The following is a 57,671-nucleotide window of genomic DNA, read 5'->3' on the forward strand; positions in this document are numbered from 1 at the left end:
CCGTGGGCGAATTTGCGGGCGATCTCGGCAACCTTGGCCTCCAGCAGTGAGCGTGAGCCGATCACCCGGCTCTGCGGCGAGGACCAGGCGCCGATCTGGCTGCCGCGTGGGCGGGTGGCGAAATAGGCCAGCGACTCGGCGGTCGGGATGCGCTCGGCCCGCCCACGGATCTGCACCTGCCGCGCCAGCGCCACCCAGGGAAAGAGCATGGCAACCTGAGGGTTGCGGTCGATCTCCCGGGCTTTGTGGCTTTCGTAATTGGTGAAGAAGACGAAGCCACGCTGATCGTAGAGCTTGAGCAGTACGGTGCGGACGGATGGCTGGCCGCTGGTATCGACGGTGCAGAGACTCATGCCGTTCGGTTCCGGGAGGTCAGAACCGATGGCGGTCTCGTACCAGCCCTGGAACTGCTGGATCGGGTCGGGATCCAGATCCGCGCGCGACAGTCCGCGCGCCATCAGCTCCTGGCGGACGGCTTCCGGGTTGATGTTCATACCCGCCTCCCTGTGTCTGAGTCGGCAGGTCTGCCTGAACGGTCGGTATCGACCGCTGCAATTCGGATGGTCATCAATGCTCGCCTTGCTTAAACCGCGCCCGGCGCGGTATAGGATGTTTTTGGATTGGATCGGCCCTGGCAGCATCGATGGCTGTTGATGCTGGTTGGCTCGGTTTAAGATATTCAATAATATGAAATTTTAAACCGCGCCTCCACTGAGGCCAGGGAAATCCTCAAGAGGTGAATGCAAACTGAAGATTACACATACCGCGCTGGGCGTGGTTTAATTTAATAGAAAAAATTAGAATAATTGACTCGTCAAATGCTTGCCATTTGGGTTATGTTTGCAGGTTAATACCGAGTAAGATAGTCAAACATCTGCCGTTTCGTTTCCGCATATTGCCACGGATGCTCCGGTCAGGAGGCCTGGGAAGACGGTTAGCGAGCGGTTCACCATAGCACCCATGAGGAGTATTCCAAATGACCCGCCAGGAACAGATCAAGGCACTTGAGCAGGATTGGGCTCAGAATCCCCGCTGGACCGATGTGAAGCGCGGCTATTCCGCTGAGGACGTGGTGCGCCTGCGCGGCTCCGTCCAGCCCGAGCACACCTACGCCAAGCGTGGCGCCGAGAAGCTCTGGAATCTGGTCCGTGGCGAGGCGAAGAAGGGCTATGTGAACTGCATGGGCGCCATCACCGGCGGTCAGGCGATGCAGCAGGCCAAGGCCGGCATCGAGGCGATCTATCTGTCCGGCTGGCAGGTCGCCGCCGACGGCAACACCTCCGAGACCATGTATCCCGACCAGTCGCTCTATGCCTATGACTCGGTCCCGACCATGGTGCGTCGCATCAACAACAGCTTCAAGCGTGCCGACGAGATCCAGTGGTCGCGCGGCATCGGTCCCGGCGACGCGGGCTACATCGATTACTTCCTGCCGATCGTGGCCGATGCCGAGGCCGGTTTCGGCGGCGTGCTGAACGCCTTCGAGCTGATGAAGAACATGATCGTCAATGGCGCCGCCGGCGTCCACTTCGAGGACCAGCTCGCAGCGGTCAAGAAGTGCGGTCACATGGGCGGCAAGGTGCTGGTCCCCACCCGCGAGGCGGTCGAGAAGCTGATCGCCGCGCGTCTGGCGGCTGATGTCATGGGCGTGCCCACGCTCCTCCTGGCCCGCACCGACGCCAAGGCAGCCAACCTGCTGACCAACGATGTCGATCCCAATGACCGTCCCTTCCTCACCGGCGAGCGTTCCGACGAAGGCTTCTACCGCGTCAAGAACGGTGGCGAGCAGGCGATCAGCCGTGGTCTGGCCTATGCCCCTTATGCCGATCTGGTGTGGTGCGAGACCGAGACCCCCGATCTGGGCTTTGCCAGGGAGTTCGCCGACGAGCTGCTCAAGGCCAACCCCAACAAGCTGCTGGCCTACAACTGCTCGCCGTCCTTCAACTGGAAGAAGAATCTGGACGACAAGACCATCGCCAAATTCCAGGACGAGCTGGGCGCGATGGGCTACAAGTACCAGTTCATCACCCTGGCCGGCATCCACAACATGTGGTACAACATGTTCGACCTGGCCTATGACTACGCCCGCGGCGAAGGCATGAAGCACTATGTCGAAAAGGTGCAGGAGCCCGAGTTTGCGGCGCGCGACAAGGGTTACACCTTTGTCTCGCACCAGCAGGAGGTCGGCGTCGGCTACTTCGACGACGTGACCACCGTCATCCAGGGCGGCCATTCCTCCGTCACCGCGCTGCACGGCTCGACTGAAGAAGAGCAGTTCTAATCCTGTTTTCCGGGCGACGACTGCGTCGCCCGGAAAGCAGGATAATCATCGAATATTTTTGATTTTTTAAATCGCGCCAGCTCCGGCAATCGTCGAGGCTGCCAAAGCGTATTCAATCCAAAAACATCGCATACTCCACGGGGCGCGATTTAAAAATGGACATCAAGACCGCTGATCTCTACGACCGTTATGAAGACGCCCTGCGGGTCTGCGAGCCGATCTTTCGCGATTTCGGCGGGCGTGTCCGTTTTGGCGGTCCTATCGTCACGGTCAAGTGTTTCGAGGACAACTCGCAGGTCAAATCGACCCTGGCCGAACCGGGCGCGGGGCGGGTGCTGGTGGTGGATGCGGGCGGTTCGCTGCGCTGTGCCATGCTCGGCGATCTGATCGCGGCGAGCGCGGTCGAGAACGGCTGGGCCGGCGTCATCCTCTTCGGCTGTATCCGCGACAGCCGCGAGATCGGCGAGATGCCACTTGGTGTCAAGGCACTGGCGACCAATCCACGCAAGAGCCAGCGGCGCGGCGAAGGTCAGCGCGACATCCCCGTCACCTTTGCCGGTGTGCGTTTCAGCCCCGGCGATCATGTCTACTGCGACGAAGACGGCATTGCGGTCGCCGCCGAGCCGCTTACTTGAGCGAATGAAACCGAGCGCGCCATCCTTCTGCCAACTGACGACTGCCCACTGAAAACTTAAAATGGCCTGGATCGAAGCCAAACGCATCGCCGAGGTCATCCTCGCCGGATTCGAGCGCCACTATCGGCTGTTCCGCGAAATCACCGCAGGCGCCAAGGCGCGTTTCGAGTCAGCCGACTGGCCGGCGGTGCAGATGGCCGCCAGCGAGCGCATCAGTTTCTATGACACGCGCATCGCTGAGACCATTGCCCGGCTGCGTCGCGAGTTCAATCTGCGTGATCCCAGCGATGCGCTCTGGCGACGGGTCAAGGTCGAATATCTGCGTCTGCTGCCGCAGCACCATCAGCCCGAGCTGGCCGAAACCTATTACAACTCGGTCTTCTGCCGGCTGTTCGACCGTCACTATTACAACAACAGCTATATCTTCGTCTGGCCCCTGATCTCGACCGAGCATCTGGAGGCCGAGATCCCCATTTTTCGCGCCTATTATCCGGCCCGCGACGGCTTCACCCGCGTTATCGCCAATCTGCTGCGTCATACCGGCTTGCGGCGTCCCTTTCGCGACCGTCGCCGCGATATCCGCTGCATCATGCGCGCCATTCGCGAGCGATTCCCGGCCAATCGGGCGCTCCAGCAGAATTTCCAGATCGTCGTCCTGCGTCCGCTCTTCTATCGCAACAAGGGTGCCTATCTCATCGGCAAGGCGATCAACGGGGCGGATCAGACGCCCTTTGCCATCCCTATCCTGAACGACGAACAGCAGGGGCTCTATGTCGATACCCTGCTGACCGGCGAGGAAGAAATCTCGGATATCTTCAGTTTCGCGCGTGCCTATTTCATGGTGGACACCGAAGTCCCGGCGGCGGTGGTGGATTTTCTACGCCCGCTGATGCCGCGCAAGGGCAAGGCTGAACTCTATACCGCCATCGGCTTGCAGAAATTCGGCAAGGCCGAGTTCTATCGCGATTTCCTGAAGCATCTGCGTTATTCGACCGACGATTTTGTGGTCGCGCCCGGCATTCGCGGCATGGTGATGTGCGTCTTCACCCTGCCTTCGTTCCCCTTCGTGTTCAAGATCATCAAGGATCGCTTTCCGCCGCCCAAGGAAAGTAGCCGCGAGCTGGTCAAGCAGAAATATCAACTGGTGAAGATGCACGACCGGGTCGGGCGCATGGCCGACTCCTGGGAATATTCGCATGTCGCCTTCCCGCTGCGGCGTTTTGCCCCGGCGCTGCGCGAGATGCTGGAGAGCGAGTGCGCCGCCAGCATCGAGGTCCAGGGCGATCAGCTCATCATCAAGCACCTCTATATCGAGCGGCGCATGACGCCGCTGAATCTTTATCTGCACACGGCTGATGACGAAGACCTCCGTCATGCCATCGCTGAATACGGCGATGCCATCAAACAGCTTGCCGCCGCCAATATCTTTCCCGGCGATTTCCTGTTCAAGAATTTCGGCGTCACCCGTCAGGGTCGGGTCGTCTTTTACGACTACGACGAACTCTGTTATCTGACCGAGTGCCATTTCCGCGCCATCCCCGAAGCGCCCAATCCTGAAATGGAAATGGGCGAGGATGTCTGGTACACGGCCGGACCCAATGATGTCTTTCCGGAAGAATTCGAGACCTTTCTGCTGACCGATCCACGGATCCGCAAGATCTTCCGCGAACTGCACAGCGAGCTGCTCGACCCGGCCTGGTGGCGTGCCCGGCAGGACCATATCCGCGCCGGACATCTGGAAGATATCTTCCCCTATCTGACCGAGCGTCGCTTCCGTCCCAAACGCGAAGATTGCCCGCGCATGTCCTCGGGTATCCGCGAGTAAGCGTCAACCCGGCGATGCCTGACGCGGCCTGACTGTTCGCAGGTCGCGTCGCCTTGCATCAGGGCAGTCGCACCGGCTCCGGCGGCTGCCAGCCGGGGTCGCGATGCTCGGCCACGACCGTGGTATAGATCCCGCCGCGCACATTGAAATCGGCGGTCAGACGCATGAAGCGCGGCGCGATGGCCGTGACCAGATCGCTCAGAATCAGATTCGTCACCGCCTCATGGAAGGCGCCCTCATCGCGATAGGACCAGACATAGGTCTTGAGCGCCTTGAGTTCCGCGCACAGTCGATCCGGCACATATTCCAGCGTCAGTTCAGCGAAATCGGGCTGGCCGGTCTTGGGGCAGAGACAGGTGAACTCGGGCACCCGGATGCGGATGGTGTAGTCCCGTTCGGGTTGCGGATTGGGGAAGGTTTCGAGCGCTTTGCTCGGCAGGCTGGGCATGGTCTTCGTCTCATGATCGATTGGGCCGCGCGGGACGCGCGAACCACAGACAGTTGGTAAACCGCGTCCAGAGCGGCAGGCGATGTTTTTGGATTGGATCAGCCTCGGCAGAATCAAGGATTTCCGGAGCTGACGCGGTTTATATCATTAAAAAATATAAAATTTTAAACCGCGTCTCCACTGAGGCCGAGACAATCTCAAAGGTTGAACACAAACTAAAAAGGACGTCTATCGCGCTGGACGCGGCTTAGTCTACGACCATCGCGCTGGACGCGCGACGGGTTCAGCCCGACGACCGGTTTTCCCCCGGTTTTCGTGGCAGGGAGGTCTGTCAGACCGCTTCGGCGCGCGGGGACGCATGCATTCCCGCGCGCACGCAGCGCAGCAACCCATAGTCGTACTGGCCATCGAAGGCATCGAAGACCGGCTTGAGCGCCATGATCGACCGCTCCGGCAACTGGTCGAAGGCGAATTCGATGCGTCGAACGATCTCGTCATCGAGCCTGACGACCTCGCGCGCGTCAAGCTCGCCTTCCTCAATGCAGCGCGACAGATGCGTATAAATCGTGTCGAGCTTGACCGAGCGGCGCGCGGCGATGGCCTCCGGTGTCAGTCCGGTGCGAAAAAGATCAAGCGTTTCCTGCACCGTGTCGCTCAGACCCGACTCCCAGACCCGGCCTGGATGCGGCGGCGCTTTGCCGAGCCCGGCGGTTGGCAGGGGCGGCAGTCCGGACGGGCGACCATGTTGCGACTCATGATCGGCCAGTACCTGTAAAAAGCCCGCACCGAAACGCTCCAGCTTGGCCTGACCGACACCACTGATCCGGCTCAGCTCGGCCAGACTGCGGGGGCGATAGGCGAGGATCTCACGCAGGGTCGAGTCGGCGAAGATGACATAGGCCGGCACGTTCTGCGCCAGCGCCAGTTCACGGCGATGGTCGCGCAGCACCTGCCAGAGCGCGGCGGCCTCTGGATCGGTCGGGACGGCCGCGACGGGTGCGCGTGCGGCGCGGGTCGCCTTTTGACGGTCGGGATCACGGCGCAGCCGGATCCCGCGCTCGCCGCGCAACAGGGGTCGGCTCGTCTCGGTCAGCCGCAGCGCGCCGTGCCCTTCCATATCGACCGCAGCCAGACCCGCCGCCACCAGTTGCCGGTAGACCGAGCGCCATTGGTCGGCGCTGAGTTCCCTGCCGATGCCGAAGGTGCTCACCTGATCGTGCCCAACACGGCGGATGCGCTCGCTGGACTTGCCGAGCAGCACCTCGGTCAGATAGGCGCTGCCGAAACGCTGTCCGGTGCGATAGATGCAGGACAGCGCCTTCTGCGCGGCGACCGTGCCGTCCCAGGTCTCGACCGGCTCCAGACAGGTATCGCAGTTGCCGCAGGGCGCGGGCAGGCTCTCGCTGAAATAGTTGAGCATGACCTGACGCCGGCATTCGGTCGTCTCGCAATAACCCAGCATGCCGTCGAGCTTGTGCAGCTCGATGCGCTTGAAGTGTTCGTCCGCATCCGAATCCTCGATGAAGCGGCGCAGCATCACCACGTCGCTCAGGCCATAGGCCATCCAGGCATTGGCCGGCTGACCATCGCGACCGGCGCGGCCCGTCTCCTGATAATAGGATTCCAGACTCTTGGGCAGATCCAGATGGGCGACGAAACGCACGTCCGGCTTGTCGATGCCCATGCCGAAGGCGATGGTCGCGACCATGATCACGCCTTCCTCGCGCAGAAAGCGCGCCTGATGGTCGCGGCGCGTCTGGGCGGACAGACCGGCGTGATAGGGGAGGGCGGCAAAACCCTGGCCCTGAAGATAGACCGCCGTTTCCTCCACCCGCTTGCGCGACAGACAGTAGACGATGCCGGCGTCCCCGGGATGCTCGCGGCGCAGAAAGGCAAGCAACTGCTGGCGCGGGTTCGCCTTCTCGACGATCCGGTAGCGAATGTTCGGGCGGTCGAAACTGGAAACGAACTGACCGGCCTGCTCCAGACGCAGCCGGGTGACGATCTCGTTGCGGGTCGGGACATCGGCGGTGGCGGTGAGCGCGATGCGCGGCACCTGCGGCCAGCGTGCGTGCAGCAGATCGAGCTGGATGTACTCGGGGCGAAAATCATGTCCCCATTGCGAGACGCAATGGGCCTCGTCGATGGCGAAGAGCGCGACCGGAATCCGCTCCAGCAGACTCAGAAAGCGCTCGGTCAGCAGGCGTTCCGGTGCGACATAGACCAGATCCAGCGCGCCGGTCTGCATCGCCTGTTCCACCGACCGCGCCTGTTCCGGCGTGAGCGACGAATTGAGGAAGGCCGCGCGCACCCCGAGCTGGGTCAGGGCGTCCACCTGATCCTGCATCAGCGCGATCAGCGGCGAAACCACCACCCCGACGCCCGGTCGCAGCAGCGCCGGGATCTGATAACAGAGCGATTTGCCGCCACCGGTCGGCATCAGCACCAGCGCATCGCCACCCTTCATCACCTGTTCGATGATCTCGGCCTGCGCGCCCCGGAAGCGGTCATAGCCGAAGATTCGGTGCAGAATCTGCCGTGGCGTTTCGTCCATTCTTGCACTCAGGTCATCAGGTTCGTGATTCAGATGGCAGGATAATCGAACCGGTGTCAGCTTGACAGGGGGTGCTTGGACGCTACCCTTTTCCTGGATTGCGTTCAGATTCAGGTCTTAAACTGCGTCTCCGCTCAGTGCCGCGAATGTGCCCAAATCGAATGTACTCGAAACCTGGCTTCTCGCTTTGGACGCGGTTTAAATCATCGCACCTCAACTCAGAAGAAGGTTGAATAATGGAATGGTCAAGCGTCATCGCCAACCCGTATCTAAAAGATCTTCCGTTCAAGATCGAGCTCAACAAATGGGGCAAAATTCTAATGAGTCCTGCCAGCAACCGGAATGGCAGCCTTCAATATGAAATCGGCGCCTACATCGACAAACATCAAGGCAATGGAAAAATCATCATGGAATGCTCGATTAAAACGAGCGACGGAGTGAAGGTGGTCGATGTTGCTTGGGCGTCGGACGAATTTATCGAGCAATTCGGCTACGACACGCCTTACACCAAAGCACCTGAAATCTGCGTCGAGATCACCTCGCCATCCAATTCCAAGGCCGAGATCGAGGAAAAAACCGCACTCTACCTTGCGGCAGGGGCGCAAGAGGTCTGGATTCTCGATGAACGCGGCATCATCGCCTATTTTGCGCATGAGGGGGCGATTCCGCACAGCCGGGCAATACAAGACTGATATTGCAATGCAGCATGTGGCGTATCGGGGAGGTGGGCGCTAGAATTGTCGGCTGTCCCACACCACAAGCAGCCACGCCAACGGAGCCCTCGATGCCCAACAGCTTCAACGCCAAGTCCACCCTGAACGTCGCCGGCCAGGATTACGAGATCTTCAAGCTCGACGCTGTGCCCAACAGCGCGCGTCTGCCTTACTCGATCAAGATCCTGCTCGAAAATCTGCTGCGCAACGAGGACGGTGTGACCGTGACGCGCGAGGACATCGAGTATTTCAGCAACTGGAATCCGCAGGCCGAGCCGGACAAGGAGATCCAGTACCGCCCCGCGCGCGTGCTGATGCAGGACTTCACCGGCGTGCCGGCGGTGGTGGACATGGCAGCGATGCGCGATGCCATGGCCGCGCTCGGCGGCGATCCGCGCAAGATCAACCCGCTCCAGCCCGCCGAGCTGGTCATCGACCACTCGGTGCAGGTCGATCATTTTGGCTCGGACAGCGCCTTCGCGCTCAACGCCGAGCTGGAGTTCCAGCGCAATCAGGAGCGTTACAAGTTCCTCAAATGGGGCCAGAGCGCACTCGACGGTTTCAAGGTGGTTCCGCCCGATACCGGCATCGTGCATCAGGTCAACGTCGAGTACCTCGCGCGCGTGGTCTTCCCCAAGCCGCTTGATGGCGTCACTCAAGCCTATTTCGATACCTGTGTTGGCACCGATTCGCACACCACCATGGTCAACGGCATCGGCGTGCTGGGCTGGGGCGTGGGCGGCATTGAGGCCGAGGCGTCCATGCTGGGTCAGCCGGTGTCCATGCTGGTGCCCAAGGTCGTCGGCTTCAAGCTGACCGGCAAGCTGAAAGAAGGCGTGACCGCGACCGATCTGGTGCTGGTGATCGTCGAGCGTCTGCGCAAGCATGGCGTGGTCGGCAAGTTCGTCGAGTTCTATGGTCCGGCGATCAGCACTCTGCCGATGGGCGAGCGCAACACCATCGCCAACATGGGGCCGGAGTATGGCGCGACCTGCGGACTCTTCCCCATCGATCAGATCACGCTCGACTATCTGCGTCTGACCGGACGCGACGAGCATCAGATCGCCCTGGTCGAAGCCTACTGTAAGGCGCAGGGTGTGTGGCACACCGCCGACGCGACCGAGGCCGATTATTCCGAGACGCTGGAGCTGGATCTGGGCGACGTGGTGCCTTCGCTGGCTGGTCCCAAGCGTCCGCAGGATCGGGTGGCGCTGTCCGACATGGCGAGCCACTTCCCGGCGGCGCTGGCTGCACTCAAGAAAGAGCGCAACATCCCGAGCAAAGGCGCGGCCAAGGCGGTCATCGAGGGTCAGGAGGTCGAGATCTCCGACGGATCCATCGTGGTCGCGGCCATCACCTCCTGCACCAACACCTCCAACCCGAGCGTGCTGATCGCCGCCGGTCTGGTCGCCAAAAAGGCGGCGGCGCTGGGGCTCAAGCGCGCGCCCTGGGTCAAGACCGCTTTTGGTCCCGGCTCGATGGCCGTCACCCGCTATCTGGACCGCGCCGGACTGACCGAGCCGCTGAAGTCGCTCGGTTTCCACAATGTCGGCTACGGCTGCACGGTGTGCATCGGCAACACCGGCCCGCTGCCCGAACCGGTCTCCAAGGCCATTGCCGCCAATGACCTCTGTGCCGTCTCCATCCTCTCGGGCAACCGCAACTTTGAGGGTCGGGTGCACGCCGAGGTGCGCATGAACTATCTGGCCAGCCCGCCGCTGGTCGTCGCCTATGCCATCGCCGGCCGCATCGACATCGATCCCGCCAAAGATCCGCTGACCACCGATGCCCAGGGCAATCCGGTCTATCTCAAGGACATCTGGCCGACCCAGGACGAGGTCAACGCCGCGATCGCCGAATTCGTCACCCCGGCTGAGTTCACGGCGGCTTATGCCGATGTCTTTGCCGGCGATGCACGCTGGCAGTCGCTCGACGCCGTTGCCAGCCAGACCTACGACTGGCCGGCGGATTCGACCTATATCCAGAACCCGCCCTACTTCAAGGGTATGTCGCTGGACCTGACGCCCGTGACCGACATCGGCGGCGCGCGCTGTCTGGCCCTGCTCGGCGATTCCATCACCACCGACCACATCTCGCCTGCCGGCTCCATCAAGCCCAACTCGCCGGCTGGCAAGTATCTGATGGAAAAAGGCGTGGAGCCTAAGGATTTCAACAGCTTGGGTTCGCGGCGCGGCAACCACGAGGTGATGATGCGCGGCACCTTCGCCAACATCCGGCTGCGCAACCTCATGGCGCCGGGCACCGAGGGCGGCGTGACCCTGCATCAGCCGACTGGCGAAGAGATGTCGATCTATGACGCGGCCATGCAGTATCAGTCCGAAGGGACGCCCGCCATCGTCATCGCCGGCAAGGAATACGGCTCCGGCTCCTCGCGCGACTGGGCGGCCAAGGGGCCGCGTCTGCTTGGCATCCAGGCCGTCATCGCCGAGAGCTACGAGCGCATCCATCGCTCGAATCTGGTCGGCATGGGCATCCTGCCGCTGGAGTTCCTCAAGGGCGAGAATGCCCAGTCGTTGGGACTCACCGGCACCGAGACCTTCGACATCGTCGGGCTGAACAACGCCGAGGCCAAGCAGGTCGAGGTGCGGGCGACGGCGGCTGACGGCTCGGTGAAGACCTTCGAGGCCAAGGTGCGGATCGATACGCCGAACGAGATCGACTACTACCGGCATGGCGGGATTCTGCAATACGTGCTGCGGAAGCTCGCCGCTTAAATTTTTGACTTGCCAGTCAAAAATTTAAGACTGTAAATCCTGTAGGGGCGATTTAAATCGCCCCTACAGGCTGAAACGGGATAACTGATCGTCACGATACCTGAGGTGTCGGTTAGTGGTGAATAGCAAATCGAACATCCCGTCCATCCCATGACCCTCGCCGGACCCCCTCATGACCCTTGATCTCTCCACCCTGACCGCCGTGTCTCCGGTCGATGGCCGCTATGCCGCCCGCGCCGCCGATCTGCGTCCCATCTTCAGCGAATTCGGTCTCATCCGTCATCGGGTCGAGGTCGAGATCCGCTGGTTCCAGGCGCTCGCGCGCCATCCCGGAATCGTCGAGGTTCCTGCTTTCTCGGAGACGGCGAACCGCCTGCTCAATGACATCGTGGCGAATTTCAGCGTCGCGGACGCGCAACGCATCAAGGACATCGAACGCACCACCAATCATGATGTCAAGGCGGTCGAGTATTTTCTGAAGGAGCGGATCGCGGATCATGCCGAGCTGGCAGCCGTCAGCGAATTCATCCATTTCGCCTGCACCTCCGAGGACATCAACAACCTCTCGCACGGACTCATGATGCGCGCCGGGCGCGATGCGGTTCTGCTGCCGCTGATGGACGAGCTGATCGCCGCCATCCGTGCGCTGGCCCATCGTCATGCCGAGCTGCCCATGCTGTCGCGCACCCACGGCCAGTCGGCGACCCCGACCACGCTCGGCAAGGAGATGGCCAACGTCGTGCACCGGCTGCGCGGTCAGCGCGCGCGGGTTGCCGAGGTGGCGCTGCTGGGCAAGCTCAATGGCGCGGTCGGCAATTACAACGCCCATCTGTCCGCCTATCCCGAGATCGACTGGCCGGCGCTGTCGCAGGCCTTCGTCGAATCGCTGGGGCTGACCTGGAATCCCTACACGACGCAGATCGAACCGCACGACTATCTGGCCGAGCTCTTCGATGCGCTGGCTCGCTTCAATACCATCCTCATCGACTTCTGCCGGGATGTCTGGGGCTATATCTCGGTGGGTTACTTCAAACAGCGCACGGTGGCGGGCGAGGTCGGCTCCTCGACCATGCCGCACAAGGTCAACCCCATCGACTTCGAGAACGCCGAGGGCAATCTGGGTCTGGCCAACGCCATCCTGGAACATCTGGCCGACAAGCTACCGGTTTCGCGCTGGCAGCGCGATCTGACCGACTCGACCGTGCTGCGCAATCTTGGCGTCGGCATCGCGCATACGACCATTGCGCTGCATTCGGCGCTCAAGGGAATTGGCAAGCTGGAGGCGGATCCGGCACGGCTGGCGGCGGATCTGGAGGCGAACTGGGAGGTGCTGGCCGAGCCGATTCAGACCGTCATGCGCCGCTATGGCGTCGAAGCGCCTTACGAAAAGCTGAAGGAACTGACCCGTGGGCGGCGTATCGGACAGGAGGCGCTGGCTGATTTTGTCGAGACGCTCGCGATCCCGGAGCAGGCCAGGGCTGAACTCAAGGCATTGACCCCGGCGACCTATCTGGGCGAGGCCGCCCGGCTTGCGCGCGCGATCTGAATCGATAGAAGTGCTTGGCGCATCCATGCCGGCAGTGGAATAATAAAAAAGGCCGGCCATGCGCTAACATGGCCGGCCTTCCCATAAGCCACAGTCGGGGGGGGTGAGGCTTATCGGACCCTGCCGCGCCGGTTGTCGACACAACCGGCGCGGATTTACTTCTGAGCCCTGAAAATCAGCCGCCGTACTCGGCGTTGATCTTCACGCGGCGCTGTTCGACGGCGAAGATGTCGTACTCGGGCAGCATCTCACGCTTGCCACGGCTTTCGACAGACGTGATGTCGCTCGGCGAGATGCCTTTGCTGACCATATAATCGCGGACCGTTTCGGCGCGACGCTGGCCGAGTGCCATGTTATAGGCATCGGAACCCTTGGCGTCGGTGTGGCCGGTCAGCGAGATCTGCTCGCGCACCGGGGTTTCCTTGACCTGGGCGATGTAGTCGTCGAGACGACGCAGCTCGTTGTCGTTGACGATGTTTTCGAGACGGTATTTATCGAATTCGAAGTTCAGACGAACGATGAATTCCTTGGGCACGGCGGCCACCGGAGCAGCCACACAGGGCTCCAGTTCGCCCGAGCCATGGAGGCTCTGCCAGCACTCGCCGTAGTTCGTCACCCAGGCCTGCCCTTCCGGCTGGGCGGACCAGAAATGCTCGTTGTTGTAGTCACTGGCGGCATTGGCGAGCGGTGCAGACAGGGCGAAGGCCACCGCGAACGGAGCAGCCAGCGAGGCCAGGCGTGAGGTGTGGTTCTGTTTGCGCATCGTTTGTTTCCTGTTCAGGTGGATGGAGATGATCGGATTGGGAACCTTCGTTGAAAGCCGAAGCAGTCGTCAGTAAAAAACAACAAATCGGTGTTTTCTTTCGCTCACGCCACGAATGCGCCTCCCGAAGCTTGTTTTGAAGTCTCAATGGCACACAGGTGACGGTCGAAGGGCCGCACTTGGAACGCAGACATTTTAGCCCACTACAGGAGCAAAAGTGCAACTTTTTTCTATGTTCGCAGCGTATTTACAACGACTGTTTTGAAGATGCAACATTCATGTCTGAATTGATCTTTGCAGAAGACCCCGTACTCGGTGCGTCATCCGGTCCCCTGACGCTGGATCGCCGCGCCCTTGTGCGGGAGGCGGGCGTGCGCATGGCCAGTCAGGCGCGGCGCGAGCTGTTGCTGTTCAGTCGCGCGCTCGACCCTGATCTCTACGATCAGGCGCCATTTCTCAGCGCCGTGCAGCGCCTCGCGCTGGCGCGCCCGGGTCTGTCCGTGCGCGTCCTGCTGTGCGATCCGCGCAGCGCCAGCCAGGGCGGACACCGGCTGATCGAGCTGGCGCGCCGCCTGACCTCCCGGATCGCGATTCGCTGCGTCGGCGCGGACGATCAGGATCGCCCCGACGCCTTTCTGATTGCCGACGAGCGCGGCTACATTCACCGTCGTCTTGCCGCCACCATGGAGGCTGTCGTCGATTTCAACAACCCCAGCGAGGCGCGCCGTCTGCGCTCCGCTTTCGAACAGATCTGGGAGCGCAGCGATGTCGCCCCCGAACTGAGCCGGCTGTATCTGTGAACAGACATTCTCGATCCATGCGATCCGCCACCTTTCGCCAACCCCGCCGCTCCCGCCCGGCACGCTGGCGCCATCCCTCGCTGCTGGCACTGCTGACTCTGATCAGCGCGGTCGCGCTCTGGACCTGGTGGGCTGAAGACCATCCGCAGGAGGAACGCGAATTACGGGTGGTGGTGCACGACCAGCTCCTGGCCTGGTTTCCTGATGCCATGACGCCCAACAACGATGGCTGGCATGGTCTGGCGCTGCGGATTGCGGCGCCAGCGTCAAAGAAACCGCGCATCGTCCTGGTACATGGTCTGGATGAGCCGGGCAGCATCTGGCATGACCTCATTCCGGTTCTGGACACTGCCGGTTTCGAGGTCTGGGAGTTTCGCTATCCGAATGATCAGGGCATCGACCGCAGCGTCGCCTATCTCGCCGAACACTGGCCGACACTCCCGGCTGACCGCCCGGCCATTTTCGTCGGACACAGCATGGGTGGACTGGTAATTCGTGATTTCGTCTCGCGCTGGCGGCATCCGGTGGCTGGATCGGCCCAGGTGGCGGGTGCGCCCATCCTCGGCGCCGTGCTCATCGGCACCCCGAATCAGGGCTCGGAATGGGCCCGACTGCGCATCTGGCTCGAATTGCGCGATCAGTTGCTTGAAGAGCGCGATCGTCGTTTCTCGCTCTTTGCCGCGCTGCGCGACGGGACCGGCGAGGCCAAGATTGATCTGCGTCCAGGGAGCGATTATCTCACCGCGCTCAACGCCGTTCCCTGGCCGACAACCATTCCCATCCAATTGATTGGTGGCGTCCTGCTGGAGCCGCCGCTGGCGATGACGCAGAGTGTTGCAGAAATGTCACAATCAGCGCCGACACTGGAGCTGCGCGAGAAATTTGCGACCTGGTGGTCCGGGATCGGCGAGGGACTGGGTGATGGCGTCGTTACCCTTGCCTCGCTCAGTCTCCCGAACACGCCTCCGCCGCTGGTCATGCAGGCATCGCATCGCGGCATGCTGCTCAGGCTGCTGCCGAACGATCCCGAACCGCCTGCGATCCGGCCGCTGCTGCAAACGCTTGAGGGATGGAGCGGCGGCGGCGAAAGCGGTGCGGTGGATGTTGCAGCACAGTCCGGCCCCGCGTTGAGCGATGCGCCCCGGCTGCCTGATCAAACCGCCGAGCCGGTCGGATCGAACCCGATCCGACCTTCAGTAATCGCCAATTAAGGCGCACAACCGGGGTTGAGCTCAGGTCTCGGGAGGATTGCTTAACGCACCCGCTGTGCGGCCCGGCCGGAATCCAGGGCATCACGGACACGGTCGGCGGCAACGGTCAGCGAGCTCTCGCGTCCGAGGTGCCAGAGGATGAGCGCGCCAGCGTAGACGAGGCTGTCGTAAGTCGGCCCCGGCTCGCCCTGCAGGGCAGCCAGACCGGCCTGAGCGGCGGCGCGGGCGGTCGCCGCGACATCCACGGTGATGGCGATTTCGTCGCCGGGACGGGTGGTCTGAGGGATGTCCCTGGGAAGGGGCACGGCACGAATCGCCTGTTCGATGCCCAGCTCGACCGGATCGATCTCGAAGGGTTGTTCCTCGGCATGGTGCTGATAGTTGTAACAGATGCCCTTTTGTCGCAGCGAGGGAATGACGCCACCCTCGACGCCGCGCACCAGCAGCGCCGAATCGAATCCGGCATGGCGGGCGAGCAGGGCATAGATGCGCGGGTAGGCCGTGTGAACATAGCCGGTCACCAGATGGGTCTGACGGCGACCGTGGATGGGCCGTGCCAGTACCTCTGTGGTCGTGATCGCCTGACGCTTGACGATGGCGGTGCGCAGATCGACCAGATTGTGCAGCGGCGCGCAGAAGGCCCGTTGATCGACATAGCTCCAGCCGAGCGCCGGATCGGCCAGCCGGTCAGCGGCTTCGACCGGGCTCAGATCGACCGGCACCCCGGCGGCCTCCAGCACATGACGATGGGTAACGCCGAACTTCGGCCCCACGGCATGTGCGCCCTGGCTGATCGCCGCCACGCCGCACTCGGCCAGCAGCGGCATCAGGAAGGGCGCGGCGGGCAGACAGCGGTTGTAGCCATCATAGGGATCGGCAATATCGACCACCTCATCGACTGCTGCCACGACATGCCCCGTGACCTCGCGGATGGCGTCCAGGATGCCTTTGAATTCTTCGTCGGTCTCGCGCTTCATGCGCAGCGCGATCAGAAAGATGCCGGCCTGCACCGGATCGACCTGATGGTCAAGGATGGCGCGCATTCCGGCGCGCGCTTCGGCCAGCGAGATGTCTTTGGACTGCTCGGGACCGGTCGCGATGCGCTGGATGATCGAACGCATCTGGATTTGGATGTCGTCATGGGTCGCTGTCGTGTCGATCATGGAATGTCCTCCAGGATGATGTGTTGCGATATGCGGAGCGAATGCGCCGAGTATCCTTCATTTAGACTTTGGTTAGCGAGGAGAGCGTCATGACTGACCTGTTCGTGTACTCGGGATGTTGAGCTTTCTGGCGCTTGGCATCGTGCTGGGTCTGTCCGCCGGACTCGCGCCCGGCCCTGTGCTCACGCTCGTCATCTCGGAGACGCTCCAGCATGGCGCACGCTCCGGGATGAAGGTGGCGATCGCGCCGCTGCTCACCGATGCGCCGCTCATCCTGCTGACCCTGGCGCTCCTGTCGCGGCTCACCGAGATCCATGGCGTGCTCGGGGTGCTGTCGCTGTTCGGCGGCAGTTTCGTGCTGTTTCTGGGCTGGCGCACGCTCGGCACCCAGGGAGTCCGACTCGATGATGAGGTACTGGAATCGCGCTCGCTGACCAAGGGCATGCTGGCCAATCTGCTGAGTCCGCATCCCTATCTCTTCTGGTCGAGCGTTGGTGCGCCAATCATGGCCAGCGCCATGAGCCAGAGTCTGGGCGCGCTCCTGGTGTTTCTGATCAGCTTCTATGCCCTATTGGTTGGCGCGAAGATCGCGCTGGCGTTGCTGGTCGGGCGGTCGCGTGCCTTCATGAGTGGGCCTGTCTATCTCTACACCCTGCGCACGCTCGGTCTGGTCCTGATGATGCTGGGGCTGGTGCTCATGTATGAAGGATGCGTCTGGCTCGGCTGGGTTGATGGCTGACATCAGAGATTGAACGAACACGCGGCTCAACCGTCAGACGTTCACAATCGCTTTGTATCGTGTTCCGACGCATTTTTCACAGGAGAAGACCGCCGATGACGACTGACATCACGCCTGCCCCACTCTCGCCCGACCAGCTCGACCGGATCGACGCCTACTGGCGCGCCTGTAACTATCTGGCGGTCGGCATGATCTATCTGCGCGACAACCCGCTGCTGCGTGAACCATTGCGCGAAGAGCATCTGAAAAACCGGCTGCTGGGTCATTGGGGCGCGAGTCCCGGACTCTCCTTCATGTATGTCCATCTCAACCGGATCATCCGCGAGCGCGATCAGGAGGCGATCTTCCTCGCCGGTCCCGGCCACGGTGCGCCGGGCGTGCTGGCGCCGGTCTATCTGGAGGGCACCTATTCCGAAATCTACCCCAACAAGAGCGAGGACGAGGAGGGCATGCGCGCCTTCTTCAAGCAATTCTCCTTCCCCGGTGGCATCGGTTCGCACTGCACGCCCGAGACCCCGGGTTCCATCCATGAGGGCGGCGAGCTGGGTTATTCGATCTCGCATGCCTTCGGCGCGGCCTTCGACAATCCGAACCTGTTGGTCGCGGTGGCGGTCGGCGATGGTGAGGCCGAGACCGGCCCGCTCGCCACTTCCTGGCATTCGAGCAAGTTCCTCAATCCCATCCGCGATGGGGCGGTGCTGCCGATCCTGCATCTCAACGGCTACAAGATCAACAATCCCACCCTCTTGTCCCGCATCCCCAACTCTGAACTGGCCGATCTCATGCGCGGCTACGGCTGGACGCCGCATTTCGTCGAAGGCGACGACCCGCTGACGCTGCATCAGACGATGGCTGCGACCCTGGATGTCTGTCACGATCAGATCCGCGCCTTCCAGCAGGCTGCCCGCACCAGCGGTCAGGCCAGCCGTTGCCACTGGCCGATGATCGTGCTGCGCACGCCGAAGGGCTGGACCGGTCCTGAATCTGTCGATGGCAAAAAGGTCGAAGGCTTCTGGCGTGCTCATCAGGTGCCGCTGTCCGGGATGCACAACAACCCGGCACATCTCAAACAGCTTGAGGATTGGATGCGCAGCTACCGGCCCAACGAGCTGTTCGACGCGCAGGGCCGGCTGATCCCTGAGCTGAAGGCGCTCGCGCCGACCGGGACGCGCCGCATGAGTGCCAGTCCGCACGCCAACGGCGGTCTGCTGCGCCGCGCGCTGCGGATGCCGGACTTTCGCGACTATGCGCTGGACCTGCCGCAGCCCGGCAAGGTTCACGCGATGAACACCAAGCCGACCGGCGCGCTGCTGCGCGATGTCATGGCGCGCAATATGGACAACTTCCGGGTCTTCGGCCCGGACGAGAACAGCTCCAACAAGCTCGATGACATCTATACGGTCAGCAAAAAGCTCTGGCTGTGCGACTATCTGCCCGAGGACGCCGACGGTGGCGAACTTGCACCCGACGGGCGCGTGCTCGAAATGCTCTCCGAGCACACCCTGGAAGGCTGGTACGAAGGCTATATCCTGACCGGTCGGCATGGCTTCTTCGCCACCTATGAAGCCTTTGTCCATGTCATCGACAGCATGTACAACCAGCACGCCAAATGGCTGGCGATCTGCGAGGAGATCCCCTGGCGGGCGCGCATCTCCTCGCTCAACCTGCTGATCACCTCGACCGTCTGGCGGCAGGATCACAACGGTTTCACCCATCAGGATCCGGGCTTTCTCGATGTGGTGGTGAACAAAAACCCCGCCGTGACCCGCATCTATCTGCCGCCCGATGTCAACACCCTGCTCTCGACGGTCAACCATTGTCTGCGCAGCCGCGACAACATCAACGTCATCGTCGCCGACAAGCAGAGCCATCTCCAGTATCTCGACATGGACGCCGCCATCAAGCACTGCACGAAGGGCATCGGCATCTGGGATTGGGCGAGCAATGATCAGGGCTCGGAACCGGATGCGGTGCTGGTCGGCTGCGGCGACATCCCGACCAAGGAGGCGCTGGCCGCGACCGCGCTGCTGCGCGAGCACTTTCCGGACATCAAAATCCGCTTCATCAATGTCGTGGATCTGTTCAAGCTCCAGCCAGCCGGCGAGCATCCGCACGGACTCTCCGATGCCGATTTCGACAGCCTCTTCACCAAAGACAAGCCGATCATCTTCAATTTCCACGGCTATCCCTGGCTGGTGCATCGTCTGGCCTACCGGCGCACCAATCACAAAAACCTGCATGTGCGCGGCTACAAAGAAAAAGGCAACATCAACACCCCGCTGGATCTCGCCATCGAAAACGAAATCGACCGCTTCAGCCTGGCGATGGATGTCATCAACCGGGTACCGCGTTTGCAGGTGGCCGGGGCGCATGTGAAGGAGAAACTGCGCGACATGCAGATCGAATGCCGCCAGTACGCCTATGAGCACGGCATTGACAAACCGGAGGTGGATGATTGGATCTGGCCGTTCTGAGCGGATGTGCCTGAACTGTTTGGGCCCGGCATGCTGATCCTTGCTGCCGGGCAGGATGCTCTGAACGCCTCAAAAAGCGGGTCTATAATTTCGCGGGACTTGATGCGTGTCCTCACAGGGGTGAGTGATGATGGATCGTCAGATCCAGCGCAGCTCAGGCAACAGTGATTGGTTTATTTGCTGCGGTATTCGGATCGATTCAATTCATTAATGATGGTCAGATATTTTTCGATCACAATACGCTCATCGAACTCTTGCTCCATCTTCACCCGGCCTTTAAGCCCCATTATCTGTCGCTGATCTTCGCTCATCATCAGCATTTTTTCCATTTTGTCAGCCAGGTCTTCCGCATTTCGAGGTTCGCAGAGGAGTCCCGTGACTCCATTTTCAACGGTGTCCCGGCATCCTATGCTATTGGTCGTGATAATGGGTTTGGCGGATGCGGCCGCTTCGAGCAGACTGCGCGGGGTGCCTTCTCTGTAATATGAGGGCAATACAATGCAATCCGCCGCTTCGATATAAGGTCTTACATCGTCCGTCTTTCCCAGATAATCAATTATCCCTTCTGATTGCCATTGCTCTATCTTGGCTTGTGGAATGGCGGCAGGGTTAGTGACATCGAGTTGTCCGAGCAATAAAAAGCGTACATTTTTATGTCTTTTTTTCAGGTGCCTTGCCGCATCAATATACTCGCCAACACCCTTTTCCCACAGTAAACGCGCCAACAGCAAAAAAGTTATGCAATCCGGGCTGGCAGAGGGTCCAGTCGCTCTTAAGGTGATTTTGAATCTTATAAGATCAACGCCCGAGCCAGGCACTAAAATCGCTTGCGATGGCTTGACTAGTTTATTTTCCAAAAAAAATTCCAAGTCATCCTTGTTCTGAAAAAAAACATAAGGAGCCTGGAGCATTGAAAGGCGGTAGAGCCATTTCACTAAGTGCGTCAGGGGTGAGGGTCGGATGAATATTCGGCCGAGACCTGAGATATTGGGAACGATGCGATTTTCTGCTAGCAGGGTCGCCAGTCCGGCATAAATATTCCCTTTTGGGGTATTGCTCAGGACAAGATCGATTCGCTCGCGGCGCAATAGAGAAGCCAAACGCAATAAAGAGTGAAGTTCTCTGAATGGATTGAGCCCGTTTGCTGAAACCTTAAATTCAAGGTGGCGAAACCCAGCGATCTCGTTTTTTTTTTCGTATCCGTCCCGGGGGCTGATTGCGATTACTTGGTGGTTATTGCTCTTGATGGCCTTCATCAGGCCCAGCCGGAAATTATATAGATACCAGCCGGTGTTGGAGAGGATAGCGATGCGCATGGAGCTAAATATTTTTTGCCGGTTTGGATTTGGCGATAATCCCAACCCTAAAACTAAGCTGGTCAGAAAATAATCGGAGATTGTATTCGCTGTCATTAATACTATTTTTCACAATACAGATCCTCAGGAAGTTTTGGGTTGCGCCAACCATGCCTGAAACATCAAAATATCCCACAGATGATAATGCCAGCGCCGCTGCCCAGACAGATGTTCGGCCCACATTTTTCGAATGGGTATGGGATCAAAAAAACCTTCTTCTCGCATCTTGTTTTCGCACAACAAATCCTCTCCCCATTCTCGTAGTGGTCCGCGCAGCCAGTGTTCGATAGGCACCCCGAAGCCCATTTTAGGCCGATCTACAAACTCAGGAGGGACATAGCGATACAGCACTTGGCGCAATAGCCATTTACCCTGCCCATTTCGATATTTGAGTTTGATCGGCACGCGCCAAGCAAATTCAACTACTCGATGATCGAGCAAAGGCACCCGTGCTTCCAGGCTCACAGCCATGCTTGCTCGATCTATCTTGGTCAGGATATCGTCAGGTAAATAAGTTAACATATCCAGATACATCATGCGCTCGCGCAGATCCGGAAGTTGTGGCAGGTCATCGGGATGACTGAGTAGGGTCTTTGGCTCGCAGGCATTCAATACGATTTGGTCAGGTTGTTTCCAATGGGAAACCAAATCATGGTAGAACGCTTCGCCACTGCGACTGGCAAGCACGTCCGCCAGTTTCGGCAATCGATCGGCCAGACTCGATATTTGCAAATGCAGAGGTAAATATCGCTGCATTCGATCCAGCGAATGACCCGGCAAATGCGCGATAATACAACTGGCAGTCTGCCGCAATCTTAAGGGCAGAACCCTCAGCTTTTTCCAGGCTTGATAGCCAAGCAAATATCGATTGTATCCGCAAAAAAGCTCATCTCCACCATCGCCAGACAGGCTAACTTTTACATATTTCCTGGCTAGTTCACTGACAAGGTAGGTTGGTATCTGTGATGAATCGGAAAAAGGTTCGTCGTAGATTGTCGCCAGCTTAGGTATGACCGCCATCGCCTCCTGCGATGTCACATAAAGCTCGGTGTGTTCAGTGCCAAGGTGTTTTGAAATTGCATTGGCATGCTGAGCTTCATTATAGGCTTTCTCATGAAAGCCAATTGAGAAGGTTTTGATTGGACGTTCGCTTTGGGCCTGCATTAACGCTGCCACAGTGGTGGAATCATATCCACCAGAAAGAAACGCCCCTAATGGGACATCTGCTGCCATCCGCCGCGCTACGGCATCGCGAAGCAGGACATCCAGCTCATTTGTCAATGCGATTGGATCATCACTTGCGCTGGAAACGCCTTGCTCTGCAACCCGCTTAAGATTCCAATAACATTGCGGCTCACTGATGACGCATCCATTTTCGCGGATAGAGACATAGTGTGCTGGAGCCAGTTTATAAATGCCTCGATAGATACTCCAGGGAGCTGGAAAATAATTGTGGCGCAGATAAAGGGTTAATGCATCACGATCAATATTTCCCTGCCAGTCCGGATGTGCATATAAAGCTTTGAGTTCAGAGCCAAATAGAAATGTATCCTGACAACGACCATAATATAGCGGCTTTTCGCCCATGCGATCTCGTGCTAAATAGAGGATGCGTTCGCGAGCATCCCACAGGGCAAACGCGAACATTCCGTTCAGTCGCGATAATGTACCGGTTATGCCCCAATGCCGCAGTGCGGCGAGCAGGGTTTCAGTGTCGGAATGACCACGCCAATTGAAGTGCCCACCTTCATGCGTTAAATCTTTGCGCAGATCCAGGTGGTTATAAATCTCACCATTAAAAGTCAAAACGTAATTGCCGCAAGGCGACAACATGGGTTGATGTCCGGCAGGAGAAAGATCAAGAATGGACAAACGTCGATGAGCAAGCGCAAGTCCTCGCGTTTCGTCAAGCCAGACACCCGCATCGTCCGGACCACGGGAGATCATTCGTTTAGCCATGTTTTCTGCAACAGCAGCGTTTGGTGGCTTTTTTTTGGACCAAAAACCGGTTATCCCGCACATGCCTTGATGCTCTTGGTAGAGTGAATCAGATTTTCATATAGATTTATATATTGATTAACAGTCGCTTCAAGAGAATATTTTTCGATAATTCTTTCCCTTGCCATCATTCCTGATGCCTGACGCTCTTCATCTGTTTTGTCCAGCATTTTTTTTAACTCAATAAATAAAGCCACATCATTTTTTGGGGGTATAATAAAACCGGTTTTTCCAATAATGACTTGGCTGTCTCCTACATTTGTGGCGAGGCAGCTTATTCCTGTCGACATAGCTTCTCCTAATACGTTTGGAAAAGCTTCTGACCAAGAACTTTGCACGAATATGTCCATCGTTCGCATCAGATCCGGTATATCGATTCTTTCGCCTAAAAAATGCAATCGCTTTTTTGATTGTTCAGGGAAAATGCTGGAAATAAGTTGATTTTCAGTTGTTATATCTTTACCGACCAGCAATACATGAACATCAGCATAATGATTAAGTATGGGAATGATGGCTCGCAAAAAAGTGGCATGGTCTTTCATTGGGTGAAAACGGGCGACATGCCCAATGACTCTAGCTTTTTCCGGAATATCCAGCGCCTTCCGGATGCGCAGGCCGCAGTCACGGTCTGGTCGGAATATTTTTGTGTCAAAGCCATTGAAAATAACGCTGCTGTTTTTGCTCGAAAAGCCAAAATCTGAATGCAATCTGCGTGATGTTTGACTATTGTAAAGAATCGTATCAATGTGATGTGAAAGCTGGCGATTTATGCGAATAACTTGTCTGGTGAGTGGTTTTTCATTTGCCATTCCATAAAGACTTTGGCGTATGTTAAAGATTATTTTTGGGTCATCTTTACAGATCTTTTTCGCTAGGTAAGCGATCAAATTTCCGTGATACATCCATCCCTGAATAATATTCGGTTGCAGGTCGCGCGTGATAGATCGAAGGCAGGCGAATGTTGATGGGTAAGACAGAATTTTTTTTATTCTCAAAGTATAAACGGGTATTCCTAACTGTCGAATAACCTCACCGTAAAATCCGTCATCACGGAGAGAAATGACAATGTTTTCAAAGCGATCTGAAAGCCCGTTTTTAAGCAAATTGAATAACGATTTTTCGGCCCCTCCTACAGATAGCCCGGTGATAATATGAAGAATTTTATTTTTCATTTTTTTCTATTTGCTTCATGCCTGGAAAGGGCGCCATGAGCAACAATAAAAGCGGATACAAGCATCATGGCCGGTTGTTCAAGATTGTTGTGTGTGAATAGTCCACTTATTGCCAAAATAATGACAAGAGGTTTGCCGAGGCCATGGGCTGAAAACCATAATGAGAAGATAAAAAAACCGTAAATGAAAAGCCCAATTATACCTCCTTCAGACATGAAAAGAAGATACATGTTGTGCGGACGACGTCGTTGCGCTTCAGTGTATCCAATGCCATGTCCAAATAATGGCGCTTCTGAAAAATCTTTGATGGAATGTTTTATAAGATTTTCACGGTCTTCATATGAGTCGCCTGACATTACTTTGCCACCGATTCCGAGTCGTGCCATTGTGTTTGGCGTGAGATAATGTTCAAATTTTGAGCCGGTAATCATTTTTCCAAAAAAGCCGCTAAAAAGAAAAGCTGATAGCATTAAAACAAGAAAAAAAGCAAATATTGATTTTACGTGAGTACGGGTTTTTAGCTCATTCTGTGACAGCATCCAGAAAAAGCCAACCAGCCAAAAAATCCATGCCGCACGACTGAATGTCAATAGTATGGCCAAACCGCAAAAGAGAACAAAAATCGTGCGTATTTTTTTTTTAAAAATCGGGATTCCGGCCACCATCATTAATGCTATCATTTGCCCTGAAATAGTTGGATTTTCGTAAAATCCGGCTGATCTGCCCGGAACTGCAGTAAAAATCGGATCGAAAAAATCCAAAATATTCAAAGGGATTGCAAGGATGGCGGCGAGTCCCATAACCCACATGCTTGCTCTAACGATTTTTAATGTCAGCGATACATGAATCGCGCAAATTGCGATAAGGAGAGCTTCAAAGTTAATGATTAAAGCGGGCAGCGCGATATCCGGGTATGGGGAGAAAATGACGTGAGTCACGAAATAAATGACATAAATTACAACCCAGAATTGAAAAAAAACAAATCTACGGTCTTTAGGTATATTAGGTGAAGATATGTTTATGATCGCGATAAATGCTGATATGGCGATAAAGGCAAGATAGTAATATAAAGGCTTCGGTCCTCCGTTTTTAAATAAAAAAAGATACGCGTAGCTTACTAAAAAAAAATAAATCAAAAGAAATAAAAAAGTCGTAATTCCCGTTTTTGGTTCACTTTGTAATGTATTTTTTTTAAGATGATTCATGTTTTGAACTTGGAAAAATTTATATTCCAAGAATTTCATCCCAGAGCGCGCCAATACGAGTGATGGCAAACCGTTCTTTGACTGAAGTGGCATGCCTTCCCATTTGTGCGCGCAAGATATCATCCGCCATTAGCTTTTTCAACGATTTCGCCAGCCCTTCTACCCCAGTTTCTGGAGGTACTAACAGTCCATCTATGTTATGCCGAATAATATCGCGGGGTCCGGTCTTGCAATCGAAACTCACAACAGGTAGGCCGTAGCTCATAGCTTCTAAAATTACATTCGGGAAGCCTTCAAAATTTGAACTCATCACATATAAATCCGAGCGGTTATACCAGTCGGCAATATTGCCTACGCAGCCTGGCAGCAATACTCGATCCATGAGTCCTGTTTCAGCGATGAGAAATTCAAGATGCGTTCGTTCCGAACCTTCGCCCAGAATGGTTAAATCCCAATGTGGAAAAATTAGCTCCAACTGGGAGAACGCGAGTATCAGATCGGCAAACTGCTTCTGTGGTTCCAGCCGTCCTACGGCTAAAAGTCGATAACGGATCGGATCTGGCAATGTTTCGGATTCTATTTGTTGGCCATTAGCAGGCAATGGGTAAAAAACTGGGTTAGCGATTATTTTTCCATTAGCTTTCGGACAGGTTTGATATAACCATTCCAGCCCCTGTTCCGTTTGCATCACAACTTTTCTTGCCGAAGGGTAAGTGATTTTTCTAAGCCAATCCCAATGCCAAGCGAGCGGCATTGCGGGTGGGTATATGCGTTCCGAAACTACGACTGGAATTCTTAAACCAAGAACGGCAAGCAATGTTGCTACATTCACCTGAGATAAAAATGAAATTACTACGTCTGGACATGTTGTGATGATAATTCGACGTAATGACAGAAAGCGACGTATTGCCTTGATTGCATTTTTCCCAGTTCCGCCTGATCGATCTGTTAGGTACTCCAGTTTAACGGCTTGGTGAAGAGGGTAAAAACATTCTCCGCGCATTGAAAAAGTCACTATAAGTGTCACTTTGTGACCTTGTTCGGCCCAACGATTGCATAGCAGAGCGGCGACCCGCTCCGCGCCGCCACTTTGCATCGAGCTAACCACAAAAGAAATCTTTTTCACTTGATTTGAGTGCAAAAAAGGTGCGTATGTAAAAAAATTGATTTTATAATAAAAACCGGCTTTATTTTAATGAGATACGAATCATATCTGATTTATAACGTAAAATTGCTAGCGGCCACATGACTGCTACCATGAAACGCGGAACAATGCCTCGTAAAGGCCATTTTTTTCCAGGTTGCGCGTCAGAAAGATATTGTCCAAAATAAGTGTAAGCAAAGGCTTCCTTTAAAATCGCTTTGCCATTATAGATAATGTAACGCCAGTGGTGCTCTAGAATTTCACGCGAAAATAGCGCACGTCCATCCGCGCGATTTTCAAAATTTAATAAACTGGCTGTTATGCTGTCTGGCTGAGGAGTGTAAACTCTGAGTGCAGTGTTGATGTATCGAGTTTTATATTTTCGTGCAATCTGAAACCAAACGACAGATTCTGGAACCAGACCCTGAACATTTGTGGGAAATGGAAACTCGCGCAATATATCTGTTCGCTGGAATCCCCATTTTTCACCTTTAATTCTGTGACGAAAATATGTCTCAAGTGAATTGCTATCAAATATGTCTGATGGAAATTGATCGCCAATGATGTTTCCGGAATCATCCATGCATAATGCGGTGACAGCGGAAAAATGTACTCGCTCATTATCGGGAATGCTGCGCCATGTGTGGTAAAAAATATTTAATGCGTTAGGTAATGCTTCGTCATCGCTGTCTAAAGTTAAAAATAATTCTCCATGCGCTTTTTTGACGGCAGAATTAAACGCAGCTTTTTTGTGAGCGTTTTCCTGCCAATAATATCGAATAGGTATCTGGTTTTCTTTCTGCCATTTTTGAATCAGTTTTTTTGTGCCATCAGTCGATCCGTCATCGATAATTAGCCACTCGAAATCACGAAATGTCTGGCGTTTAATACTTTCATAAACTCTGGGCAGGCTATATGCTCTATTGTAGGTTGGGGTAAATATGGTAAATTGATATGAATTGCTCATTGGATACTCCAGTTCGTTCTTTCCATAATTGCCGATTCGTCGCGATATGCGAGAAGATTGATGCAATTTGGAATTTTTCTATCTCGGGATATGATTTCTAGTGAAGAGTGGGATAAAAATTCGGCGATCTTGAATTTTTTTTCACTTAAAAAATCAAAGATTTCCGAAAATTCATATCCATATTTCTGAAAATGCGCATCCCATGCTTCAAAATAAATAAACGCTGTTTTGTCAAGTGTTTTTTTGGCTCCTTCCAGGACATATTTCTCAAATCCTTCAACATCTATTTTTAATATTGTCAGAGGCTCGTCAGGCAAAAGTGCGTCCAGAGTCACTAAAGGAACCGCAATCCCTTCTCCGTCAGTGACATTGTTTTGATCATCCGAATTTTGGTTGCTGAAATTAACCCAGCCTAACTGGTTGCCCACTGCCACTTGTGCAATGCGTATGTTTGAAAGTTTGTTCAGTAAAATATTTTGCCGTAAAAACCCTGCGGTGCATGGATGTGCTTCGAATGCGGTTACTTTTCCGCTGTCTCCAACAAGAGTAGCGGCTTCGATAGCCAGGTGCCCAATATTTGCTCCCACATCCACGTAAACATCTCCCTGTCTTAAAATCGCTTTCAGCACATCGCTGTCAGAATGACGATCGTTGGGGTCAAGCCAAAGAGACATTGCCAGAGATGCCGGGTGAAAGTGCAGTGTGTATCCCGTTCTGTGGATTTTAATGAATCGGCATAAGCCGGAATACCGTAAAAATCGCGACCATAAAAATCTTGCGGGCTGTTTTTGCTGTAAAATTTTTCTTAGCTTGCTCATTATTGATGCCATTGTTTGCTTCTTTCAAAGGATTTTGAAATATGCTGAAAAATTTTAGGGTGTTGTTATGCAGCCTTTTTTTGGCGATTAATGCAGTCCTGCAAAAAAACGAAAAATCCCGGTAAAACAGTGATGATCCATAAACAGCGGCCAGGCCAACTAAGTTTTTTTGCCTGAGCTAAAAAACCGTCTCCGACATGAAATGAAAAACGGGCATAATGTGTCCCCGAACGAATGAATTCGAGTGGGGCACGGTAGAGCCAGCGCAAATCATGATTGATTGTCATTTGGTGCCCTAATGCACAGGAAAGTGCATGACATGCAGGATCACTGCGGGTAAGCTGACTTCCAGGCGTTTCTTCCCTGTAATAAACTCTCACGACCTCATTGATAAATCGTGTCTTATACTCTCTGCTGATTGCGGACCAGATCACTCCTTCTGGAAAGAATTTTATGCCATAAACCTCCGGGAACGGGAATTTTTTTAACACCTCCGTGCGTTGAAACCCCCATTTTTCTCCTTTGATATGATATTTATACCGTATTTCAGATGAGTCACTATCAAGTGGCGAGCAGGGATAGGGGTCACCGATTAGTTTTCCTTGCTCATCGATGCATAGTCCGGTAATGGCAGAAAAACGACCACGCTGGTTGCTTTGAATTTTATCCCAAGCCTGTGCGAAAATTTCGAGCGCATTTGGCATTGCAGCATCATCTGAGTCAAGAGCTAAAAAAAACCTGCCCCGTGCAAGCTGTACTCCACGATTGAAAGCAATATGTTTTCCCTGATTTTCCTGAAATATGTAGTGGATTCCAAAATCCGCTTCTTTTGACCACGAGGCGACCAATTTTTGTGTTTCGTCGGTGCTTCCGTCATCAATGATTAACCACTCGAAATCGCGGAAAGTCTGGTTTTTGAGACTTTCATAAGCGCGATTCAGGGTGTGAGCACGATTGTAAGTCGGGGTAAATACGGTAAAGCAACATGAATGAGTCATCTCTGCCTCGGTTTTATATGGCATTCGATATGCTTGATGATGAAGATGTTTTTTGTTTTTTCGAGGTTGATTTTATATTTTATTTTGTTATAAATTTATTAGAACATGGATAGAGTCACGTCCTAGTCTGGCTTTGCATAGACTTCCGGATCTGAGCTTATTGGCGGCAAAGTTTATCGAACAATCGCTCCCATTTTTGCGAGACGGAATCTATTGAGAATCGTTCCCGCGCTTCAATTGCGCGCTCGGAGAATCGCTGGCGTAAATCGGCATCGTCCATGAATCGATCAAGTGCCTCTGTTAAAGCGGTGATATGGTCCGCCGGAACCAACAGGCCATCGACTTCATGGCGGATGATGTCGCGTGGGCCGGTCTTGCAATCAAAACTCACCACTGGTAAGCCATAAGTCAATGCCTCTGTCAGGGTATTGGGAAATCCCTCGAAGCGGGAGCTCATGACATACAGATCCGCAGATGCATACCACTGTCCGATATTTCCCGCCCGTCCGGGCATGAATACACGTTGCTGTAAATTCGCAGCGTCAATTTGTGCCTGCAAGACAGGACGCAATGGTCCTTCGCCTAGAATCACCAAGTCCCAGTGGGGATAGCGGTTGGCTAGATCTGCAAAGGCCGTGAGCAACCTGTCAAAGCCCTTTTGACAGTCCAATCGACCCACCGCTAAGAGTCGTTGTTGTCCTGTCACGCCAACCATTGTTGGATCCAGGTAAGGTGATTGTTCCGGCAACGGCCAGGGAGCGGCATTGGGAATAACCGGCACCTGTCGGGCGCGGGTTTGGTTTTTCAGCCAAGCCGCGCTCTCCTTGGTGAGCGCAGTCACGGCCACTAGGCGGCTGTAAAAATTGCGCCGCAATCCCTCCCAGACCCTGTTTAGAGGGAGCTGAGGAGGATGAATGTGTTCGGATCCGATGGCGCAGAGCGGCAAACCCCAGGCGGCGAGAGCCAGCAATACGTTAGTTGTGCTCATCAGGCTCAAGGCGATGTCAGGACAAACCTGACGTAACACCTGACGCAACGCCCGGATCCGGCGAAGATTGTTCCAGGTTGCACATAAAGCATGGGAACTGCTGCCGATTTGATTCAGCGTGATCCGCTGAATTGCCGGGTTCAGCTCATAGAAATCAATTTGCAGTGGTGCGAGTGTGACTATGGTGATAGTCCAGCCCTTACCGGCCCAATGGTTAGCCAGATTGGCGGCGACACGTTCCGCTCCGCCGCTGGAAAGAGAGCTAATAAAGATGAGAAGGTTCATGCGGACAGGGGTTTACAGCTGACCACATAAATGTATGGCGAAAAAAATTTGCTTGCGGGCAGGTTTTGGAATTTGCTTTCAAAATACCAAATTGCCTTGGACAAGCGACTCAAAAAAACATAAAATTGGTATGATTTTCCGCGCCTTTCATTAAAACAACTGGATAAGACGCCATAACCTGTAGAGCCAAGATAGCTTCCGGATAAAATTTCCATTCCTGCTTTTTGATGTCCGTCAAGAAGTGAATTAAGGTCGTGCGGGTTATGTCCGGCATAGATTTTTTTGTTGAAAATTCGCGTCAGATGGCCGATTGATCCTGACATGTTTGGGATTAATGTAAACATTGTTCCCCCATCTTTCAGATATTTTTTTATTTCCAGCAGGGTTTGGGATAAATCTGAAAAATGTTCAACCACACCAAAACTCAGAACGACATCAAATTTTCCCTGAATTTCAGGGTTGTTCATGAACATGTCCTGGTGATAGATGTCGATGTTTGCTGTTGTTCCGGCCGCAGCAATCCGCAGTCCTAGTTTTTCGCAGCCGGTTTTTGAATAATCGAGTCCGGCAAACCGGCTGTCTTGATATTTTTTTGCGAAATACGGGAGCCATTGGGAGTTGCCTGCGCCTATTTCCAGAACTGTTGTTTTTTCCAGTCCGATTTTTTCTATTTTCTCAGCGATGGCGGCAGCCAAATAATTGCGCCAGTCAAATGCCAGCTCTTCAAATTCATCGGGGGACTGGTATGTTTGTTCCCACATCTCGTGATTTGTGAGGTGTTTCATATTTTATCGATGCCTCAGAAAAAATAAAAAGAAGAACAAATTTGCAGCATAAACCAGGGTCCATGAAAGGGCGATTCCGGCGATGCCAAAAAGCGGGACGAGAGTCATATTGGAAAATATTTTGCACGCAAGTCCGATGACTCCTGAATAAAAAAGCAATATATAGCGGCGCTGGCTTGAGATATAGGAAACCAACACCAGGGCGGCGAAATAGAACGGCACCTGTGCGAGGCCGTAGCGCAGAACGCTTGTTACTGCCTGGGTGTCCTGCTCTGTAAAGGCGCCGCGCTCGAACAGCAGTGTGACCATCCAGGGTGCCAGCCACCAGCCGATCAGGAGCATGGCCACGCCGAGTAAAAAAAGAAATCTTACCCAATGCATGGCGGTGCGCCATCCCTGATCATCACCCCGCGCCAGGGATCGGGAGAATACCGGCAATGTCGCGCGTCCGACAGCGGTTGCGCCCAAACCAAGAATCAGCGCCAAGATGCGGTTGGCGTAACTCAGTGTCGCAATGGCGCCGGTTTCAAGATGGGCGGCGAAAAACTGATCGATGATCCCGGTCAGGCCCATCAGTATCTGGCCGGCCAGCATGATTCCGAATCCCTGCCAGAACAGTCGCCATTGTGGTGATCGGTGGTTCCAGCGTGGCATTTCGATCTCTCCACGCCGCGCCAGCTGCCAAGCCAATCCCGTCAGATGCAAGGCGAATCCGGCCAACGTTCCCCATACCAGGGGTTCCGCTCCGCCAGCAGGCAATGTCAGCAGCGCCAACACCAGCACCAGCGCCGGAAGGCCTTCCAACAGGGTATTGACATGCTGTCCGGCTGACAGTGTCCAGGCCGACAGGAGGCTGATCAAGACCCCCATTGGCAGGAGAGCCACCAGCCAGGGCAGCATCCCGGTTGCAAGCGCCAGGGTTGCCGGAGGCAGTCCGGTCCAATGCGTTTGCAGCAGAACCCATATTGCCAGACCGAAGAGCAGCGCCAGACCCAAGCCAAGCAGCAGCGTCAGACCAAGCAGTTCGGAACGAAAGGGGGACAACTCATCCGGTGCATCCTGGCGTATCTGTGCTGCCAGCGGCACCAAGACCACAGTCAAGACGCTAAACCAGATTCCGACAGGCCAACTGATAAGATTCAGGACAAAAAGATAAGCATCGACCTCTGCGCCGAGGCCATAACGGTAGGCGACCATCATCTCCTTGACAGCCCCGGCCAACTTGCCCAGAAACACGAATAACGCGACCCAGGCCATCCCCTGAGCGATTGCATGATGATCGGGGTGCGACTGACGCACCCGCGAGACGGTGGACGAAAACCAGTTCAATGCAACATCCGGCCGGAGTACTGCCGGCAAGGTGAGTGAATGACACGCTGCGCAGGGTTGGCATGTCTGAAAGAGAAATGTGGTTATTGCAATGCTTTATTTCTCTCGAAGACGCGCGGATGGTTCGGGAATCATTTTGTTTTTCGCCATAATGTAGTAATCCTTTACCAGGTCATTGAGGTATTCTTCAATATTGGTGTAGCCATTATTGCTTTTTTCCAATGCGGAATCGTTGACTGTCGGATCCGTCCCATATGCTTTTTCCCATTCGTCTGGCATGCCGTCACGGTCAGTGTCCGTTGGTGGCTTACCAGCGGGCAGGTTGGGCCATCCGCCGACATCTTTGGGGTCCGCGATGATTTTTCCCGTATTGTTTTTGAGTTGATTGATGATTCTGTTGTCAACATCGTCTCGATAAGGGAAAACCGCACCGACCTTGGTCAGCATCTGATCAGCCAGTGTTGCGGACGGAATTTCTGAAATCGGATGTTGTGAGCCTGACCATCGTTCGGTTTTTTTAAATGTTTCCGGTGCGGGTGTCTTCATGTAGGACTGTCCGTCCGAGAGTATTCCAACTGAATTCCAGTCGGGTTCATCGGCAGATTTGCGGCGCGGACCGATATTGTCCTTCACAAACACAGAAGCTGCCGAGATGTTTTTTTCGCTTATCATGATTTCATAGCGATTATCAACATAGTTGGGGCCGGGTATAAACAGGTTTCCTATAATGTTGATTCTGATTTGAGTGTTGGCCTGGCCGCCCTGAAATCCGATTGCTCCATGAGCCCAGTTGTAAATGATATTGTTGGATAACTCAAAATTTGCGGCATCAGGCGCCAGCAAATTGATCTCCGGATTTCTTTGAATATTGTTGGCGAAAAAATTATGGTGCACGGAGATGTTTGTGGGCTGATCGCCTAAAATTGGTCCTTTTCCCCATGGCGCGCCAGATGAAAGGTCGGCTAACCCTTCGCTAAGCATTGACCATTGAATGGTGATGTTTTCGGCTTGATACCAGACGTCGAAAAGCTCATCGGTCGCCCAGCTAATTGAACAATGATCAATAATGACATTATGAACTTTTTCGGTTTCGTTCGAAATCGAAATGCTGTCGTCACAACATTCTACTTTGTTTGGTTTTCCTCGTCTGACCCGGATGAATCGCACGACGATGTCGTGTGTTGCAATGTTGATCGCCGGGCCATTTGCGGTATCCGCCATCCTTAAAGTGATTCCACCCCCGGGCGCCGACTGACCGGCTATCGTGACAAAAGGCTTGTTGATCACAATTGGACTTTGCAGGGTGATGGTGCCACCCACTTCAAACACAATGATTCTGGGGCCATCCAGAGTCAATGCCTCGCGCAGACTGCCAGGGCCGGCGTCATTCAGATTACTGACAAATAAAACCTTTCCTCCGCGTCCGCCAATTGCGCCTGCTCCATAACCTTCGGCGCCTGGGAAGGCAGGTACTGCCGCATAGGTGTGAAATGCCATTGAAGAAAATAATGAGGCAACAACAACTATTACTCCTCGACGAATAGCGGAAAGGCCAATAAAGCTGTGATGACGAGTCATATTGATGCCTCATTGAAGATTCGGATGTCTTTGGGCGATACAGAATCAGGCTTCTGCTTTTTATTGGCCGGAGTGTTTTTTCATCAAGCGACATGAGCCGGATTGGTCGCTTTGTAGGGCATATGTATCTGTGTGATGGGTATTTGAATGATTATGGCAGACGATCTGTTGATTTGGAGGCTATTTCTGTGAAATGTGACGCCCATTCCATCACGTCGCGAACAGGGCCGTCACTTGTGCTGGAAGATCAACTTTGTCGGGCGGACCCTCTACTGTGATCCCCCTTCCCCCAAACGCTCCAGCCGACTCCGCGCGAGCCGTGCCTCGGTGCTTTTGGGATAGCTTGAAATCACCTTCTCCAGCGATTCGCGCGCCTGATCGTAGGCTTTCTGGTCGTATTGAATGTAACCGATTTTCAGCATGGCGCCCGGTACTTTGGGGCTGCTCGGGGTGAGTTTGATCAGGCGGTCGAACTCGGCGAGTGCGGCGGGGTAGTTGCGCTGCACATAGTAGGTTTCGGCCAGCCAGTAGCGGGCGTTGTCAGTGAATTCGCCTTGGGGATAGCGTTGCAGCAGATTGTTGAAGGCGTCTTTGGCTTGATCGTACTGGCGCTCTTTGAGCAGGGCGAAGGCCGCGCTGTAGGCGTCGCGCTCGCTGCCGCCGGTGGTTTCGGGCGCGGGCAGCGAGGGAATGCCAATGGGGCCGGATGTGTCGGGCGCGGCACCGGATGCATCAGGCTGGGCGGGCGCTGGCGGGGTGTCGAGCCCGCCGCCGCTGGCATCGACCATTCCCGGCGGTAGAGTCGGCTGGGCGTTGCCGATGATGGCCGAGCCATCGGGCTGGGTCGCCGGGGCGGCGGGGCGGCTGGCACCGAGCCGGGAGTCGATATCGAGATACTGGTCGCGCTGCTGACGCTGGAGTTTTTCGATCTCAATCTTTTGGGTTTCGAGCATGCCGCGCAGTGCCTGCACCTCGGTTTGCAGTTGCTGCATCTGTAACATCAGATTGGAGCCACTTTGATTTTCCAGGATGCGCTCGATGCGTCCGATCCGTCCGTCGAGCGTCAGATCCTGCGCAACGACAGCGGGCGAGAGGACGGCGGCCAGCGTGCCGGCCAGGATGGTCAAGTTCAAACGGGGTGCGTGTGGCATAACGGGAACTCACTCAGTATTGGATGACGACGCGACGGTTCAGACGCCAGGATGGTTCACCGTGTCCCGGATCGGCGGGGCGCTCTTCACCATAACTCAGGGTGGCGATCTGCTCCGGGCGCACCCCATCGGCGATCATGACCCGGCGTACCGCTTCAGCACGCTGATCGCCGAGGGCCAGATTGAATTCGCGGGTGCCACGTTCGTCGGTATGACCTTCCAGCGTGACCTTGGTGCCGGCCTTGCTGCCCAGATACGCAGCGTGGGTGCGCATCACCACAACATATTCAGGCTTGATCTCGGACGAATCGTAGTCGAAATAGATGGTCCGTTTGTAGAGCGCATTGGTCGGATCTTCCCAGGGGCCGGCATAGGTGGGCCGGGTCGATTCGAGCCCGGCGGTGCTGGTCTGGCTGCCGGGGAGTGACCCGATGGTGGCGTTTGCATTGGCCTGCGGGGCATCCGGCGGTGTGCTTGCGCAGCCGGCAGCGGTCAATCCGGCGCACAGGATCGCCAGCAGAGGAAAAAGTTTGGATGGAAATCGGGGCATGATGCCAGCTCCTTACTGCATGAAAGGTGACCAGGCCGGTTCACGGACCTGACCCGAATCCTGCGACAGCCGCTGATTGCCGCCACCGGCGACCGATGCCGCCGCCAGCACCCCGCGACCGCCATGAATGGTCGCATAGATGACCATGCTGCCGTTCGGGGCGAAACTCGGCGACTCGTCGAGATTGCCGCTGCTCAACAGCCGGGTCAGACGACGCTCCAGATCGAGCACCCCGATGCGGAATTCACCATTGATCCGCGTCACCATCGCAATCGAACGGCCATCCGGGGCATAGGAGGCGCGGGCGTTGTAATCGCCCTCGACACTGATGCGCTCGGCGGGTCCGCCGCTGGCCGGCATGCGATAAATCTGCGGGCTGCCGCCACGGTTGGAGGTGAAGATCAGGTGCTGTCCGTCAGGCGACCAGGACGGCTCGGTGTCGATGGCGAAATGGTCGGTCACCCGGCTCAACTGGCGGCTGGTGAGATCCAGCACATAGATGTCCGGGCTGCCGTCTTTCGAGAGGGTCATCGCGAGCCGCCGTCCGTCTGGTGAAAAGGCCGGCGAGCCGTTGATGCCGGGGTAGCTGGCGACCAGATCTCGCCGTCCGCTGCCGAGTTCCTGCACATAGATGGCGGCGCGCCGGTTCTCGAAGGAGACATAGGCGATGCGCCGACCGTCGGGTGACCAGGCCGGCGACATGATGGGCTCGCTGGACGAGACGATGGTCTGAGGCTGATCGCCATCCGAGTCCGAGACGCGCAGCGTGACCGTCTGGCTGTCGCCGCTGCCACTGGAGGTCACATAGGCGATGCGGGTCGCTGCCACGCCGCGCTGGCCGGTGAGCTTTTCGTAGATGAGGTCGGCGATACGATGGGCGGTGTGGCGCATGCCGCTCTTGCTGCTGACGAGGGTTTCACTGGTGAGTTCTTCGCCGCGAAAGACATCGTAGAGACTGAAACTGACCCGGAAGCCGGTGCCGTCGGGTTCGATCTGGCCGATGACCAGATTGTTCATGCCGAGCAGGCTCCAGTCGCGAAAATCGACCGCCTCGCGACTGGTCGGCATGTCCAGCATGTCGCGGGTCGGCATCGGCTTAAATTTGCCGGTGCGGGCCAGATCGGCGCTGACCACGGACGCCACATCGACCGGCGGGATGAGTCCTTCAGAGACGCCGAAGGGGACGATGGCGATGGGCTGGGCGGCTTCGATGCCGCCGGTGATTTCGATATTGAGACGTGGGGCGGCGATGGCGGTGCCAGTCCCGGTCAGGGCCAGAACGACGGCAAGAAGGCTGAACAGCAGACGCTGATGTCGGCTCATGATCGGATGTCCCTGCTTCAAGGCGTAAAGGTTAGATCGAGTTCACGAAAGCTTTCAAATGCTGGGCCGGATGGCACCGGTAGCGGTGAGGCGTTGTAAACAGCGGCGAGCACGGACTGGTCGAATGAAGGGTTGCCGCTGGATTTGACCACACGCACGCTGTTTGGCACCACGTCACCGCCTGGAATCAGGCGGATCGAGACGAGGGTCATCAGACTCTGATCCGTCGCGGGCGGACGCACCCAGAATTGACGCACCCGGTCGCGGATGACCGGGATGTAGCGATCTGTCTCACGCGCGAGCTGTTCCGATGCCAGTGCAGACAGCAGGTCTTCCTCCCGCGCCCGTTGCGCCTCCTCGGCGGCCTGCTGGCGCTCGATCTGCTCGGCGCGGGTGCGTGCTTCCTGCTCGCGGCGTTGCTGGGCGACCTCTTCAGCCAGCCGTCGCTCTTCCTCTTCAGCCAGTCGCTCGGCTTCCCGCGCAATCCGTTGCTGACGTTCGGCCTCAGCCTGCCGCTGTCGTTCCAGTTCGGCCTGACGCTCGCGCTCGGCCTCCTGACGCAGTCGCTCACGCTCGGATGCCATCTGTCTCGCCGCTTCTTCCGCCCGCCGCTGCTCGGCCTGCGCCTGCGCGCGTGCGATCTCGGCTTGACGCTGCTCTTCGGCCTGTCGGCGCGCCAGCTCTGCGGCCTGCTGGCGGGCCGCTTCTTCGGCACGGCGCTGTTCGGCCTGCGCCTGGGCGCGCGCGATTTCGGCCTGACGCTGTTCTTCAGCCTGTCGGCGCGCCAGCTCGGCGGCCTGCTGGCGGGCGGCTTCTTCGGCGCGGCGCTGTTCGGCCTGAGCCTGGGCGCGTGCGATCTCTGCCTGACGCTGCTCTTCGGCCTGTCGGCGCGCCAGCTCGGCGGCCTGCTGGCGGGCAAGGGCGGCGGCCTGATGTCTGGCTTCTGCTTCAGCGGCGCGGCGTGCTTCCTCTGCCTGTCGTCGGGAGGCTTCCGCCTGACGTTGCGCCTCCTGTTCGGCCTGGAGACGGGCCGCTTGCTGCGCCTGCAACTCGGCCTGACGCTGGGCCTCACGTTGAGCCGCCTCCTGCGCACGCTGCGCGGCCATCTCAGCTTCGCGGCGGGCGGCCTCCTGCTGCGCCTGACGCTGGGCTGCCAGTTCCGCCTCGCGTTGCGCCTGCATTTCAAGCTGCGCCGCCTGCTCGGCCTCGCGACGGGCCTGCTCCTGTGCCTGACGCTCGGCCTCCAATGCGGCCTGACGGGCGGCTTCCGCCGCGCGCTGTTCGGCCTGTTGATCCGCCTCGCGGGCCGCCTGAGCGACGCCCTCATCCGCGACGGGTTGACGGTCGGCCGGGTGCCCGGTCTGCGCGGACTGGATGTCGGCCACCATGGATTCCAGCGCCCGATCCATGACGATGCTGGCCTGCACGACCTTGGGCTTGCTGCCGGCGCTGAGTGTCGGTTTCGTGAAATGGGCGCTCACGAAAAACAGCAGTCCGAAGATCAGATGCAGCCCCAGCGACCAGTAAAAGGCGTGAGGATTGCGCCGCAGGATCTGCCACATGATTTAAACCGCGTCCAGCATGGTGTGCATTGTTGTTGCGTTCCGGATCTGGTGACGAAGCTGCGCTTCGTCACCCGCGAGATGAAGCTCCGCTTCACGAATCCGGAAGGGCGCTCGGATCGATCCAGGCGAAGGCTCGACGACGCCGTCTCGTGAAGCGGAGCTTCATCGCTGAGGTCACGAAGCCGGAGCTTCGTGACCAGAAAATCGTTGTCGTTGTCGTAATCGAGGATTCGCAAGCCGATGACGATTACGACAACGAACGGCTTCGGGATTTCTAAGGTGCTGCACTAAGGCTCACGACGCCCCGGCGGAACTGTGACTAAACCAACCTCAGGTGCTCCGGCTGCTTGGGCGATGACCATCGCCCTAACGACTGTGCCGTAGTCCACGCTGTTATCCGCTTTCACCAAGATTGGCGTATCGGGTTTGTAGTCGAGCACGATCCGAATTCGTTCGTAAAGCTCTCGTTCGGACACGAGTAAGTCTTTATCTTTGCCTACATCAATGCGGTAACCACGGGCACTATCAACGATGACCACGACAGCATCTTCGGTTGGCCCCGTGATCGCACCGGCCTTTTCCTGCGGCAGATTGACCTTAACCCCCGAGGTGATGAGCGGCGCCGTCACCATGAAGATGACCAGCAGCACCAGCATCACGTCGATATAGGGCACGACATTGATCTCGGCCATGAGCCGGCGGCGGTTGCGTCTGTGCGAGTGCTTGACCATGAATCTTGATCCCGGAGCGGTCAGCCACGCCCCTGGCGCTGGAGCAGGGTCGAGAATTCTTCCATGAACTCCTCGTAGCGATTGTTGAGCCGTTCGACCTGATTGGAATACCGGTTATAGGCGATGACCGCCGGAATGGCGGCAAAGAGGCCAATCGCGGTGGCGATCAGCGCCTCCGAGATGCCGGGCGCGACCAGCGCGAGCGTCGCCTGTTCGACGTTGCCGAGCGCATGGAACGACTGCATGATGCCCCAGACGGTGCCGAACAGACCGACATAGGGGCTGGTCGAGCCGACCGTGGCGAGAAAGGCGAGGTTGGTTTCCAGCCGATCCATCTCGCGGCTCAGGGCCACCCGCATCGAGCGCTCGGTCCCTTGCAGGATGGCCATCATGTCGTTGTCTTCGATCTTGCGCATGCGGACATATTCCTTGAACCCGGCGCGAAAGATCGATGCCAGTCCCTGGTCGTCCTGACTCAGCTCCCGGTAGAGTTCGCTCAGGTCGCCGCCGGACCAGAAGCGTTCCTCGAAGTCATTGGCCGTCCGGCGCGCCTTGGACAGGGTGCGGGCGCGATCCAGGATCATGGTCCAGGAAATGACGGACGCCGCCAGCAGCACCAGCAGCACCAGTTGCACAACGAGGCTGGCGTGCAGGATCAGATTGAAGAGCGAGAGATCGGGCGTCATGCGCGTGACTCCATGGGCGCGGACGCCAGGCGCCCGATTGCAGACAGAAGCGAGGCCGGCATGCGCCGGGGCCGGAAGGTCTCCGCATGGAGACAGGCGACTTTCACGCTCCCTTGACAGCAGATCACGCCATCCGTTGCGCGGATGATGCGTTGCGCGAAATCCAGTGAGGCGCCGCCGACCTGATCGAGACTGGAGCGAACGGTCAGCCGGTCGTTGAAGCGCGCTGGCGCCAGATACTCGATCTCCACGCGGCGCACGGTAAAGATGATCCCTTCGCGTTGTCGCAGGTCGTCCTGTTCATAGCCCAGCGCGCGCAGCCATTCGGTGCGCCCCCGTTCCATGAAACGCAGATAATTGGCGTAAAAGACCACGCCGCCAGCGTCCGTGTCCTCGTAATAGACACGCACCGGCCAGTCGAAGGTCGTCCGGGAATCGTCACTGGATGTGGGCATGCGGTCGGGCAGTCGGATGGACTTGCTCAAAAGGCTGAGAGTGTAGCCGAAACGGCCCGCTCGGACATCCCGCTCAGATAGTCCCGCGCTGTGGCGGCATCCAACTGGATCTGTCGTTTGAGCGCGTCGAGCGACTCGAAGCGTTGCTCATCGCGCAGCTTGAGCCTGAATTCGACCTCCAGATGTCGTCCGTAGATCTGCTGGTCGAAGTCGAACAGATGGACCTCAAGCCGGCAGCCTTGGCCGTCAACCGTGGGGCGGGCGCCGATGTTGGCGACGCCGGGGCGCGGTTCTGCACCCAAACCATTCACCATCACGGCATAGACGCCGAGCAGGGGACTGACGCGGCGGTGCAGATCGATGTTGGCAGTGGGAAAGCCGATGGCCCGTCCGCGCCGATCACCGTGGGCAACGCGGCCTTCCATCCGGTAGGGTCGTCCAAGCAGTGACTGCGCCTGTTCAAAATCGCCACAGGCCAGCGCCTCGCGCACCCGCGTGCTGCTGACACGCGCCTCGTCGTGGGTGATGGTGTGCAGGTTTTCGACCGCGAAGCCCGCGCCGGTCTGCGCGGCGGCTTCGCCCATCGACCGCAGCAGCGCATAGTCGCCCGCGCGTCCGCGACCGAAGCGGAAGTCGTCCCCAACCAGCAGAAAACGCACACCGAGACCGTCGAGCAGCAGGCGTTGCACGAAGCCCCGCGCGTCCATCGCTGCGAGCCGGGGACTGAATTCCAGCAGCATCACCTGCTCGATGCCGTCGTCGCGGATGGCCCTCAGCTTTTCGCGCAGCCGGGTCAGCCGCGCCGGCGCGGCATCCGGGGCGAAGAACTCCATTGGCTGGGGCTCGAAGGTGATGACGGTCGCCGGCAGACCCAGCGCCCTGCCGTGCGCCAGCAGGCGCTGGAAGACGCTGCGATGGCCCAGATGGACGCCATCGAAGTTGCCGATGGTGGCGACACAGCCCCGGTCGGCAGGTCGCAGATTATGCAAGCCTCGGATCAGCCGCATGGTGTCTAGCGTTTCGGTGCCATGAGCACCGAGGCGATCCCGGCCTGTCCCGACCAGTAGCCGTCGCAGAGTCCGGTGGGCGCCCAGCCGGCGAGTTGTGCCGTGCCCGCAGCAGGATCGAGATCACCGGTCAGACAGTCGGCGAAGACCCTGACGATATCGGCGGTGTGCTGCGACTGCGGACTGATCCGCAACAGATCAACGCCGAGCCGGGAGACCTCATCAAGCGCGGACAGCAGATTGTGGGTGCTGGCAGACTGGGTCTGAATGCCGTTGAGCGCCAGGAAGGAGACGTTGTCCTGGGTGGAGATGACCAGACCATCCGGGTAATCGCCGCAGCAGAACTGGCAGTCGTCTTTGCCCAGATTGCGGTTATAGGCGGTGAAACAGCGTGCCGAGTAAGCGAGCGGCAGACGCCCGAAGGCGAACAGCTCGCATTCGACCCCATCCGGGCGCGACTGGATCAGCGCGGTGGCGGTCTCGCGGCCCAGTTCGACCGGCAGCACCCAGCGTTTGAGTCCGCGTTTGGCAAGAAATGACAGGGTGCGCTGGTTGTAGAGATTGATCGAGTGCCCGGCGACGAAGGGACGGCCTTCGAGAAAATCGAGCGCGGCGAGGTCGCCGGCCTCGATCAGGAAACGCTGGTCGTCGCAGATGCGTTTGAGGGTTTTGAGTTCGCCATCCGACTCGATCAGGGCGAGGGTGGAGATGACCGCCTGCTTGCCGGCAGCGGTGATGCGCTCGGCGATCTCCCAGTAATCCTCGGGGCGGAGCTGGCGACGTTTGGAGCAGATGGTCTCGCCCAGATAGATGACATCCACCGGGGTGTCGAGCATCTCGGCATAGAAATCGAGTACCTGCTCGCGCGGCCAGAGATAGAGGAGTGGACCGAGCGAGAGACGGGGGCGATGGGTTGAGTTGTTCAAGACTGGCATGAGGAGAAGATTCGGAGGTTGAAGAACATGAATGCCATGATACCGGCGACTCGAATGCACTGACGCCCTGAATAGACAGGATTAACAGGATTTCTCAAGATTGGCAGAATTGAATTCAAGGTGATTTCCGGGAAAGTGCGTACCCGTGATCAAGTCTTTTTGACAGGATTAACAGGATTTTTAACTCGCTGTCTTAAATCCTGTTAATCCTGTCTAAGTTCCGGGTGTCTCAGATCAGTGCCAGGTGCGTTCGTAGGGGCCGATGGTGGTTTGCGCACCCTCGGAGACCTGGGCCAGCACCTGATGCCAGCTCTCTTTGGCGCGGAAACCCTGCGGGTTGCGCTGGCAGGTGTCGATGGCCTCGCGCCAGACCCTGGCGATCTGCGAGACATAGCGGGTGCTGCGCTGGCGCCCCTCGATCTTGATGGCGCTGACCCCGGCGGCGAGGATGTCGGGCAGGATGTCGAGCGTGTTGAGGCTGGTCGGTTCTTCGATGGCGTGACGCAGCTCGCCAGCGACCTGATAGCGCCCTTTGCAGAGGGTCGGATAGCCGGCGGCCTCGGCATGCGAGCGGCGCTCAATGAGGATGCCGCCGAGCCGGGTCTCCTGACCGAGCGGGGTGTCGCGCCATTCGACATGCGCGGCCGGGGAGCAGGCGCCATAGGTGTTGGGCGACTGGCCGGTGGCATAGGACGACAGCAGGCAGCGTCCCTCGACCATGACGCACAGGCTGCCGAAGCCGAAGATTTCGACCGGGACGCTGGTTTCGCGGATCAGATGCGCGACCTGGGCCAGCGAGAGCACGCGCGGCACCACGACCCGCTTGATGCCAAAATGGCGCTGCATGAAGTTGATCGCCGCCGGATTGGTCGCCGAACCCTGGACCGAGAGATGCAGATTGACGTTTGGATAGCGCTCGGCGGCATAGTCGAGCACGCCCATGTCGGCGAGGATGATGGCATCCACCCCCAGATCGACCGCGCGATCAACGGCGGCGGTCCAGCGTTCCCAGCCATTCGGTTGGGCATAGGTGTTGATGGCGACGAAGACCTTGACCTTGCGGTCATGGGCATAGGCCAGACCCTCGCGGATCTGTTTATCGCCAAAGTTCAGGCCGGCGAAATGACGCGCGTTGGTGTCGTCGCGGAAGCCGAGATACACGGCGTTGGCGCCATGATCGACGGCGGCCTTGAGCATCGGCAGATTGCCGGCGGGACAGACGAGTTCCATGGTGGATGGTCTCCAGCGGAGCGGGTCAGGCGGTGCTGACGAGTTTCTGATGAGTTGGCGAATCGACCCGGTCGCCTTGGCGGCTGTCGCGGCGGTGCAGCTCGGCTTCGATCGCGTTGAGGACCGCCCATTTGCGGCTGCACCAGTCGGGTGCCAGCAGGATGTCGCGGGAGGCGGTCCCGGTGAGACGATGATACGTCACCGCCGGGGGGGTGCGCTCGATCAGATCGGCGCAGATGCTCACATAGTCGTCGAGCGTCAGCGGCTGGTAGTCGCCGCGCTGCCAGTCGATGGCCAGACGGGTGTGACGCACGATATGCAGCGGATGCAGCTTCAGACCCTCGGTTCCCAGCTCCAGCACCCGTTCCAGACTGGTCAGGGCCGATGCGCGACCCTCGCCGGGCAGACCGATGATGAGATGGGTGCAGACCGGGATCCCGCGCCGATGGGCGGCGGTCACGGCGGCGCGATAATCGGCGAAGTCATGACCCCGGTTAACCCGCTCCAGGGTGCGATCATCGGCGGATTGCAGTCCCAGTTCCAGCCAGATTTCCTTGCCACGCGCCCGATAGCCGGCGAGCAGATCCAGCACCGCCTCCGGCACGCAGTCCGGGCGGGTGCCGATCGAGAGTCCGATCACGTCGGGATGGGTCAGCGCACTGTCATACCGCTCGCGCAGGACCGCAATCTCATCATAGGTGTTGGTATAGGTCTGGAAATAGGCCATGAAGCGCCGTGCGCCGGTGCGTTTGGCGAGCACGCGGCGCCCCGCCTCCAGTTGTGGATCGATCTGCGGCGGGCGCTGGGCGTTGGGGCTGAAAGAGACATTGTTGCAGAAGGTGCAGCCGCCCTGTCCCTTGCTACCGTCGCGGTTGGGACAGGTGAAGCCGGCATTGAGCGCGAGCTTGTGTACCCGCTGGCCGTAACGCTTCAGCAGGTACTGACCAAAGGTGTTGACGCGATCACTGAGGATCCGATGTTGAGCGGGGGAGGGCATCAGGGCGAAGTTAACCGGGCTGTCCGCATTACCGTTTGATCCAGATCAAGCAGATGTTCATTTGAACCGGGAGTTGGCGCCGTCCCGCCGTCGATGAGTTGCCGCACGCGCGCCAGCATGATTTCGACCGCCACCTCGGCGATGGGTGTCAGGCAATAACTGGCGTAATCGAAGGACGCCCCGCCAGCCGAGATCAGATAGCTCTCGGGCGCCTGTCCGTAAAGCGTCTCGCACCAGGCCAGCAGCTCACGCGGATCCAGGAAATGGGCCATGGTCGAGACGGCGTGCGCATCAGGCGCGAGCCGCTGACAGCGCACCTCGCCGGGCTCGGCATCGATCGCTGCGTCCAGAAAGATGACCCGATCCTGGTCCGCCAGATCGGCGACCAGTTCGGCGGTCAAAATATGGCGCGAGATGACCGTGATGCCCGCAGGGACGCCTTCCCGTTCCAGACGATCCGCCACCAGCGGACCAATGGCGTCGTCGCCCCGGATCGGGCTGCCGTAGCCAATGATGAGTGCCTTCACCCTGTCTCAGCCCCGGCTCAGGGTATCGACGACCTGACCGGCGGCGTCCTTGAGTTCGATCCGCAGCGGCATCTGACCGAAGGCGTGCGAGGCGCAGGACAGACAGGGATCGAAACAGCGGATGACGGCCTCGACCCGGTTGAGCATGCCTTCCTGAAGCTGGTTGCCATCGACATAGGCGTCCGCGACCTGCCGGATGGCCTGATTCATGGCCAGATTGTTGTGCCCGGTGGCGATGACGAGATTGACCCAGGTGATGAGTCCGTCGTCGTCGATGCGATAGTGATGGATGAGCGTGCCGCGTGGCGCCTCGGAAACGCCGATACCCTCGTCGCGGTTGCTGCGTGCCCGCGCCCGCACCCGATGATCCAGGATTGCCGGATCCTTGAGCAGACGCTCCATCATCTCCAGCGCGTAGATGATCTCGACCAGTCGCGCATAGTGATAATGGAAGCTGCTGGCGATGGGGCCGGATTCCTGGAGCATATGGAACTCGGCGAGCGCGACATCGGCATAGGGCGTGCCGCAGGACTGGGCGTTGTTGAGTCGCGCCAGGGGGCCGACCCGATAGATCCCTTTGGGATAGCCCTGTGGCTTGTAATAGGGGAACTTCATGTAGCTGAAGTCCTCGACCGCCTCGCCAATGATGCGCTCGTAATCCTCGGGCGGCACCATGTCTTCGACGATGCGGCCCTGAGCATCCTTGATGCGCAGGAGGCCGTCATAGTGTTCCAGGTTGCCCTGTGGCGTGACCAGACTCAGGAACATGGTCGGGAGCGTGCCGAAGTGACTGGCCTCGTCCTTGAATTTGGGCACCAGGGTCTTGAAGAAATCATAGGTGCGCCGCGCGATCTCCAGCCCCTCCGGGAGCTGCCTGAGCATGGCCTCGCGCTTCTCCGGGGTCAGCGGATCGGCGACGCCGCCGGGGACGACCCAGGTGGGATGGATCTTCTTGCCGCCGAGCGTTTCGATGATGCTCTGGCCGATCTGACGCAGCCGGATGCCATCCTTCGCCAGATCGGGATACTGACGCATCACGCCGAAGATGTTGCGCGAGACCGGATCCGAATCCCAGCCCAACAGCAGATCGGGCGAGGACAGATGGAAAAAGGACAGCGCATGCGATTGCACCATTTGCGCCAGATTCATGATCCGCCGCAGCTTCTCGCCGGTCGGCGGGATGCTGACCGAGAGCAGATGATCGCACGCCTTGTTGGAGGCGATGATGTGGCTGACCGGGCAGATGCCGCAGGTGCGTGCGGTGAGTGCCGGCATCTCGCGGTAGGGGCGGCCCTCGCAGAATTTCTCGAAGCCCCGGAACTGGGTGAGATGGAAGCGCGCATCCTCGACCTCGCCCCCGCCGCCGAGCTGGAGCGTGATACGGGCGTGGCCTTCAATGCGGGTGACTGGCTCGATGGTGACGGTGCGGCTCATGGATTCAGTCCCCTATGGATGCCGGTGGCGGAGCGTGCCGTTCTTCATTGGCCAGTGCCTTGGTCGTGATCTCGTGATAGAGGTGGATGATGGTGCCGATAATCTCATTCAGCTCGGGATGCTGCACCCATTTGGGTTGCAGGGTCTTGGCATCCTCAAAGACCTCTTGAAGAAATTGGATATCGAAACTGTCGAGTCGCTCGCCCTGATCAACTTTCGCCTTGATGTCGAGCGCACGCGGCAGGCGCTGAGTGCGCATCCGATCCAGCAGGACCACGATCGTGCCGGCCTCGCTATTCAAGTCGTTCATCTTTGTACGACCTCCGTGGTGAAGATGCGGAATGAATTCATGCCCCGAAGCGCGTCACCGAGCTTGGATCGGGCACGCGCCCTTCGATCAGCTCGTTCAGGACGTGCCAGATGGCGTCCGCGCTGGGCGGGCAGCCGGGGATGAAGACATCGACTCTGACCTCGCCGTGAATGGGCTTGACTGTCTTGAGCAGGGCCGGCACCTCGCGGTTTGGGATCTGCGGCTGGAGTGTGACGTTTTCACGATAGGCGCGATCCATGACGTCACTGAGCTTGAACTGGTTGCGCATGGCCGGGACGTTGCCGTTGACCGCGCAGTCGCCCAGGCTGATGAGCAGTTTGCAGTGCTGACGAAACGCCTTCGCCTTTTCCAGGTCGTCATCGGAACTGATGGAGCCTTCCAGGATGCCGACATCGACCTGTTCCGGCAGTTCCTTGGCATCGACCAGCGGGCTGTAGACGATGTCGATCTTCTGCGCCAGTTCGATCAGGCGCTCGTCCATGTCGAGAAACGACATGTGACAGCCGGAACAACCGTCCAGCCAGGTGGTGGCGACTGTGATCTTGTTGGTGGTGCTCATTGTGCGTGTCTCCGTCGCGCCAGAATCGGCAGAAAGTGCTGGTCCTTGACCATTTCACCCGCCGAGGTGCCCTGTTTGACCAAGGCGCCGGTGGGACAGACCTGCACGCATTTGCCGCAGCTCGTACAGGTGTCGCTGTCGCCCCAGGGGGCGGCCAGATCGGTGATGATCTGGCAGTCACTGCCACGACCCATGACATCCTTGGTGTGCGCGCCCTCGATTTCGTCACAGACGCGCACGCAGCGGGTGCAGAGGATGCAGCGGTTGTGATCCATCCGGAACATCTCGTGCGAGCTGTCCACTGGATAGGCGGCCTGCCGGTAGGGGACGCTGACATGATCGACGCCGCATTTCTGGGCGTGCCATTGCAGCTCGCAATGACCGTTGGAGACGCACACCGAGCAGACATGATTGCGCTCGGCAAACAGGAGTTCGATGATGACGCGCCGGTAACGCTGGAGTTTTTCGGTATTGGTCTGGATGCGCATGCCTTCGGCGACACGGGTCGAACAGGCGGCGAAGAGCCGGCCCTGTCCCTCCAGTTCGACGACGCAGAGCCGGCAGCCGCCCCAGATCGAGAGTCCGTCCAGGTAACAGAGACTCGGAATCGGAATCTGGTTTTCGCGGCAGACCTCGATGATGGTCTCGTCCTCGCGGGCGGACAGATCGCGGCCGTCGATCGTGAGCGTCACGACACGGACGTTCGGTGTGGTGGCGGGTAGTGCCATGGAGCCTCCAGGTGATCGTCGGACGCAGTTCAGGTCCAGTCATTGGGGTCGATCGGTTAGTACAGCGCCTTAAGAAATCCCGAGGCTGATCGTTGTCGTTGTCGAAGATTCGCAAACCGACGACGATTACGACAACGACAACGATCAGTGACGGTCTCGGAACATCTGCACTGCTGCATCAGGTCGATGGAAAAGCAAGTCGGCCTCGATCCCGATAACGCAATCGATTTGGCCGACGGTTAAATCGGGGCATTCGGGAATCGCCTGCGTGAGCTTGACGATCATCTGCCCGCCAGTTTTTCCTCATACTCATCGCGAAAATAGCGCAGGGTGCTCAGGACCGGATTGGGCGCCGATTGCCCGAGTCCGCAGAGACTGGTGGCCTGAACCACCTCGCAGAGCTCCTCCAGCAGCACCAGATCTTTGGGGGTGCCCCTGGACTTGGCAATGCGGTCGAGCAGCTCGTGCATCTGCCAGGTGCCGGTGCGGCAGGGTGTGCACTTGCCGCATGACTCGGTCATGCAGAATTCCATGAAATAGCGCGCCACATCGACCATGTCGCAGGTCTCGTCCATCACGATCATGCCGCCGGAACCCATCATGGTGCCGAGCGTCTTCAGGCTGTCGTAATCCACGCCGATGTCGAGATGTTGAGCGGGAATGCAGCCGCCCGAGGGACCGCCGGTCTGGACCGCCTTGAAGGCCTTGCCGCCGGGACAGCCGCCGCCGATCTCTTCGATGATCTCGCGCAGGGTGATGCCCATCGGCACTTCGATCAGGCCGATATGGCTGATCGATCCGGCGAGTGCGAAGACCTTGGTGCCCTTGGATTTCTCGGTGCCGATGCCGGCGAACCACTCACCGCCGTTGGTGATGATGGGTGCGATGTTGGCGAAGGTCTCGACGTTGTTGATCAGGGTCGGGCAGCCCCAGAGACCGGATTCGGCGGGGTAGGGCGGTCGCGGTCGCGGCTGGCCGCGCAGACCCTCAATGGAGGCCATGAGCGCGGTTTCCTCGCCGCAGACAAAGGCACCGGCACCGAGACGGATCTCGACCTCGAAGCTGAATTGGGTGTCGGCGATCTTGTTGCCGATGAAGCCTGCCCGTTTCGCTTTCTTGATGGCGGTGGTGAGTCGCTCGACGGCCAGCGGATATTCAGCGCGGACATAGACATAACCCTTGCTGGCGCCGACCGCATAAGCGGCGATCGCCATGCCTTCGAGCACCCGGTGGGGATCGGATTCGAGTACCGCGCGATCCATGAAGGCGCCCGGATCACCTTCGTCACCGTTGCAGATGACATATTTCTGTCCCGGCGGCATCTTGGCGATGGTCGACCACTTGAGCCCGGTCGGATACCCGCCGCCCCCGCGACCGCGCAGCCCGCTGGTCGTCATCTCGCGCAGCACATCGGCGGGGGTCATCTCGGTCAGCGCCTTGATCAGACCGGCATAGCCGCCGACGGCGACATAGCCCTTGAAGCTGTCGGGGTCGATGATTCCGGAATGCTCGCGCACGATGCGCATCTGACGGGTGAAAAAGGGCTGGTCAGTCGGGCAGTGCAGACGTTCGACCAGAGGACCGCCGACGCTGGCCAGCACCTCTGCGGCATCCTCGGGTTTGACTTCGCGATAGAGTACAGATTCGGGAATGCCGCCATCCTTGGGGGCCACCGCGACCATGGGGCCGGCGGAACAGAGCCCCATGCAACCAACCCCTTTGACCTTGCAGCAGTCATCGGTGTTGGCCTGGGTCAGTGCCTCCAGGACCGGGAGCGAGCCGGTGGACTGGCAGGCGGCGGCGACACAGACCCGCACCTCGTGGGTGATGCCGGCATCGAGGGCGCGGTACTGCTCGGCGAGTTCGGCGAGATCGTCCAGATGCATGTCAGTTCAGCTCCTCAAGCCTGGTCATCAGGGTCTCGGCGGTGAGCTTGCCGTGCAGCTCGCCGTCCACCACGACCGCCGGGGCGAGCCCGCAGGCGCCGACACAGCGTGCGGCAAGCACCGACAGGCGATCATCTTCGGTCGTGCCACCCGGCTGCACCCCGAAGCGCGCGTTGATTGTATCCACCAGATCACCTGCGCCTTTGATATAACAGGCCGTGCCGGTACACACCACGCAGGTGTGGCGCCCTTTCGGCTTGAGCATGAAGATGTGGTAGAAGGTCGCGACGCCATAGACCTTGCTCAAGGGCAGATCGAGCGAGCCGGCGACGAAGCGCAGCGAGATCTCGTCAAGAAAGCCGAAGGCGTCCTGAATGCTGTGCAGAGCCTCAATCAGTGCATGACCCGCATAACCGTTGCGGCGCATGGTGGCATTGACGAGCTTCCAGCGTTTGTCCTCACTGGGCAATGGCGGTTTGGCTTGCGGCAGGGTCATGGCGACTCCTTGAGCTTGCTGAGGGTCTCGAAACGCGGAGTCGGCACGATGATCCGGCCAGTTGAAACCCGCATCGGGGCTGGCCGATCCGCATCTGCCGACAGCGGACATAATGGCGCAAGTGTATAACAGATTCAGGCCGCTCTGGCGTCTGTTCGCAGGCCGCTTTCCTTTCGGCTTCACTCGCGCCCCGGCTATACTCGGCGCTGCGATCAGCCACCCATCATCAGATTTGAATCGAGACTATGGACGACACCACTCCAGACGTAACAACCCCTGTCCGCAAACGCCCGCGTGGCATCTATCTGCTGCCGAACCTGTTCACGACCGCCGCCCTGTTTGCGGGCTTTTATGCCGTGCTTGCTGCCACTCAGGGGCGTTTCGAGGCCGCTGCGCTGGCGATCTTCGCCGCCATGCTGCTCGACGGTTTCGACGGACGCATCGCGCGGATCACCCAGACCCAGACCGATTTCGGCGCCCAATATGACAGTCTGTCGGACATGGTCGCTTTCGGCGTGGCGCCAGCGCTGGTCGCCTATCACTGGGCGCTCGGCGGGCTGGGCAAGGTTGGCTGGTTTGCGGCCTTTGTCTATACCGCCGCCGCCGCGTTGCGTCTGGCCCGCTTCAATACGCAGGTGGGGATTGCCGACAAGCGGTATTTTCAGGGACTGGCCAGTCCCGCTGCTGCTGCCATCATCGCCAGCGGTATCTGGGTTGCTCACGACCTGGGCATCAATGGCGCCAGCGTGTCCTGGCTGGCGATGTTCCTGACCGCTGGCGCGGGGCTGCTGATGGTGAGCAATTTTCGCTATCAGAGTTTCAAGCAGCTCAATTTACAGGGACGGGTGCCCTTTCTGCTGGCGGTGGGGGTGATGCTGGGGGTGTCGGTGATCTTCATCTACCCCCCTCTGGTGCTCTTTCTGCTCGCGCTGACTTACGCGATTTCAGGGCCGGCCTGGACCCTGGTTCAGCTCAGACAGAACCGGGCCCGGCGGCGGCGGGAGTCGGTTTAGCTCGACGATTTCTGGCGATAGACGCGGATGGTGTCGCCCACATTCACCTGATTGCTGGCGATCTTGTTCCAGCGTTTGATCTCGTCGATGGTGACGCCATAGCGGCGGGCGATCGCGGTGATGGAATCGCCTTTTTTCACCTGATGGGTCACGAGCGCGGGGGCTTCTTTCTTCGCCGTCCTGGCGGTCTTGGTCGTGCTGGCTGCTTTATCAGCGATCTTGTCGGCGTCAAGACGCAGGGTCTGGCCGGGCAGCAGCGGTTCGTTGAGCGACAGACCATTCCAACCCGCCAGGGTTTTGACATCGACTCCATAGCGACGCGCGATGGCGGTCATGTGCTCGCCGGACTTGACTTGATGGACTTTGCTGGCGGCGACCGTGGGCTGGCGACTCTTGCTGCTTGCGACTTTGTCCTGCCTGGGCGTCTTGCCAGCCGTTGCCTCCGTCCGCGCGGGCCGGCTGCTCGCGACGCTTTCCGCTATGGTTTTGGTGGCGGCCACCTCCCGGCTGACCACTTTGCCTGTCGCAGGTCTGGCCAGATCCAGTGCGACGGACGGCGTCCGCTGCTGGACGCGAACGGCCAGCCGTGACGATTCCGCTGGCAGCATCGGACGATCCGCAATAGGGATCAGGCGTTGTCCATATTTGCCCGAATCGGCGACCAGTCGGGCGGTGGCGAGGATCTGGGGGACGTACTGGCGGGTTTCGTTGGGCAGGTCGAGCGACCAGAAATCAGTGGGTCTGCCGGCGAGGATGTTGGCCTCCTGGGCCGCTTCGACACGCGCCGGGCCGCAGTTGTAAGCGGCCATGGTCAGCTCCCAGTCGCCATTGAAGCGCTGATTGATCTGCGCCAGATAGTCCAGTGCGGCGCGCGTGGAGGCCACGACATCACGACGTTCGTCATACTCGCCGTCCAGCCGCAGCCCCATTTCGCGGGCGGTGTAAGGCATGAACTGCCACATGCCGCCGGCTGCCTTGGGTGAGGTCGCGTTCGGGTTGTAGCGGCTCTCGACATGCGGGAGCAGGGCCAGCTCCATGGGGAAGCCGCGCTTTTCGATCTCGGCGACGATGGTTGGCAGATAGGGTGACGCTTGCTGTGACAGTCTTTCGAGATACCGGGGGTCGCGCCGGAATCGCTCCAGGGTGCCATCGATGCGTGCATGGGCGTGCAGATCCAGTTTCATGCCCGTGCGGACCCGGCCCCAGACATCGCCACCCGCACTGCGGTTGACCGAGCGTCCGGCGATGCGACCCTCCCGTGCTGGTCTGACATAGCCGTATTCACGCGCCGAGACGATGCCGGAGTAGTCGTCCTGGCTGGCGTCGTCCATCATGGCGACATCGCCGCGATTGGCGCAACCGGGAAGCAGAGAGAGGGCGAGCAGGGATAAGGTTGAGACCGTCAGCGCGCGTGCGGCGCGCCCTAAGTGGATGACACCAGACATGAAACCCCCGGTAAAATTTCTTAACTTGTTGTTTAATTAAATTATTATGATTTGTGATGCGACATCATACGCAAAGGATCGTCTCAATTCCAGGTTTAAACCACGGTGATCGCCGCATCCCCGGCACGACAGCGTCGGCGATCATGAGTACCATGTGCGCCTCAACCGAGGCGTCCGCATGACTCTTTTCGACATTCAGAATCCCCCGCTCGCGCGGCTCCAGGACTGGTATCGCTCTCCGCTCGGGCAGGAGGTGGCGCGGGTCGAATGCGCCAGTGTCCAGCGTCTGATTGCCAATACATTCGGTTATTACCTGGTCCAGATCGGCGTGATCGAGACCTTTCAGGACGCCCTGGCCTCCAGTCGGATCCGGCATCGCGTCCTGATTGCCAGCGAGTCGAGTGCCGCTCAGCGCTGGCCGCAGATTCTGTCCCGGACGGATCAGTTGCCGCTTGCCGCCGATAGTGTCGATGCCATCCTGCTGCCGCATACCCTGGATTTCGTCGCGAATCCGCAGGCCGTTCTGAGCGAGGTCGAGCGTGTCCTGATTCCCGAAGGGCGTGTCGTTATCCTCGGATTCAATGCACTGAGCGCCTGGGGTGCGCGGGGTCTGATGGGACGCGCCAGGGGACGGGCGCCCTGGTGCGGTCGCTTTCGGACGGCCGCACAGGCCGGAAAGTGGCTGTCGGTTCTTGGTTTCGATATTGAGGTATGTGAGCACATGCTGTATCGCCCGCCATTCCGCCACGCGCAGGGTGCAGGGTGCGAGCCGTTCGAGTCATGGGGGCCGCGTTTTCTGCCCCGGCTGGGCGGTGTCTATGCCATTCGCGCAGTCAAGCGGGTCGCCACCCTGACGCCGCTCAAGCCGTCCTGGTTCGGACGGCGGCGCGCTATCCTGACGGGCGGCGCCATGCGGCCCACACGGCGGGGAACCGGTCATGTCTGAGTGCGTTCAGGCCTATACCGATGGTGCCTGCAAGGGCAATCCGGGGCCGGGCGGCTGGGGCGTGCTGCTGCGCTGGGGCGAGGTGGAGAAGGAACTCTTTGGGGGCGAACGCGAGACCACCAACAACCGCATGGAGCTGATGGCAGTGATCGTCGCCCTGGAGACCCTGAAACGCCCGACCCGGATCCAGATCACCACCGACTCGCAGTATGTCAAGAACGGTGTCATGTCCTGGATGAAGAAATGGAAGCTCAATGGCTGGCGAACCGCCAACCGTCAGCCGGTCAAGAACCGCGATCTGTGGGAGCGGCTCGATGCCGCGCTCGTCGGCCATGATGTGGGCTGGCGCTGGGTTAAGGGACATGCCGGGCACGCCGAGAACGAGCGCGCCGACCGTCTGGCCAATCGAGGTGTGCCTTAATGCGTCAGATCGTCCTGGATACCGAAACCACGGGTCTCGATCCCCTGGAGGGGCATCGGATCATTGAGATCGGCTGTGTCGAGCTGATCGACCGTCGGCTCACGCGCCATAACTTTCATCAGTACATCCAGCCGGAGCGCGAGATCGATGCCGGTGCGGCGGCGGTGCATGGCATCACCAACACCTTTCTTGCCGACAAGCCACGCTTTGCCGAAGTCGCGGATGCCTTTCTGCGCTATATCGAGGGCGCCGAGCTCATCATCCACAATGCGCCATTCGATCTGGGCTTTCTCGACCATGAATTCGGGCGCTGGCGTCCGGGCATGCCCAAAATCATCGATCTGTGCGAGGTGACGGATACGCTCGTGATGGCGCGCCGGCTCCATCCCGGCCAGCGCAACGGTCTGGATGCGCTCTGCAAACGCTACACCGTCGATAACTCGCATCGGGATCTGCACGGCGCACTGCTTGATGCCGAGATCCTGGCCGATGTCTATCTCGCCATGACCGGGGGTCAGGTTGCGCTGCATCTGGGCGGCGATTCGTCAGCGGACGGCGGACGCGACCAGCGCACACAGCATCGCGGTCGCATCGATCCTGATCGCCCCCGTCTGCGCATCGTCCAGGCCGACGAGGCGGCCTGCGTCGCACATGCCGCTCGGCTCGCGGCCATTCAGGCGGCAAGCGGAGAGGGGTGTCTCTGGTTGCGGGAGTAGGGGCGAATTCATTCGCCCCGGCAGTTGGCAGAAAATTTTGTTACCCCGTTTCGCCGTGTCAATCTGAAATCTGGCGGCTGGCGGCTGGCGGCTGGCGGCTGGCGGCTGAAACTACTGTTGCTGCTGGCGCCGATTCTGCCCGGTGCTGCCAATGAGTGCTTCCAGTGCGGGCAGGTTGAGCAACTGGATGTGCTTGCGATCCACGCACATCAGGCCATCTTCCTGAAAGCGGGTGAAGATGCGGCTGACGGTCTCGACCGCCAGACCCAGATAGTTGCCGATCTCGTGGCGGGACATGCTGAGATAAAAATCGGACGCCGAGAGCCCGCGCTTCTGCAGACGTTGCGAGAGACTCAGCAGAAAGACGGCCAGTCGCTCTTCGGCGCTCTTTTTGCCCAGCAGCAACAGCATCTCGGTATCGTGGCCGATCTCCTTGCTGAGCAGGCGGAACATCTGGTGTTGCAGGCTGGGAATGGTCGCGGTGAGTTCGGCGAGTCGGGCGAAGGGGATTTCGCAGATCGCAGAGGTTTCCAGCACCTTGGCCGAGCAGACATGCAGCTCCTTGTCAATGGCGTCCAGACCGATGATCTCGCCCGGCAGATGAAAACCCAGCACCTGTTCGCCGCCTTCGGGGCAGGGCGCGAAGCTTTTGAGGGCGCCGGTCTTGACGACATACAGCGAACGGAACCGGTCGCCGGCACGAAACAGGAAATCATTGCGGTGCAACGGACGCGCGTGCCTGACGATGTCGTCAAGACGTTCCGTGTCCTCTGGAGACAGACCCATCGGCAGGCATAACGACGAGAGCGAACAGTTTTTGCAGGCGACCCGAAGTGTTTCCAGGGAGATCACTTTATGCTGGCTCAAGACACCGCTCTCCGGGTTGGAGGCGGCTCGCTGTTTGGCCGCCATTTGATCTGGATCAAGAATAATCGTTTTGTAACCGGATTCATGCCGGATGACAAGGCGGTAAAGATGTGTGCGAATCGTCATCGGCCAGACCGGCGGAGCACTGGGTCGAGTGCGTGAGCGGATTGATGAGTTGCGGCGATTTTGGTAGCTTGCCGGGGCTATCGGGCACCGCCCTCGACCCTCCTGACTGATTTTCTATGACCAAGTTTATTTTTATTACCGGCGGTGTTGTTTCATCGCTGGGCAAAGGCATTGCCTCGGCCTCGCTGGCTGCCCTGCTCGAAGCGCGTGGCCTCAAGGTCACCATGATCAAGCTCGATCCCTATATCAACGTCGATCCGGGCACCATGAGCCCCTTTCAGCATGGTGAGGTCTATGTCACCGACGACGGTGCCGAGACCGACCTGGATCTGGGTCATTACGAGCGTTTTCTGCGCACCCGCATGGGTCGCAACAACAATTTCACCACCGGCCAGATCTACGAGAGCGTGATCCGCCAGGAGCGCCGGGGCGATTATCTGGGCCGCACCGTGCAGGTGATCCCGCACATCACCGACGAGATCAAACAGAGCATCCGGCTCGGGGCCGAGGGCGCCGACATCGCCATGGTCGAGATCGGCGGCACCGTCGGCGACATCGAGTCGCTTCCCTTTCTGGAGGCGATCCGCCAGATGCGGGTGGAGGAGGGTCCGGAAAACTCGCTGTTCATGCATCTCACCCTGGTGCCCTATATCCGTACTGCCGGCGAGATCAAGACCAAGCCGACCCAGCACTCGGTCAAGGAACTGCGCTCAATCGGCATCCAGCCCGACATCCTGCTCTGCCGCGCCGAGAAGCTGCTGCCGGACGAGGAGCGGCGCAAGATCGCGCTCTTCACCAACGTCTCCGAGAAGGCCGTCATCTCGGCCATCGACGCTGACAACATCTACCGCATCCCGCATCTGCTTCACGCCCAGAGCCTTGATGAGCTGGTGGCGCGCCAGTTCCGCCTGGATATTCCCGAGGCCGATCTCAGCGAATGGGATCGTGTGCTGGACGGCTTCGATCATCCGGCGCAGCGGGTGCGCATCGGTATGGTCGGCAAGTACATGAACCTGACCGAGGCCTATAAATCGCTC

The 57,671-nt window shown here is 58.2% G+C and carries 53 protein-coding genes (2 of these 53 only partly in view); 15 read left to right on the forward strand and 38 right to left on the reverse strand.

The features are described from left to right. Positions 1–494, reverse strand: partial view of a pyridoxamine 5'-phosphate oxidase gene (gene pdxH / locus EDC35_RS05445; protein ID WP_132976201.1) — the 5' portion only. 151 nt of this gene lie to the left of the window's left edge; only the first 494 of its 645 coding nucleotides appear in the window; its start codon is at positions 492–494; its stop codon lies beyond the left edge, outside the window. A gap of 482 nt (positions 495–976) precedes the next feature. Between pdxH and aceA the strand changes: the two genes are divergently transcribed. From aceA to aceK, 3 genes are all read left to right on the forward strand, one after another. Then, a complete protein-coding gene (gene aceA, locus EDC35_RS05450; protein WP_132976202.1) occupies positions 977–2,281 on the forward strand; it encodes an isocitrate lyase in 1,305 nt (434 codons plus the stop codon). Between the two features lie 155 nt (positions 2,282–2,436). Further along, the gene (gene rraA / locus EDC35_RS05455) at positions 2,437–2,916 is read left to right on the forward strand and encodes a ribonuclease E activity regulator RraA (protein ID WP_132976203.1); all 480 of its coding nucleotides are present in this window, start codon (positions 2,437–2,439) and stop codon (positions 2,914–2,916) included. A gap of 61 nt (positions 2,917–2,977) precedes the next feature. After that, complete coding sequence (gene aceK / locus EDC35_RS05460; protein ID WP_132976204.1) at positions 2,978–4,741, forward strand: bifunctional isocitrate dehydrogenase kinase/phosphatase; 1,764 nt, start codon at positions 2,978–2,980, stop codon at positions 4,739–4,741. A 58-nt stretch (positions 4,742–4,799) separates the two neighbouring features. Here aceK and queF read toward each other — a convergent pair whose 3' ends face one another. After that, entirely contained in the window at positions 4,800–5,189 is a 390-nt protein-coding gene (gene queF / locus EDC35_RS05465; RefSeq protein ID WP_132976205.1) for a preQ(1) synthase, read from the reverse strand. A 331-nt stretch (positions 5,190–5,520) separates the two neighbouring features. Beyond that, a complete protein-coding gene (gene recQ / locus EDC35_RS05475) occupies positions 5,521–7,743 on the reverse strand; it encodes a DNA helicase RecQ (protein ID WP_132976207.1) in 2,223 nt (740 codons plus the stop codon). 236 nt (positions 7,744–7,979) lie between these two features. On the opposite strand from recQ, the gene EDC35_RS05480 reads away from it, so the two are divergent. From EDC35_RS05480 to purB, 3 genes are all read left to right on the forward strand, one after another. Further along, the gene (locus EDC35_RS05480) at positions 7,980–8,435 is read left to right on the forward strand and encodes a Uma2 family endonuclease (RefSeq protein ID WP_132976208.1); all 456 of its coding nucleotides are present in this window, start codon (positions 7,980–7,982) and stop codon (positions 8,433–8,435) included. Between the two features lie 92 nt (positions 8,436–8,527). Continuing rightward, the gene (gene acnA, locus EDC35_RS05485; protein WP_132976209.1) at positions 8,528–11,191 is read left to right on the forward strand and encodes an aconitate hydratase AcnA; all 2,664 of its coding nucleotides are present in this window, start codon (positions 8,528–8,530) and stop codon (positions 11,189–11,191) included. A 172-nt stretch (positions 11,192–11,363) separates the two neighbouring features. Beyond that, positions 11,364–12,737, forward strand: coding sequence for an adenylosuccinate lyase (gene purB / locus EDC35_RS05490; protein WP_132976210.1), 1,374 nt, complete (start codon positions 11,364–11,366; stop codon positions 12,735–12,737). Between the two features lie 175 nt (positions 12,738–12,912). Here the strand turns inward: purB and EDC35_RS05495 are convergent, their stop codons facing one another. Then, on the reverse strand, positions 12,913–13,500 hold the full coding sequence (locus EDC35_RS05495; RefSeq protein WP_132976211.1) for an OmpA family protein: 588 nt from the start codon (positions 13,498–13,500) through the stop codon (positions 12,913–12,915). Between the two features lie 278 nt (positions 13,501–13,778). On the opposite strand from EDC35_RS05495, the gene EDC35_RS05500 reads away from it, so the two are divergent. Further along, a complete protein-coding gene (locus EDC35_RS05500; protein ID WP_132976212.1) occupies positions 13,779–14,300 on the forward strand; it encodes a DUF7931 domain-containing protein in 522 nt (173 codons plus the stop codon). Positions 14,301–14,317: 17 nt separating this feature from the next. Further along, on the forward strand, positions 14,318–15,511 hold the full coding sequence (locus tag EDC35_RS05505; RefSeq protein ID WP_243651456.1) for an esterase/lipase family protein: 1,194 nt from the start codon (positions 14,318–14,320) through the stop codon (positions 15,509–15,511). Between the two features lie 41 nt (positions 15,512–15,552). Here EDC35_RS05505 and EDC35_RS05510 read toward each other — a convergent pair whose 3' ends face one another. Continuing rightward, entirely contained in the window at positions 15,553–16,674 is a 1,122-nt protein-coding gene (locus tag EDC35_RS05510; RefSeq protein WP_132976213.1) for an anthranilate phosphoribosyltransferase, read from the reverse strand. A 115-nt stretch (positions 16,675–16,789) separates the two neighbouring features. On the opposite strand from EDC35_RS05510, the gene EDC35_RS05515 reads away from it, so the two are divergent. Both EDC35_RS05515 and EDC35_RS05520 read left to right on the forward strand, forming a co-directional pair. After that, on the forward strand, positions 16,790–17,413 hold the full coding sequence (locus tag EDC35_RS05515) for a LysE family translocator (protein WP_132976214.1): 624 nt from the start codon (positions 16,790–16,792) through the stop codon (positions 17,411–17,413). 95 nt (positions 17,414–17,508) lie between these two features. Continuing rightward, positions 17,509–19,887: a phosphoketolase family protein gene (locus EDC35_RS05520; protein ID WP_132976215.1), complete on the forward strand. Its 2,379-nt coding sequence runs from the start codon at positions 17,509–17,511 to the stop codon at positions 19,885–19,887. A gap of 173 nt (positions 19,888–20,060) precedes the next feature. Here the strand turns inward: EDC35_RS05520 and EDC35_RS05525 are convergent, their stop codons facing one another. The 31 genes from EDC35_RS05525 to EDC35_RS05670 form a co-directional block, all read right to left on the reverse strand. Then, a complete protein-coding gene (locus tag EDC35_RS05525; protein WP_132976216.1) occupies positions 20,061–21,299 on the reverse strand; it encodes a glycosyltransferase family 4 protein in 1,239 nt (412 codons plus the stop codon). Positions 21,300–21,326: 27 nt separating this feature from the next. Then, a complete protein-coding gene (asnB, locus tag EDC35_RS05530; protein ID WP_132976217.1) occupies positions 21,327–23,264 on the reverse strand; it encodes an asparagine synthase (glutamine-hydrolyzing) in 1,938 nt (645 codons plus the stop codon). Beyond that, positions 23,252–24,412, reverse strand: a complete 1,161-nt coding sequence (locus EDC35_RS05535; protein ID WP_132976218.1) for a glycosyltransferase — start codon at positions 24,410–24,412, stop codon at positions 23,252–23,254. The genes asnB and EDC35_RS05535 overlap by 13 nt, the downstream gene beginning before the upstream one ends. Beyond that, the gene (locus tag EDC35_RS05540) at positions 24,409–25,656 is read right to left on the reverse strand and encodes an O-antigen ligase family protein (protein WP_165903356.1); all 1,248 of its coding nucleotides are present in this window, start codon (positions 25,654–25,656) and stop codon (positions 24,409–24,411) included. Before EDC35_RS05540 ends, EDC35_RS05535 begins: the two co-directional genes overlap by 4 nt. Next, positions 25,637–26,743, reverse strand: coding sequence for a glycosyltransferase family 4 protein (locus EDC35_RS05545; RefSeq protein WP_132976220.1), 1,107 nt, complete (start codon positions 26,741–26,743; stop codon positions 25,637–25,639). Before EDC35_RS05545 ends, EDC35_RS05540 begins: the two co-directional genes overlap by 20 nt. Before the next feature lie 61 nt (positions 26,744–26,804). Next, the gene (locus EDC35_RS05550; protein ID WP_132976221.1) at positions 26,805–27,728 is read right to left on the reverse strand and encodes a glycosyltransferase family 2 protein; all 924 of its coding nucleotides are present in this window, start codon (positions 27,726–27,728) and stop codon (positions 26,805–26,807) included. Further along, positions 27,725–28,402: an FkbM family methyltransferase gene (locus EDC35_RS05555; RefSeq protein ID WP_165903357.1), complete on the reverse strand. Its 678-nt coding sequence runs from the start codon at positions 28,400–28,402 to the stop codon at positions 27,725–27,727. The genes EDC35_RS05550 and EDC35_RS05555 overlap by 4 nt, the downstream gene beginning before the upstream one ends. Before the next feature lie 209 nt (positions 28,403–28,611). Further along, positions 28,612–29,568: a glycosyltransferase family 2 protein gene (locus tag EDC35_RS05560; RefSeq protein ID WP_132976223.1), complete on the reverse strand. Its 957-nt coding sequence runs from the start codon at positions 29,566–29,568 to the stop codon at positions 28,612–28,614. A 133-nt stretch (positions 29,569–29,701) separates the two neighbouring features. After that, positions 29,702–30,817, reverse strand: a complete 1,116-nt coding sequence (locus tag EDC35_RS05565; RefSeq protein WP_132976224.1) for a glycosyltransferase family 4 protein — start codon at positions 30,815–30,817, stop codon at positions 29,702–29,704. Further along, entirely contained in the window at positions 30,814–31,602 is a 789-nt protein-coding gene (locus tag EDC35_RS05570; protein ID WP_132976225.1) for an SAM-dependent methyltransferase, read from the reverse strand. Before EDC35_RS05570 ends, EDC35_RS05565 begins: the two co-directional genes overlap by 4 nt. 3 nt (positions 31,603–31,605) lie before the next feature. Continuing rightward, positions 31,606–32,931: a murein biosynthesis integral membrane protein MurJ gene (murJ, locus tag EDC35_RS05575; RefSeq protein WP_132976226.1), complete on the reverse strand. Its 1,326-nt coding sequence runs from the start codon at positions 32,929–32,931 to the stop codon at positions 31,606–31,608. A gap of 96 nt (positions 32,932–33,027) precedes the next feature. Beyond that, positions 33,028–34,509, reverse strand: a complete 1,482-nt coding sequence (locus EDC35_RS05580; protein ID WP_132976227.1) for a hypothetical protein — start codon at positions 34,507–34,509, stop codon at positions 33,028–33,030. 269 nt (positions 34,510–34,778) lie between these two features. Continuing rightward, positions 34,779–35,660: a tol-pal system protein YbgF gene (gene ybgF, locus EDC35_RS05585; protein WP_132976228.1), complete on the reverse strand. Its 882-nt coding sequence runs from the start codon at positions 35,658–35,660 to the stop codon at positions 34,779–34,781. A 13-nt stretch (positions 35,661–35,673) separates the two neighbouring features. Beyond that, on the reverse strand, positions 35,674–36,210 hold the full coding sequence (gene pal, locus EDC35_RS05590; RefSeq protein ID WP_132976229.1) for a peptidoglycan-associated lipoprotein Pal: 537 nt from the start codon (positions 36,208–36,210) through the stop codon (positions 35,674–35,676). 12 nt (positions 36,211–36,222) lie between these two features. After that, on the reverse strand, positions 36,223–37,533 hold the full coding sequence (gene tolB / locus EDC35_RS05595) for a Tol-Pal system beta propeller repeat protein TolB (protein WP_132976230.1): 1,311 nt from the start codon (positions 37,531–37,533) through the stop codon (positions 36,223–36,225). A gap of 17 nt (positions 37,534–37,550) precedes the next feature. Beyond that, complete coding sequence (gene tolA / locus EDC35_RS05600; RefSeq protein ID WP_132976231.1) at positions 37,551–39,095, reverse strand: cell envelope integrity protein TolA; 1,545 nt, start codon at positions 39,093–39,095, stop codon at positions 37,551–37,553. A 290-nt stretch (positions 39,096–39,385) separates the two neighbouring features. After that, complete coding sequence (locus tag EDC35_RS05605) at positions 39,386–39,829, reverse strand: ExbD/TolR family protein (RefSeq protein ID WP_132976232.1); 444 nt, start codon at positions 39,827–39,829, stop codon at positions 39,386–39,388. 20 nt (positions 39,830–39,849) lie between these two features. Then, positions 39,850–40,515, reverse strand: a complete 666-nt coding sequence (gene tolQ, locus EDC35_RS05610; protein ID WP_132976233.1) for a protein TolQ — start codon at positions 40,513–40,515, stop codon at positions 39,850–39,852. After that, positions 40,512–40,970, reverse strand: coding sequence for a tol-pal system-associated acyl-CoA thioesterase (ybgC, locus tag EDC35_RS05615; protein ID WP_132976234.1), 459 nt, complete (start codon positions 40,968–40,970; stop codon positions 40,512–40,514). The genes tolQ and ybgC overlap by 4 nt, the downstream gene beginning before the upstream one ends. Positions 40,971–40,996: 26 nt before the next feature. After that, a complete protein-coding gene (gene ribF / locus EDC35_RS05620) occupies positions 40,997–41,977 on the reverse strand; it encodes a bifunctional riboflavin kinase/FAD synthetase (protein ID WP_132976235.1) in 981 nt (326 codons plus the stop codon). A gap of 5 nt (positions 41,978–41,982) precedes the next feature. After that, complete coding sequence (gene ubiV, locus EDC35_RS05625; protein WP_132976236.1) at positions 41,983–42,912, reverse strand: ubiquinone anaerobic biosynthesis protein UbiV; 930 nt, start codon at positions 42,910–42,912, stop codon at positions 41,983–41,985. 234 nt (positions 42,913–43,146) lie between these two features. Beyond that, positions 43,147–44,142 (reverse strand): ubiquinone anaerobic biosynthesis protein UbiU, encoded by a 996-nt coding sequence (gene ubiU / locus EDC35_RS05630; RefSeq protein ID WP_132976237.1) that lies wholly within the window; start codon positions 44,140–44,142, stop codon positions 43,147–43,149. Positions 44,143–44,167: 25 nt separating this feature from the next. Then, complete coding sequence (mnmL, locus tag EDC35_RS05635) at positions 44,168–45,139, reverse strand: tRNA modification radical SAM protein MnmL/YtqA (protein WP_132976238.1); 972 nt, start codon at positions 45,137–45,139, stop codon at positions 44,168–44,170. Next, positions 45,139–45,666, reverse strand: a complete 528-nt coding sequence (locus EDC35_RS05640) for a hydrogenase maturation protease (protein ID WP_132976239.1) — start codon at positions 45,664–45,666, stop codon at positions 45,139–45,141. Before EDC35_RS05640 ends, mnmL begins: the two co-directional genes overlap by 1 nt. A 6-nt stretch (positions 45,667–45,672) precedes the next feature. Beyond that, on the reverse strand, positions 45,673–47,100 hold the full coding sequence (locus EDC35_RS05645; protein WP_132976240.1) for a Ni/Fe hydrogenase subunit alpha: 1,428 nt from the start codon (positions 47,098–47,100) through the stop codon (positions 45,673–45,675). 4 nt (positions 47,101–47,104) lie between these two features. Next, entirely contained in the window at positions 47,105–47,410 is a 306-nt protein-coding gene (locus EDC35_RS05650; protein WP_132976241.1) for a hypothetical protein, read from the reverse strand. A 37-nt stretch (positions 47,411–47,447) separates the two neighbouring features. Continuing rightward, entirely contained in the window at positions 47,448–47,990 is a 543-nt protein-coding gene (locus EDC35_RS05655; RefSeq protein ID WP_132976242.1) for an NADH-quinone oxidoreductase subunit B family protein, read from the reverse strand. Beyond that, positions 47,987–48,718, reverse strand: a complete 732-nt coding sequence (gene hoxU / locus EDC35_RS05660; RefSeq protein WP_132976243.1) for a bidirectional hydrogenase complex protein HoxU — start codon at positions 48,716–48,718, stop codon at positions 47,987–47,989. Before hoxU ends, EDC35_RS05655 begins: the two co-directional genes overlap by 4 nt. A 144-nt stretch (positions 48,719–48,862) precedes the next feature. Beyond that, complete coding sequence (locus EDC35_RS18480) at positions 48,863–49,003, reverse strand: hypothetical protein (RefSeq protein ID WP_165903358.1); 141 nt, start codon at positions 49,001–49,003, stop codon at positions 48,863–48,865. Then, positions 49,000–50,604: an NADH-quinone oxidoreductase subunit NuoF gene (nuoF, locus tag EDC35_RS05665; RefSeq protein WP_132976244.1), complete on the reverse strand. Its 1,605-nt coding sequence runs from the start codon at positions 50,602–50,604 to the stop codon at positions 49,000–49,002. The genes EDC35_RS18480 and nuoF overlap by 4 nt, the downstream gene beginning before the upstream one ends. 1 nt (position 50,605) lies before the next feature. After that, positions 50,606–51,100: an NAD(P)H-dependent oxidoreductase subunit E gene (locus EDC35_RS05670; RefSeq protein WP_132976245.1), complete on the reverse strand. Its 495-nt coding sequence runs from the start codon at positions 51,098–51,100 to the stop codon at positions 50,606–50,608. A 245-nt stretch (positions 51,101–51,345) separates the two neighbouring features. Here EDC35_RS05670 and pssA point away from each other — a divergent pair, with 245 nt between their 5' ends. Continuing rightward, complete coding sequence (pssA, locus tag EDC35_RS05675; protein WP_132976246.1) at positions 51,346–52,113, forward strand: CDP-diacylglycerol--serine O-phosphatidyltransferase; 768 nt, start codon at positions 51,346–51,348, stop codon at positions 52,111–52,113. Here the strand turns inward: pssA and EDC35_RS05680 are convergent. Beyond that, a complete protein-coding gene (locus EDC35_RS05680; RefSeq protein WP_132976247.1) occupies positions 52,110–53,558 on the reverse strand; it encodes a LysM peptidoglycan-binding domain-containing protein in 1,449 nt (482 codons plus the stop codon). The genes pssA and EDC35_RS05680 overlap by 4 nt on opposite strands. 178 nt (positions 53,559–53,736) lie before the next feature. Between EDC35_RS05680 and EDC35_RS05685 the strand changes: the two genes are divergently transcribed. From EDC35_RS05685 to dnaQ, 3 genes are read left to right on the forward strand one after another with little or no spacing between them, the layout of a single operon-like run. Next, complete coding sequence (locus tag EDC35_RS05685; RefSeq protein ID WP_132976248.1) at positions 53,737–54,504, forward strand: class I SAM-dependent methyltransferase; 768 nt, start codon at positions 53,737–53,739, stop codon at positions 54,502–54,504. Beyond that, complete coding sequence (gene rnhA / locus EDC35_RS05690) at positions 54,497–54,925, forward strand: ribonuclease HI (protein ID WP_132976249.1); 429 nt, start codon at positions 54,497–54,499, stop codon at positions 54,923–54,925. The genes EDC35_RS05685 and rnhA overlap by 8 nt, the downstream gene beginning before the upstream one ends. Next, the gene (dnaQ, locus tag EDC35_RS05695) at positions 54,925–55,641 is read left to right on the forward strand and encodes a DNA polymerase III subunit epsilon (protein ID WP_132976250.1); all 717 of its coding nucleotides are present in this window, start codon (positions 54,925–54,927) and stop codon (positions 55,639–55,641) included. The genes rnhA and dnaQ overlap by 1 nt, the downstream gene beginning before the upstream one ends. Before the next feature lie 111 nt (positions 55,642–55,752). Here dnaQ and fnr read toward each other — a convergent pair whose 3' ends face one another. After that, on the reverse strand, positions 55,753–56,508 hold the full coding sequence (gene fnr / locus EDC35_RS05700; protein ID WP_132976251.1) for a fumarate/nitrate reduction transcriptional regulator Fnr: 756 nt from the start codon (positions 56,506–56,508) through the stop codon (positions 55,753–55,755). Positions 56,509–56,750: 242 nt separating this feature from the next. Here fnr and EDC35_RS05705 point away from each other — a divergent pair, with 242 nt between their 5' ends. Continuing rightward, positions 56,751–57,671, forward strand: partial view of a CTP synthase gene (locus EDC35_RS05705; RefSeq protein WP_207896122.1) — the 5' portion only. It continues 723 nt past the right edge of the window; 921 of the gene's 1,644 nt are visible here — the first part of the coding sequence; its start codon is at positions 56,751–56,753; the stop codon falls past the right edge of the window.

Origin of the sequence: Thiobaca trueperi (assembly GCF_004342175.1) — a bacterium.
Lineage (GTDB): Bacteria > Pseudomonadota > Gammaproteobacteria > Chromatiales > Chromatiaceae > Thiobaca > Thiobaca trueperi.

Bases quoted from the DNA above. Each gene is read 5' to 3' on its own strand.
- aceA (WP_132976202.1), top strand. From the start codon at position 977: ATGACCCGCCAGGAACAGATCAAGGCACTTGAGCAGGATTGGGCTCAG.
- rraA (WP_132976203.1), top strand. From the start codon at position 2,437: ATGGACATCAAGACCGCTGATCTCTACGACCGTTATGAAGACGCCCTG.
- aceK (WP_132976204.1), top strand. From the start codon at position 2,978: ATGGCCTGGATCGAAGCCAAACGCATCGCCGAGGTCATCCTCGCCGGA.
- queF (WP_132976205.1), bottom strand. From the start codon at position 5,189: ATGCCCAGCCTGCCGAGCAAAGCGCTCGAAACCTTCCCCAATCCGCAA.
- recQ (WP_132976207.1), bottom strand. From the start codon at position 7,743: ATGGACGAAACGCCACGGCAGATTCTGCACCGAATCTTCGGCTATGAC.
- EDC35_RS05480 (WP_132976208.1), top strand. From the start codon at position 7,980: ATGGAATGGTCAAGCGTCATCGCCAACCCGTATCTAAAAGATCTTCCG.
- acnA (WP_132976209.1), top strand. From the start codon at position 8,528: ATGCCCAACAGCTTCAACGCCAAGTCCACCCTGAACGTCGCCGGCCAG.
- purB (WP_132976210.1), top strand. From the start codon at position 11,364: ATGACCCTTGATCTCTCCACCCTGACCGCCGTGTCTCCGGTCGATGGC.
- EDC35_RS05495 (WP_132976211.1), bottom strand. From the start codon at position 13,500: ATGCGCAAACAGAACCACACCTCACGCCTGGCCTCGCTGGCTGCTCCG.
- EDC35_RS05500 (WP_132976212.1), top strand. From the start codon at position 13,779: ATGTCTGAATTGATCTTTGCAGAAGACCCCGTACTCGGTGCGTCATCC.
- EDC35_RS05505 (WP_243651456.1), top strand. From the start codon at position 14,318: ATGCGATCCGCCACCTTTCGCCAACCCCGCCGCTCCCGCCCGGCACGC.
- EDC35_RS05510 (WP_132976213.1), bottom strand. From the start codon at position 16,674: ATGATCGACACGACAGCGACCCATGACGACATCCAAATCCAGATGCGT.
- EDC35_RS05515 (WP_132976214.1), top strand. From the start codon at position 16,790: ATGTTGAGCTTTCTGGCGCTTGGCATCGTGCTGGGTCTGTCCGCCGGA.
- EDC35_RS05520 (WP_132976215.1), top strand. From the start codon at position 17,509: ATGACGACTGACATCACGCCTGCCCCACTCTCGCCCGACCAGCTCGAC.
- EDC35_RS05525 (WP_132976216.1), bottom strand. From the start codon at position 21,299: ATGACAGCGAATACAATCTCCGATTATTTTCTGACCAGCTTAGTTTTA.
- asnB (WP_132976217.1), bottom strand. From the start codon at position 23,264: ATGTGCGGGATAACCGGTTTTTGGTCCAAAAAAAAGCCACCAAACGCT.
- EDC35_RS05535 (WP_132976218.1), bottom strand. From the start codon at position 24,412: ATGAAAAATAAAATTCTTCATATTATCACCGGGCTATCTGTAGGAGGG.
- EDC35_RS05540 (WP_165903356.1), bottom strand. From the start codon at position 25,656: ATGAAATTCTTGGAATATAAATTTTTCCAAGTTCAAAACATGAATCAT.
- EDC35_RS05550 (WP_132976221.1), bottom strand. From the start codon at position 27,728: ATGAGCAATTCATATCAATTTACCATATTTACCCCAACCTACAATAGA.
- EDC35_RS05555 (WP_165903357.1), bottom strand. From the start codon at position 28,402: ATGTCTCTTTGGCTTGACCCCAACGATCGTCATTCTGACAGCGATGTG.
- EDC35_RS05560 (WP_132976223.1), bottom strand. From the start codon at position 29,568: ATGCCATATAAAACCGAGGCAGAGATGACTCATTCATGTTGCTTTACC.
- EDC35_RS05565 (WP_132976224.1), bottom strand. From the start codon at position 30,817: ATGAACCTTCTCATCTTTATTAGCTCTCTTTCCAGCGGCGGAGCGGAA.
- EDC35_RS05570 (WP_132976225.1), bottom strand. From the start codon at position 31,602: ATGAAACACCTCACAAATCACGAGATGTGGGAACAAACATACCAGTCC.
- EDC35_RS05580 (WP_132976227.1), bottom strand. From the start codon at position 34,509: ATGACTCGTCATCACAGCTTTATTGGCCTTTCCGCTATTCGTCGAGGA.
- ybgF (WP_132976228.1), bottom strand. From the start codon at position 35,660: ATGCCACACGCACCCCGTTTGAACTTGACCATCCTGGCCGGCACGCTG.
- pal (WP_132976229.1), bottom strand. From the start codon at position 36,210: ATGCCCCGATTTCCATCCAAACTTTTTCCTCTGCTGGCGATCCTGTGC.
- tolB (WP_132976230.1), bottom strand. From the start codon at position 37,533: ATGAGCCGACATCAGCGTCTGCTGTTCAGCCTTCTTGCCGTCGTTCTG.
- tolA (WP_132976231.1), bottom strand. From the start codon at position 39,095: ATGTGGCAGATCCTGCGGCGCAATCCTCACGCCTTTTACTGGTCGCTG.
- EDC35_RS05605 (WP_132976232.1), bottom strand. From the start codon at position 39,829: ATGGTCAAGCACTCGCACAGACGCAACCGCCGCCGGCTCATGGCCGAG.
- tolQ (WP_132976233.1), bottom strand. From the start codon at position 40,515: ATGACGCCCGATCTCTCGCTCTTCAATCTGATCCTGCACGCCAGCCTC.
- ybgC (WP_132976234.1), bottom strand. From the start codon at position 40,970: ATGCCCACATCCAGTGACGATTCCCGGACGACCTTCGACTGGCCGGTG.
- ribF (WP_132976235.1), bottom strand. From the start codon at position 41,977: ATGCGGCTGATCCGAGGCTTGCATAATCTGCGACCTGCCGACCGGGGC.
- ubiV (WP_132976236.1), bottom strand. From the start codon at position 42,912: ATGCCAGTCTTGAACAACTCAACCCATCGCCCCCGTCTCTCGCTCGGT.
- ubiU (WP_132976237.1), bottom strand. From the start codon at position 44,142: ATGGAACTCGTCTGTCCCGCCGGCAATCTGCCGATGCTCAAGGCCGCC.
- mnmL (WP_132976238.1), bottom strand. From the start codon at position 45,139: ATGCCCTCCCCCGCTCAACATCGGATCCTCAGTGATCGCGTCAACACC.
- EDC35_RS05645 (WP_132976240.1), bottom strand. From the start codon at position 47,100: ATGAGCCGCACCGTCACCATCGAGCCAGTCACCCGCATTGAAGGCCAC.
- EDC35_RS05650 (WP_132976241.1), bottom strand. From the start codon at position 47,410: ATGAACGACTTGAATAGCGAGGCCGGCACGATCGTGGTCCTGCTGGAT.
- EDC35_RS05655 (WP_132976242.1), bottom strand. From the start codon at position 47,990: ATGAGCACCACCAACAAGATCACAGTCGCCACCACCTGGCTGGACGGT.
- hoxU (WP_132976243.1), bottom strand. From the start codon at position 48,718: ATGGCACTACCCGCCACCACACCGAACGTCCGTGTCGTGACGCTCACG.
- EDC35_RS18480 (WP_165903358.1), bottom strand. From the start codon at position 49,003: ATGATCGTCAAGCTCACGCAGGCGATTCCCGAATGCCCCGATTTAACC.
- nuoF (WP_132976244.1), bottom strand. From the start codon at position 50,604: ATGCATCTGGACGATCTCGCCGAACTCGCCGAGCAGTACCGCGCCCTC.
- EDC35_RS05670 (WP_132976245.1), bottom strand. From the start codon at position 51,100: ATGACCCTGCCGCAAGCCAAACCGCCATTGCCCAGTGAGGACAAACGC.
- pssA (WP_132976246.1), top strand. From the start codon at position 51,346: ATGGACGACACCACTCCAGACGTAACAACCCCTGTCCGCAAACGCCCG.
- EDC35_RS05680 (WP_132976247.1), bottom strand. From the start codon at position 53,558: ATGTCTGGTGTCATCCACTTAGGGCGCGCCGCACGCGCGCTGACGGTC.
- EDC35_RS05685 (WP_132976248.1), top strand. From the start codon at position 53,737: ATGACTCTTTTCGACATTCAGAATCCCCCGCTCGCGCGGCTCCAGGAC.
- rnhA (WP_132976249.1), top strand. From the start codon at position 54,497: ATGTCTGAGTGCGTTCAGGCCTATACCGATGGTGCCTGCAAGGGCAAT.
- dnaQ (WP_132976250.1), top strand. From the start codon at position 54,925: ATGCGTCAGATCGTCCTGGATACCGAAACCACGGGTCTCGATCCCCTG.